This is a genomic window from Nostoc sp., from assembly GCF_036917455.1.
Classification (GTDB): domain Bacteria; phylum Cyanobacteriota; class Cyanobacteriia; order Cyanobacteriales; family Nostocaceae; genus Nostoc.
Genome location: NZ_JBALDK010000021.1, coordinates 57672 through 100445 on the forward strand (window position 1 = coordinate 57672; position 42774 = coordinate 100445).

Annotated in this window: 33 protein-coding genes and 1 pseudogene (1 of these 34 cut by a window edge); 18 read left to right on the forward strand and 16 right to left on the reverse strand. The window is 42.6% G+C overall.

Translation table 11 applies throughout. From position 1 onward, the window contains the following. Positions 1 to 158, reverse strand: the 5' portion of a protein-coding gene (locus V7K42_RS02175) for a glycosyltransferase family 4 protein (protein ID WP_334913119.1). The gene continues 1108 nt to the left of window position 1, outside the view; only the first 158 of its 1266 coding nucleotides appear in the window; it begins with the start codon at positions 156 to 158; its stop codon lies beyond the left edge, outside the window. 151 nt (positions 159 to 309) lie between these two features. Between V7K42_RS02175 and V7K42_RS02180 the strand changes: the two genes are divergently transcribed. Then, positions 310 to 1044: a DUF429 domain-containing protein gene (locus tag V7K42_RS02180; protein ID WP_334913120.1), complete on the forward strand. Its 735-nt coding sequence runs from the start codon at positions 310 to 312 to the stop codon at positions 1042 to 1044. A gap of 129 nt (positions 1045 to 1173) precedes the next feature. On the opposite strand, the gene V7K42_RS02185 is transcribed toward V7K42_RS02180, so the two are convergent. From V7K42_RS02185 to V7K42_RS02195, 3 genes are all read right to left on the reverse strand, one after another. Further along, positions 1174 to 4044: a beta strand repeat-containing protein gene (locus V7K42_RS02185; protein ID WP_334913122.1), complete on the reverse strand. Its 2871-nt coding sequence runs from the start codon at positions 4042 to 4044 to the stop codon at positions 1174 to 1176. An 893-nt stretch (positions 4045 to 4937) separates the two neighbouring features. After that, entirely contained in the window at positions 4938 to 7502 is a 2565-nt protein-coding gene (glgP, locus tag V7K42_RS02190; protein WP_334913124.1) for an alpha-glucan family phosphorylase, read from the reverse strand. Between the two features lie 585 nt (positions 7503 to 8087). Continuing rightward, on the reverse strand, positions 8088 to 8411 hold the full coding sequence (locus V7K42_RS02195; RefSeq protein ID WP_094328346.1) for a hypothetical protein: 324 nt from the start codon (positions 8409 to 8411) through the stop codon (positions 8088 to 8090). A gap of 220 nt (positions 8412 to 8631) precedes the next feature. Between V7K42_RS02195 and V7K42_RS02200 the strand changes: the two genes are divergently transcribed. From V7K42_RS02200 to V7K42_RS02225, 6 genes are all read left to right on the forward strand, one after another. Next, positions 8632 to 8757: a hypothetical protein gene (locus V7K42_RS02200; protein ID WP_334913126.1), complete on the forward strand. Its 126-nt coding sequence runs from the start codon at positions 8632 to 8634 to the stop codon at positions 8755 to 8757. A 191-nt stretch (positions 8758 to 8948) separates the two neighbouring features. After that, positions 8949 to 9164, forward strand: a complete 216-nt coding sequence (locus tag V7K42_RS02205; protein WP_334913176.1) for a hypothetical protein — start codon at positions 8949 to 8951, stop codon at positions 9162 to 9164. Between the two features lie 648 nt (positions 9165 to 9812). Further along, positions 9813 to 10514 (forward strand): acyltransferase, encoded by a 702-nt coding sequence (locus V7K42_RS02210; RefSeq protein ID WP_334913127.1) that lies wholly within the window; start codon positions 9813 to 9815, stop codon positions 10512 to 10514. 358 nt (positions 10515 to 10872) lie between these two features. Next, positions 10873 to 10989, forward strand: a complete 117-nt coding sequence (locus V7K42_RS02215; RefSeq protein WP_041566417.1) for a photosystem II reaction center protein I — start codon at positions 10873 to 10875, stop codon at positions 10987 to 10989. A gap of 136 nt (positions 10990 to 11125) precedes the next feature. After that, positions 11126 to 14074 carry a DUF3769 domain-containing protein gene (locus V7K42_RS02220; RefSeq protein WP_334913129.1) on the forward strand — a complete coding sequence of 983 codons (2949 nt, stop codon included), beginning with the start codon at positions 11126 to 11128 and terminating at the stop codon, positions 14072 to 14074. 270 nt (positions 14075 to 14344) lie between these two features. Beyond that, positions 14345 to 14962 (forward strand): FMN-dependent NADH-azoreductase, encoded by a 618-nt coding sequence (locus tag V7K42_RS02225; protein ID WP_334913131.1) that lies wholly within the window; start codon positions 14345 to 14347, stop codon positions 14960 to 14962. A gap of 87 nt (positions 14963 to 15049) precedes the next feature. Here V7K42_RS02225 and pdxH read toward each other — a convergent pair whose 3' ends face one another. After that, positions 15050 to 15694 carry a pyridoxamine 5'-phosphate oxidase gene (gene pdxH, locus V7K42_RS02230; RefSeq protein ID WP_334888107.1) on the reverse strand — a complete coding sequence of 215 codons (645 nt, stop codon included), beginning with the start codon at positions 15692 to 15694 and terminating at the stop codon, positions 15050 to 15052. A gap of 141 nt (positions 15695 to 15835) precedes the next feature. On the opposite strand from pdxH, the gene V7K42_RS02235 reads away from it, so the two are divergent. The 5 genes and pseudogenes from V7K42_RS02235 to V7K42_RS02255 all read left to right on the forward strand — a co-directional run bounded on the left by V7K42_RS02235 (position 15836) and on the right by V7K42_RS02255 (position 22449). After that, positions 15836 to 16921 carry an AI-2E family transporter gene (locus V7K42_RS02235; protein WP_334913133.1) on the forward strand — a complete coding sequence of 362 codons (1086 nt, stop codon included), beginning with the start codon at positions 15836 to 15838 and terminating at the stop codon, positions 16919 to 16921. A gap of 324 nt (positions 16922 to 17245) precedes the next feature. Continuing rightward, positions 17246 to 18076, forward strand: coding sequence for a ScpA family protein (locus V7K42_RS02240; RefSeq protein WP_334913135.1), 831 nt, complete (start codon positions 17246 to 17248; stop codon positions 18074 to 18076). 69 nt (positions 18077 to 18145) lie between these two features. Further along, positions 18146 to 18515, forward strand: a pseudogene (locus tag V7K42_RS02245) (DUF4351 domain-containing protein); the annotation flags it as partial. Positions 18516 to 18749: 234 nt separating this feature from the next. Continuing rightward, positions 18750 to 21410 (forward strand): bifunctional aconitate hydratase 2/2-methylisocitrate dehydratase, encoded by a 2661-nt coding sequence (acnB, locus tag V7K42_RS02250; RefSeq protein ID WP_334913172.1) that lies wholly within the window; start codon positions 18750 to 18752, stop codon positions 21408 to 21410. Between the two features lie 775 nt (positions 21411 to 22185). Continuing rightward, the gene (locus V7K42_RS02255) at positions 22186 to 22449 is read left to right on the forward strand and encodes a hypothetical protein (RefSeq protein WP_094329849.1); all 264 of its coding nucleotides are present in this window, start codon (positions 22186 to 22188) and stop codon (positions 22447 to 22449) included. A gap of 48 nt (positions 22450 to 22497) precedes the next feature. On the opposite strand, the gene ggt is transcribed toward V7K42_RS02255, so the two are convergent. The 3 genes from ggt to V7K42_RS02270 are packed head-to-tail and all read right to left on the reverse strand — an operon-like array spanning position 22498 to position 25007. After that, positions 22498 to 24297 carry a gamma-glutamyltransferase gene (ggt, locus tag V7K42_RS02260; protein WP_334913137.1) on the reverse strand — a complete coding sequence of 600 codons (1800 nt, stop codon included), beginning with the start codon at positions 24295 to 24297 and terminating at the stop codon, positions 22498 to 22500. A gap of 36 nt (positions 24298 to 24333) precedes the next feature. Next, the gene (locus tag V7K42_RS02265; protein WP_094329851.1) at positions 24334 to 24702 is read right to left on the reverse strand and encodes a pentapeptide repeat-containing protein; all 369 of its coding nucleotides are present in this window, start codon (positions 24700 to 24702) and stop codon (positions 24334 to 24336) included. Further along, complete coding sequence (locus V7K42_RS02270) at positions 24699 to 25007, reverse strand: hypothetical protein (RefSeq protein ID WP_334913139.1); 309 nt, start codon at positions 25005 to 25007, stop codon at positions 24699 to 24701. The genes V7K42_RS02265 and V7K42_RS02270 overlap by 4 nt, the downstream gene beginning before the upstream one ends. Positions 25008 to 25378: 371 nt before the next feature. Here V7K42_RS02270 and V7K42_RS02275 point away from each other — a divergent pair, with 371 nt between their 5' ends. Both V7K42_RS02275 and V7K42_RS02280 read left to right on the forward strand, forming a co-directional pair. Beyond that, entirely contained in the window at positions 25379 to 26704 is a 1326-nt protein-coding gene (locus V7K42_RS02275; RefSeq protein WP_334913141.1) for an ABC transporter ATP-binding protein, read from the forward strand. Positions 26705 to 26743: 39 nt separating this feature from the next. Further along, positions 26744 to 28483: an ABC transporter permease gene (locus tag V7K42_RS02280; protein WP_334913143.1), complete on the forward strand. Its 1740-nt coding sequence runs from the start codon at positions 26744 to 26746 to the stop codon at positions 28481 to 28483. A gap of 199 nt (positions 28484 to 28682) precedes the next feature. Here V7K42_RS02280 and V7K42_RS02285 read toward each other — a convergent pair whose 3' ends face one another. The 3 genes from V7K42_RS02285 to V7K42_RS02295 form a co-directional block, all read right to left on the reverse strand. Continuing rightward, a complete protein-coding gene (locus V7K42_RS02285) occupies positions 28683 to 29213 on the reverse strand; it encodes a hypothetical protein (protein ID WP_334913144.1) in 531 nt (176 codons plus the stop codon). Between the two features lie 283 nt (positions 29214 to 29496). Next, entirely contained in the window at positions 29497 to 30078 is a 582-nt protein-coding gene (locus V7K42_RS02290; RefSeq protein WP_334913145.1) for a hypothetical protein, read from the reverse strand. Positions 30079 to 30280: 202 nt separating this feature from the next. Then, positions 30281 to 31633, reverse strand: a complete 1353-nt coding sequence (locus V7K42_RS02295; RefSeq protein WP_334913146.1) for a helix-hairpin-helix domain-containing protein — start codon at positions 31631 to 31633, stop codon at positions 30281 to 30283. 350 nt (positions 31634 to 31983) lie between these two features. On the opposite strand from V7K42_RS02295, the gene V7K42_RS02300 reads away from it, so the two are divergent. After that, a complete protein-coding gene (locus V7K42_RS02300; RefSeq protein WP_334913148.1) occupies positions 31984 to 32955 on the forward strand; it encodes an SGNH/GDSL hydrolase family protein in 972 nt (323 codons plus the stop codon). A gap of 125 nt (positions 32956 to 33080) precedes the next feature. Here the strand turns inward: V7K42_RS02300 and hemJ are convergent, their stop codons facing one another. From hemJ to V7K42_RS02315, 3 genes are all read right to left on the reverse strand, one after another. Further along, positions 33081 to 33665 carry a protoporphyrinogen oxidase HemJ gene (hemJ, locus tag V7K42_RS02305; RefSeq protein WP_094329859.1) on the reverse strand — a complete coding sequence of 195 codons (585 nt, stop codon included), beginning with the start codon at positions 33663 to 33665 and terminating at the stop codon, positions 33081 to 33083. A gap of 183 nt (positions 33666 to 33848) precedes the next feature. Then, complete coding sequence (locus tag V7K42_RS02310; RefSeq protein ID WP_334913150.1) at positions 33849 to 34700, reverse strand: alpha/beta fold hydrolase; 852 nt, start codon at positions 34698 to 34700, stop codon at positions 33849 to 33851. A gap of 376 nt (positions 34701 to 35076) precedes the next feature. Further along, a complete protein-coding gene (locus V7K42_RS02315) occupies positions 35077 to 37896 on the reverse strand; it encodes a calcium-binding protein (protein WP_334913152.1) in 2820 nt (939 codons plus the stop codon). A 425-nt stretch (positions 37897 to 38321) separates the two neighbouring features. Here V7K42_RS02315 and V7K42_RS02320 point away from each other — a divergent pair, with 425 nt between their 5' ends. Together V7K42_RS02320 and V7K42_RS02325 are read left to right on the forward strand one after the other, a co-directional pair. Then, positions 38322 to 39599 carry an MFS transporter gene (locus V7K42_RS02320; RefSeq protein ID WP_334913154.1) on the forward strand — a complete coding sequence of 426 codons (1278 nt, stop codon included), beginning with the start codon at positions 38322 to 38324 and terminating at the stop codon, positions 39597 to 39599. A gap of 4 nt (positions 39600 to 39603) precedes the next feature. After that, on the forward strand, positions 39604 to 39765 hold the full coding sequence (locus tag V7K42_RS02325) for a hypothetical protein (RefSeq protein WP_442938506.1): 162 nt from the start codon (positions 39604 to 39606) through the stop codon (positions 39763 to 39765). A gap of 262 nt (positions 39766 to 40027) precedes the next feature. Here V7K42_RS02325 and V7K42_RS02330 read toward each other — a convergent pair whose 3' ends face one another. Continuing rightward, a complete protein-coding gene (locus V7K42_RS02330) occupies positions 40028 to 41401 on the reverse strand; it encodes an RNA polymerase factor sigma-54 (RefSeq protein WP_334913156.1) in 1374 nt (457 codons plus the stop codon). A gap of 172 nt (positions 41402 to 41573) precedes the next feature. On the opposite strand from V7K42_RS02330, the gene V7K42_RS02335 reads away from it, so the two are divergent. Further along, entirely contained in the window at positions 41574 to 41822 is a 249-nt protein-coding gene (locus tag V7K42_RS02335) for a hypothetical protein (RefSeq protein ID WP_334913158.1), read from the forward strand. A gap of 30 nt (positions 41823 to 41852) precedes the next feature. On the opposite strand, the gene V7K42_RS02340 is transcribed toward V7K42_RS02335, so the two are convergent. Then, positions 41853 to 42656, reverse strand: coding sequence for a toll/interleukin-1 receptor domain-containing protein (locus tag V7K42_RS02340; protein ID WP_334913160.1), 804 nt, complete (start codon positions 42654 to 42656; stop codon positions 41853 to 41855). Between the last annotated feature and the right edge of the window lie 118 nt (positions 42657 to 42774).

Genomic DNA, 42774 nt, shown 5'->3' on the forward strand with positions numbered 1-42774 from the left:
TCACGAGAAGGAGTATAAATAGCTTTATAAACCCCAGGTATTTCCCCTTCACGACGATTTGTCCCAAAGACGACTTGACAATTAGGATCTTTACCTAAAACTGTCGCTAGGTTACGAAATTGCGAGGGGAAATTGGGATGTAAAAATAAGATTTTCATGGGAATAATCTTGATTAATTTATTGCCAGATAAAATAAATTAAAACAATCTTTTTAAGATTATAAGATTATTTTTCACGATTTTTAGCAAGAAAATTTAGGGAAATGGTTGCCCGTAAATGTGAAAATAAGTGCAAATTCGTGTTATTACAATGAAATTTATTGGCATTGATTTAGGCTGGCGATCGCAACCAAGTGGACTATGCTGCTTAAAATGGATAGATGGCCAATTGCAACTACTCGATCTAGACCGTAAAGAAACCATTGCAGATATCCTCACCTGGATCGATCAAAGCGTCCAACCAGACGAACCAGCCATCATCGCCGTAGATGCACCTACCCTCATACCCAACGCTACCGGGAGTCGCCTCCCCGACAAACTCAGTCACAAATACTTTGGAAAATATCACGCGGGATGCTACCCAGCTAACCAAAACCTACCCTTCGCCGATCGCACCATCAACTTTGGCTTAGAATTAGAATCACGCGGTTTTGCCCACGCACCCACCATTGAAGCGCAAAAACTCAGCAGGTATCAAATAGAAGTCTTTCCCCACCCAGCAATCGTTAACCTATTCAACTTAGAACGCATCCTCAAATACAAAAAAGGACGACTCAGCGAACGCCGCCTAGAACTAATCAAACTCCAAAATTATCTTCTCAATATCCTCCCCTCTCTTTCCCCCTCTCTGCGGACTCTGCGCCTCTGCGGTTCGTTCCCTCTTGAAATCCCCACCACCGGCGCAGCCCTCAAAGCAGTCGAAGATAAACTAGATAGCCTAATTTGCGCTTACGTTGCTGCATACTGGTGGTATTGGGGAGAACACCGTAACTTAGTATTAGGCGATCGCACCACAGGCTACATTATCATCCCTCAAAGAATTTGAGCAAAGGCTTTCTCGACAAGAATTGCGATCGCTTACCAAAACGACTTGCATTGAGCAATGGAATGCGAGATGCTAAAAATAGCACCCCGCAAATCGGATTGCTTGGCGATCGCGAAGCGCTAATAAAGATTAAACAACCACAAAATTGTTGTTGGTTAGTGACAATCCAGTAGATAGTTGTGCAAATTTTACCTGAGTAAACCCAGCCGCACTGCCATCTTGGTCAAAGAACAATGCACCTGTAGCACTGTTATAAATAAATCGTTGATTGCTTGTCGTTGCAGATGTTCCCAGGGTAAACTGATTTGTCTGAAGCGAACCTATTGATAACCCACCACCAAAACCATCAGCCGATACCTGAATCAGTCCATAATTGGTGTTTAAGTTAAAAATAGTATCAACGCCTTCATTGTAACTATTGAAAGCAAAGGTATCAGTAGGGTTTGGGTTTCCAGCATAGATGGTATCTCCCCCATAGAGGGTATCATTACCATAGCCTCCTATGAGGATATCATTGCCAGCGCCACCCGTGATGATATCATCGCCATTACCACCAATGAGTGTATTATTACCCAAGGCATTAGAGGCTGTGAGAATATCATTACCATCGCCACCATCCAATATCTTATCGCCTGATGAAGCCAAAACACTTAAGTAATCGTCACCAGCGCCACCTTTGAAGGTATCATTGCCATATTGGTCTCCGGAGATCGTATCATTGCCATTGTTTCCCACAATATTGTCATTGTAGTCTGTGCCCATGATACTTAATTGTTCGATATTCTTGTAGGTAACGCTATTCGTGCCTGCCGTAATTAAACCAATGTTAGTACTGGTATCGAATGTCGTTGTGATTCCTGCGGCAGAATCGTAGTAATCGAGTCCTAAGTAATCGTTACCTCTCCCTCCATCGATCGTATCATTGCCACCACGGCTTATGTAAAACGTATCGTTACCATTGCTCCCCACAATATTGTCATCATAAGCTGTGTCTGAGATATTTAATTGTTCAATATTCTTATAGGTAAGGCTATTCGTGCCTGCTGTAATTAAGCCAATGTTAGTAGTGCTATCGAATGTCGTTCTGATTCCCCCGTTAGAACCGTAGTAATAGACTTCTAAGTAATCGTTACCTGCTCCTCCATCGATCGTATCATTGCCAGCATCGCCTGTGGAGAGTGTATCGTTACCATTGCTCCCCACAATATTGTCATCGTAGCTTGTGCCCATGATACTTAATTGTTCGATATTCTTATAGGTAACGCTATTCGTGCCCGCCGTAATTAAACCAATGTTAGTACTGATATCGAATGTCGTTGTGATTCCCTCAGTATCACTGTAGTAATTGACGGCCAATAAATCGTCACCCTCATCCCCATCGATCGTATCATTGCCACCACCGCCCGTGGAGAGCGTATCATTACCATTGCTCCCTACAATATTGTCATCGTAGGCTGTACCTACGATATTTAATCGTTCGATATTCTTGTAGGTAACGCTATTCGTGCCTGCTGTAATCGATCCAGTTTTAGTAGTAGCATTGAAAGTTGTTGTGATTCCTTCGGTAACATAGCTATAATCGGCAGACAACAAATCATCGCCTTTACCCCCATCCATCGTATTATTGCCACTAGTGAAGTGAGCGTTGGGATCATTGCCACTAGTGCCCCCAGAGAGGGTATCATTGCCATCACCTCCAAATAGCAGATTATTGCCTTCTGAATTGTTAACATTCAAGTAATCATCACCAGCACCACCGTTGAGGGTGTTATTACCTGTTGTATAACTAGCATCCAAGTAATCATCACCAGCACCACCCTTGAGAATGTTATTGCCTGTTGTATAATTAGCATCTAAGTTATCCTCACCAGCACCACCAATGAGCGTGTTATTGCCAGTGCCATAAATTCTCCCAAATTCTCCAAATTCGTAGTCGTGCAGGCCAGAAACGGAGAGATAATCATTACCAGCGCCACCTGAAAGCAGATTATCACCTGTTGAATAAATAGCATCCAAGTAATCATCACCAATACCACCATTGAGGATATTATTGCCTGTTGAATAACCAGCATTCAAGGTGTCGTCGCCAGCGCCACCATTGAGGGTGTTATTGCCAGAGATAGAATTGCCAAATAAAATTTCGCCTCCTCGGATCGGGCTGTAGTCACCAGAGGCAAAGAGAGAATCATTTCCATCGCCACCAATGAGCAGATCGTTGCCTTTTGAATTGTTAAGATTCAAATTATCATCGGCAGTACCATAAGCGATGGAGTTATTGCCTGTGTTACCAACGAGCGTGTCATTCCCAGCACCACCAATGAGCGTGTCATTCCCCGCACCACCTCTGAGTAAGTCATTGCCACTTTTGCCATCGATTTTGTCATCACCCCCCTGACCATTTATGACATCATCTGAGTTATCAAAGCCGTTAACATTATTGTTCAGGTCGTTAAGGAAGGTGACTGTATTCTTATTGAAAATAGTACTTTGGGTAGAGTTGGCATTAAAAACATCAAAGCTATCTGTGATGGTAGTTTGCCCATAAAACAGGATATTGCCCAAGTTTACACTCGCTCCAGTGGATTTGCTGAGGTTATCCAGATTTTCCAAGGCAAAGTTTTGTAGAATGACTTTGGGTGTAGCGTCGTCTTGATAGTAGCTTGCATTTACAAAGGTGATTTCCAGATTGTTGCCATTCTGGGTCAGGATCATATTTTGGGCAGTTAAGCGACTATCGTCCTGAAAATTTAGAGTGTCAACTTCGGCAATGACTGCTGCTGTTGGGTGTGTTCCTTTACCTACCCCACCAAAATCGGTGATGATATCGATATCATTGGTGATGTAGTCATAAATAAATTCATCATTGCCACCGCCACCAGTTAAGGTGTTGTTACCCCCGTTACCTGTGATGATATCGTTCCCTGCTTTACCGTTAATTGTGTCCGCGTCACAAGTACCCAGTAGGTTATCATTACCGTTGGTTCCAATGATATTTGCCATAACTTTTATCTACCTAAATCTAGCTTTTCAGTAACTTCCGTTATCAACATGGACTTTATTGCTATTTTTGGGCACAAAAATTAACCGGGATTTTAAGTTTCTGCCATACTTATACATCATCTTTAATTAACACTAATGTTTATCAAAGATTCATCCAGAGAATGGCTTTTACGTGACACTATCTAAATCTATCTGAAAACTATCTAAGCCTTAAGCGCTGTACAAACTAATGAGCGTCTGTATTTAGGATTATCAGTTATTTCAGACTAAATTAATTATCCTTGTTCTGTAATAATCATTGAACAAGGATGATTAAAGAATCTGACGATTGAATGCCTGGAATTTATACTTGGTATTTGGTTTCTTGCCAGCGTCTAAGTCTTACTAGAAGAGAAAATATTCAACTTTTGATCGGCAAAGAGATTTTCATACCCCCCTTGTGGACAATTCTGTTTAGATGTCTAGCTTGAAAATACAGAACATCTAAATAACCAAACACTTACCATATACTACTGTATTTACTTAGCTATTTTTGCTTTTACACGCATCTTTGCATATTCTTCACATTATTTGCTGATAAATTTACGTAAAAATATTTTTTGTGTACTATTAATATTTTGATCGTCAATCAAAGCTATTACAGATTGGTCTAACGTTTGTAAACCAAGAAATCCACGTTCGCAGACATTAGTACTTGTCGCTCCACGCGGATCGATCAAAGCTTAAGAAGCTGATTTTTGTGATTATTCCAGTCAAATTGCATTTTCCTTATAATTACGAGGAATTATAGCAATAATTATTTTTTGGGTGTGACTGCATCGCATAATAAAAGGCGTTGCTAATTTAAGTTTAGCAACGCCTAATCTTGAGTATTCAACAATTACTTAGCACTATTATTCTGCCCAAGCAATTAATCTCGGTTCATAAGCATTAGCCAGGTTTTGATTTTTCGGCAATACACGCAAAGACAAGCCTTGCAAACCAGAAGCGGTATAAGTGATATTACCCGTGTAAATGCTCAATTGCTGTGAATCCTCACCTTGGTAATCCATCACCACTGTTATAGCGTTGACAATATCACCATTGGCATCGATCGCACCTTGATATAACTCTACCTGCACATCTTCCTTGCTCAAAGTTGCTAAGTCAACCTTGGCTTTGACCGCAACGGTTTGGTTAACTTCAATGTCTGAAGCTGCTGATACATCAACATCTTTGATTCTGATGTTGAACCAGTGTCCGCTCAGTTTTTCTTTCCAAGCAGCTAGTTCTTTAGCTGGGGCATAGTTATCAACAGTCAGGGTATGATAGCGATCGCTAGCTGGGAAATAAGCTCTCTCAGCATATTCTCCTACCATCCGCGCTGTATTAAAGAAGGGACAATTCAACCGAATCGCATCCTTCATTTTCGCAACCCACGGACGGGGTAAGCCATCACTATCCCGGTGTTCGTAAAATAGCGGTACAACTTCCTTCTCAAGCAACTCGTAGAGAGCATTTGCTTCTACTTCATCTTGGTAGTTAGGATCGTCGTAATTCTCTCCATGTCCAATCGCCCAGCCTGTGCGGACGTAATCAGCTTCATCCCACCAGCCATCTAGTACACTTAAATTTGGCAAGCCATTCATTGCGGCTTTCATGCCACTAGTACCAGAGGCTTCTCGTGGACGACGCGGTGTATTTAACCAGATATCGCAACCCGCAACCATCAACCGCGAGATGTGAATATCGTAATTGGGAACAAACACTACCTGTTTTTCTAAATGCTGTTCGCGGATAAAGTGATTGATATCGCGGATCAGTTCTTTACCGGGAATATCCTTGGGATGTGCTTTACCAGCAATCACAAATTGCACTTTCCGGTCTTTGTTAGCCAGCAGAAGCCGCTTAATCCGATCCAAATCACGCATCCACAGGGTGGCGCGTTTGTAGGTGGCAAATCGGCGGGCAAAGCCGATGGTGAAAGCGTAGGGATCTAAAACTTCTTGGGCTTGGATAATTTCGGAAGCAGAAGCACCGCGATCGGTCAAATGCTTGACCAAATGCTCCCGCACATACAAAATCATATCTAAGCGGCAGCGTTCGTGATTGCGCCACAATTCCTCATCGGGTATGGCTTCCATGCGATCCCACAATGGGCTATCTGGTGGTGCTGATGACCAATTTGGGCCGAGATAGCGATCGTATAACTCTTGAGTTGATTTGGCAACACAACTCCGAGCATGGACACCGTTAGTAATTGCGGCGATCGGCACTTCCTCTACTGGCACTTTCTGCCACAAGCCTTGGAACATTTGCCGCGACACTACACCATGCAGTTGGGCGACACCGTTAGAAAATGTTGCCATTTTCAGCGCCAGCACCGCCATACTGAAAGGCCCTGATAAATCGCCTGTATTCTCGCGCCCCAATCCTAAAAATTGCTCTTTGGGCAATCCAAATATCTCTGCATAGTACCCCAGGTAGTGCAGCATTTTGTCGGGAGCAAACAAGTCAATTCCCGCCGGGACTGGTGTATGTGTAGTAAAAATGTTACTAGAAGCTACCACCTGTTTAGCTTGGGCATAACTTAGTCCTTCTTCTTGAATCAGCAAGCGGATGCGTTCTAAAGCAGAGAAGGCGGCGTGGCCTTCATTCATGTGGTAGGTGGTAACTTTCAGCCCCAAAGCTTTGAGCATTTGCACACCACCGATCCCCAGCATAATTTCCTGGTGGATACGCATATCGATGTCGCCACCGTATAGCTGGTCTGTGATGTCGTGGTCGTAAGTGTTGTTGGGTTCGATATTGGTGTCCAGCAGATACAAGGGCACTGTTCCCACCTGTACGCGCCAAACTCTCGCATACACCTTGCGTCCGGGATAATCTACCGCAATCCGCAGTTCTGAACCATCGGCATTGCGCTCTAGATGCAAGGGCATATTATAGAAATCGTTGAGCAGGTAGCGTTCTTGCTGCCAGCCATCAGCATTGAGGTATTGGGCAAAGTAGCCTTGCTGATACAGCAAACCTACACCCACAAGTGGTAGCCCCAAATCGCTAGCAGATTTGAGGTGATCCCCCGCCAGAACACCCAAGCCTCCAGAATAGACGGGTAAACAATCGACAAGTCCAAATTCCGCCGAAAAATAGGCGTAGCATTCTTTTGGTTTATCTTCCCGTTGTTTTTGATACCAAGTGCGCTCTTGCAAATAATCGTCTAACTGACGGTCAGCCCGATCCATTTGCGCTAAAAAGCCTTCATCTTCGACAACTTCCAAAAGCCGCGATTGGGAGATTGTACCGAGCATTAACACTGGATTGTGATGGGTAGACTCCCACAGGTCAGAGTCTAAGCGCCGGAATAAATCTTTAGTATCAACGTTCCAATCCCAGTGCAAGTTATGTGATAACCGCCGCAGTGGTTCGAGTCGCGGTGGTAGTGAAGGAGATACGTTAAATGTGCGAATTGGCTGCATAGGTTGGCAAAACTCCAAGTTTAGTTATGGTTATTGTTTACTGTCTTTACCAATGTTGCCAATTCTTTATACTGTAGTTTGTGAAAAAGCGATGACTTTGTTAAGCATTGAGAATCTTTTTTAACATCGTTGCTAAAGTTGACACCAAGGTGTTTCTAATTCTGTGCGTTACTTTCAGCCATGTACTTGGTATATTAAAATTTAATCATTGAGTGGCATATATCACTTAAAAAAATCTAGTTTTAAAGAAATAATTTATATTTATTTTAGTATTGCTTCCGGGGATCAGTTCTATGGTCTTGGCTGAGGGTGAAAATTTATCGTAGCTGTTGCCAGAAAAATGAAATTTTTAATTATTTTTTAATAAAATTGCGCTGATAAAGAAGCAGTTATGATTCTTATGTTAAAGTGAGTTCCAAAATAGGCGATACCAAATAGCCTGTCGTGGACATCACTTAAAATAAGATTAAAAAATTATACCAAGCAGTTAACTAGGAACGATGCCTAGGGCAGGCTACGCCTACACTAACGACTTGGTACAATTTTTGATACTAAATCAGGAAAATAACTTTTTAGCGTGTTATTTTACGCGCCTAGTGAAGGCTGATCTTTGGTATTTTTTGTCATTGATAAAGCTACAGCTGCTGCATAAGCAATCTCTGCTGCCATTTGATAAGCAAGTTTGATACTTGATGAAGCGTCTTTGGCTTTAGGAGAGAGAGAAGCTTTTTTTCGGCGCGACTCTTGTTTGACACCGCCTGCTGCAATAGCTCGCTGTAATACGATCCAGGCATCTAGGTCTTCTGAGTCATAATTACTTTGAAGTTGCGATCGCAGTTGATCTTCGGCTACAACACTCAGATAGCCGGTAGTTAGAGCTTCTTGGACAATTTCTTTAATTAAAGCCATAATTTGAACCAAGTGTGTGAGTTAAAACCGATACCTCAAAGTGGGTATTTGATGTTATTTGATGTTATTTTGTGAACTTCTCCTAGAAACTAAGCTACGTTTTAGCTTTCCCTTCAATAAAATTTATAATGAGTAGTACCAAGCACGCATCACCCGCTTGGCTCACCCGAATGGGTGATTTACAAATTTTCATATTGTGAGTAATAGGAAGAGAGAAATTTTGAGCCTTTTGGCTTTTACCGAAGATGTTGTCATAAGTATAGTAGATATCATTCTGACTTTAACGCCCAATCAGAAAATTACTTGGACAATCAACGGTAGAAATACAGACAAAAATGGCAAGTAACCGCTAAGAGCATTTTTAAAATTACCATCCTCAAGGAATTTTAACTAAGTGGAGAAAATTATTTAAGAGTAGCATAGGCTTTGCCCGCCGCAGGAATCGCTCCAATAAAAAAGTTAACCGATTGGCGCTATTTTGATCGACAATAAACTTGGAAATCAAATTATTTGAGAATGTTCCACTAAAAATAAAATGTGTTATCGTTAAAAACAATTGTTCTTAAAACGATTCATGTAATTACAAACGTGAATTGGCTAGTCTGTAAATCATCCGTGTGCAACATGATTGGAGCAGCATACTCTAGAAATTCGTTGCAAGAAAGCCGTCATAGCAGTCGGGGAAGCGCTTACTTGTTTGCACCGATGGTTAACTTCAATGTGATGGCTGATGTGGGAGATAATCCACCCTAATTGGGTTTATTTGGGCAAAGATACCCGATAAAACCCAACAATAATTACATTGTCATGCTAGGCAGAAATTTTATCTAAATCTTTAAAATAGTCTAGTTAAATGTATTTTTTGTTGCAAAATAGCTTGTGTAGATGAGTTGTTTCAAAAGACTAAAATTGCCTGAAATAAAGTAGCTTCAAGGCAAACAACTTCATCCTTCGTTGCGTAACAAGCTTTTCAAATTTGCCGAATTACCGAAATTGTACCTTATCTAAACCAGCAAATTTACCCATCAGAAAATTTAATAGTCTGAGATTTGACTCTATAATGCACTGACATTGTTTTGTTAGTTGAGCCTAGTGAAAAAGAAGCAAAATTTTTACGGGTCTTAACTGGTACAAAAGCTTCTAACGAATCAATGTAATTATGCATACCAGTTCAGTAACTATGCCGCACTTAAGTTCAAGAATTGCTCGCATAGTTCAAGCCAGACTCTAGTTTTCCAACATCTGGAAAACTATCTACAAATATGGGTAGTTTTTGGTAATGCTGCCACTTTATTTATGTATTAAGAAATACAAAATGCCTAGATATTGGCAGAAGATTAGGATACGGGCAAAACAACTTTCAATACTGTCAACAACAATTAATTAAAGAGATATGTAGCTATGCATAACGAGCAATATTTTTCAAAATTGCAGCGCGTGCAAGAACTTGTAGTAACTACTGTGTTAGGAGATATTCCTACACTTCTTCTGGGTCCGAAGTTGCGTAATTTAGGATATCGGAGTATTTTTGCCCAAATAGACAGCCCAGTTTATATTCAAAATGGTGTTGAATTTAACGGTACTTCTTGTATTGAAATTGGCAGTGGAGTATATATTTTCAAAGGTGTACGGATAGATGCTAGAGGACACAAAAATAATAGAATTCATCTAGGAAATAGAGTAGCTATTGAGCGGAACGTTGATATAGGGTGTTTGGAAGATACGTGTATAGATATTGATGAAGACACCTTCATTGCTCCCAACGTCTGTATTGAGGGGCCAGGAAACATTAAAATTGGTAAGCATTGTATGATTGCTGCCCACTCAGGGATATATGCTAATAATCATAATTTTGCCGATCCGATAGAGCCGATTAAATACCAAGGTGTTACTCGCAAGGGAATTGTGATTGAAGATGACTGTTGGCTAGGTCATGGAGTAACGGTATTAGATGGCGTTACCATCGGCAAAGGCAGTGTTATTGGTGCGGGAACAGTTGTCAATAAAGATATTCCTCCTTTATCCATTGCTGTAGGCATACCTGCACGAGTAATCAAAAACCGAACTGGTAAAGACCTAGCAAAACTTCAAGCTGAGAAATAGGGGAATGGGGACTGGGGACAAGGAGAATTATTTCTTCTAACCTGTAATCTTATGCCTCTACCTTTTTTTTAGAAACTTTTACCGTTAACGAACGTCACAAGAGTAAACTAATCTCTGAGTTATTTCTTAGGGTCATCTAAAAGTCAGACAGTTGACATCTTGCACCATTCTCAATAACTGTAAGATAGACACTGCCAGTCCCCATCGCCCCTAATCCCCAGAGGGGGCCCCGAGTTCCCCAATCCCTAGAGTCGTCTAAAAAAGGGACGAGATTTGGGTAATATAAAGTAGCTATCTTTTCTGCATGGCAGATCCTCAAAGAAAAGCTTTCTTTGTTTTACCCCTTGGAGATATTTCTATGCTGACTTTAAAAATCGCTGTTTATATTGTTGTTGCCTTCTTCGTTACTATCTTCATCTTCGGATTTTTGTCGAACGATCCAGCTCGTAACCCCGGCCGTCGGGACTTAGAGTAAAAGGGCGATAAATCATCCGCGACTTTGGAAGGCGGAAAATACTAAACGCCACTGAAACTTACTAAGGGAAATTTAGTAAGTTTCTTCCTCCAGGTAGCTTGCTGTAGGTAGCAGAAGGCGACAGTCGGAAGGCAAAATGTATAGTTTATCCTTCCGTCCGTCATTTGGCTGTTTGTTAGCCCGATTTTGCTCACTTATGCTTCATCCAGTTCTGCCACCCAATCCGCCTCCTATCCTCGAATCTTTACAATCTGTAAATCCCACCTCATCTGTTAGTCATACAAAGTTTCTTTCAGTTGTAGAAACTGGAATACAGCAAAAGACAGACAAATCCAAGCAGTCCAAGAATTTGGCTGAGTTGGCAATTGCGGATGAGAACAAGAGTCATTCGCAATTGCCAACTCCGACAAACTCAACTCAGAATGACTTGGTAGTTGTGGAAACTCCTTCTGTACCCCATCCACCAGAAACCTTTCCACCAGAAATTTCTCCCATTACTGGCTCTAGAAGTGCTGGACTATTGGGGCAATCACTGGTTGTTGGCTATCCCACGCAGGAGGTTAAAACCTCTAATAACCAAGATAAAGAAGACACAAAGACAAGTTCAAGCATCGGCGTTCGGCGCTCGGAACTTCTCCTAAGAGCGGCGTTACGCAAACGGGAGAAGCAAAGAGAAGCTACTGCATTGCCAATAAAAGTTGGAGCGGAGGCTTCTCTAGATGTAAGATGCGAACCTTCTCAAAAACTTGGTGAGCGATGTCTGACGACAAACCGCTTTGCGTCTACGCTAAATCCCAACTATGTTGCTGGAGAAAAACAAAACTTTTTGGACTCTCCACGATTTAGCTATGGAGTTTCCCCAAATCCCCTGGTCGCCCAATCTCCGGTTCCCCTTCAAATTGCCCCAAGTGTTACAAACAATAAGTTAGTCACATCCAAGGCGGAAATTTTAGCTGAGAAGTTAACCCAGCAAAAACAGCAAAGTGATATTATTACTGCGCCACAGTCTCCAAAAAAAGATAATATCTCTGTATCTGCTGCCGATCTTGCACCAAGTTCTCAATCAGTACAACATTTTATAAAATTTCAGTCTCGTAACCCGACAAAGCAACTCTCAACACCGCTCACTGTAGAATTCAGTTCCCAAGTCCAACAACAAGCTCAAGCAGTTACCCCTACACCAAAAGTAAATACCACCAATCAGCCACAAGCGCCTACTAGCACTTCGCCAGCCAAACCGAGAATTGTAGAAGTAACTTCAGATCGGCAAGAGTATGACGAGCAACGGCGAATTATTACAGCTGTAGGTAATGTATTAGTGCGATTTGATGGAGCGGTAGTAGATGCCGATCGCCTACAAGTCAATTTGGACAACTTGATTGCTGCGGGGGAAGGCAACGTAACTTTAACCCGGGGCGATCAGATACTGCGTGGACAACGCTTTACCTATAACTTTGTTCAAGATAGTGGGGAACTGCTAAATGGTAGAGGAGAAATTTATTTACCCTCAGCACAAACAGATTTAGCTTTATCACCCACAAATATCACTGCTGGTGGAGTGCCAAAACGTCCACCGAGCGATCGCATTAGAGCCAATCAGCCCCTTTCGGGTGTGAGCAGTCCTGGACAGATTGATGTGGCATTGGGTGGTCAGTCCGATGCTAGCAACATCCCACCCCCGAAAGCAGGGGGTGCAGTCAATCGACTCAGGTTTGAAGCTGAACATATTGACTTCTATCCGCAAGGTTGGCAAGCAAGGGATGTTCGCATCACCAACGATCCTTTTTCGCCCCCAGAACTAGAATTACGCGCAGATACAGTAACTCTGACGCGAGAATCACCCTTGGTAGACCGCATCAGGACACAGAAGCAGCGTTTGGTATTGGATCAAACAATCTCCTTACCAATTCCGTTGAATGAGCGGACTATTGACCGTCGAGAGCGGGACGTTACACCTGCGATAGTTTCCCCCGGCTATGATGGAGAAGATCGGGGTGGTTTGTATATTGAGCGTGGCTTTCCACTGATCGATACAGAGAAGACAAGCTGGACGATTACGCCTCAGTTGCTAATACAAAGAGCTGTGCAAGAAGGCACGAGTGATTTAGGCGCACTGTTTGCTGTAAAGACAAAGATAAATTCTGTTTTGAGTCCACGAGCCGTAATTGAGGGAACTGGTCAGTTAACCAGTTTTGACTTAAACAAGGTGGAAGACAATTTGCGAATAAATTTGGGATTGCGCCAGATATTAGGCGATCGCCTTCCCCATGTCTTGAATGTGCAATATAATTACCGCGATCGGCTCTACAACGGTACTCTCGGCTTTCAAACTGTGCAGAGCAGCTTTGGCGCCGTGATTACCTCTCCTGTAATTCCTTTAGGCAAGAGTGGCATCAACCTCACCTATCAAGCAGGTGCTCAGTATATTGATGCCAATACCGATCGCCAAGACTTGCTAGAACCCATACGGGAAAACGATCGCATCTCACTAGGTCGTTTTCAAGCTAGTGCTTCCCTCAGTAAAGGGTTATTGCTATGGCAAGGAAAACCATTACCACCCACTTCCAGTCAGGGATTACGATACACAGCTACCCCTGTAGTTCCTTACTTGCAAGCGATCGCTATTCTCACAGGCACTAACAGTTATTATACCAATGGTGATAACCAAAGCACCCTAACTGGTACAATTGGCTTACTTGGGCAAATCGGTCATTTTTCTCGACCTTTTTTAGACTATACCGCCTTTAATGTTAGTTACTCTCAAGGCTTAAACAACGGATTATCTCCCTTTTTGTTCGATCGCTCCGTTGATAACAAAGTGTTAAGCGCTGGGATATCACAGCAAATCTACGGACCTTTTCGCTTAGGCTTTCAAACATCTGTTAACTTGGATACAGGTAGAGAGACAAGCACTGACTACATTTTGGAATATAGCCGTCGCACCTATGGCATCACCTTGCGTTACAATCCGGTGTTGCAGTTAGGTGGCTTCAGCATCCGAATTAGTGATTTTAACTGGGGTGGTGGCACCGATCCATTTTCTGAAATTAAGCCAGTAGTAAACGGTGTGCAACAAGATAATTAATGAGAAGGATTAAACCAATTTATTCACCTGAAACAAGTACAGATATTGAATTCTAAATTCTAGATTCTAATTCCTGAATTATTTTGTGATAAAAGAATTTTTGATTTTACAGACAGACATTAATTATGTTAATCAAAAATTTTCCATAGTTACTTTATGGTAACTACTTTACTTTAGTAACTAGTTACTTTTAGGATCTGATGTAATGCTTTGAAATTTAGACCCAAAAAATGTAAGAGTAGTAAATCCTAGCTAATCAGGAGATATTTGGTGGTAAATATTCTACATATTGATTCAAGCCCCCGGGCTGAACGATCGCACTCACGAGAACTATCTAAAGAATTCGTCAGTGCTTGGAGGGCAGAACATCCTGAAGATGCGATCGCTTATCGAGATTTAGGGCATCACCCAGTTCCTCACGTTGATGAAGCTTGGATTGCGGCGGCATTTTCACCACCAGAAACCCATACCCCAGAATTAGCTGAGGCAATTAGAATTTCTGACGAACTGGTTGATGAGTTTTTGGCAGCCGATCGCTATGTCTTTGGAGTGCCAATGTACAACTTCAATATACCTTCCACTTTTAAGGCTTACATCGACCAAATCGTTCGCATTAACCGGACTGTTGCCTTAAATGCTCAAGGTTTTAAAGGGTTAGTCGAGGGAAAAAAGGCAGTTGTTATTACAGCCCGTGGCGGTGACTTTAGCCCGGCCTCCCCTGCCGTTGCTTATGATTTCCAAGAACCCTACCTGCGGACGATTTTCGGCTTTATTGGAGTTACAGATATTCAATTTATTAACGCCAACAGACTGAACGAGGGTGATGCCCGTACCGAATCTCTATCAGAAGCACGGGCAGCAATTCAAGACGCGATCGCTCAGTGGTAATCTATTGACATTTAATAGATGTTCTGATACGGCAAATTGGTAATTGGGCATGGTTAATCTCCTTGTCCCCTCTGCTCCCTTCTCCCTTCAAGGTGATAATCGCTCAATTTTCCAAGTGCCATTATCTAAACGGCTATAGAGTAAGCGATCGTGTAAGCGGCTAGAGCGTCCTTGCCAAAACTCAATTTCTGTGGGGATCACCCGTAAGCCTCCCCAATGAGGCGGTCGGGGGATCTCTTGATTTTCATATTTACTGTAGAACTCCTGCAAACGTCGCTCCAAGACTTCTCGGCTTTCTATCACCTCACTTTGATTAGATACCCACGCACCCAAGCGACTGTTGGCAGGGCGAGTATCAAAATACTGGTCGGACTCAGTTTTGGAAACTTTTTCTACATAGCCACAAATCCGAACTTGGCGTTCTAGTTCTGCCCACCAGAAGACTAAAGCCGCCAGAGGATTTTCTGCCAATTCTTGTCCTTTGCGGCTGTTGTAGTTGGTGAAAAAAGCAAAGCCACGTTCATCAAAATCCTTTAGCAGCACCATTCTGGCTGAGGGTTTACCATCTGGTGTAACGGTAGCAATGGTCATGGCATTGGGTTCGGAGAGTTGCCCAGCTAGAGCCTGATCGAACCATTTTTTAAATTGGATAAAAGGATTGAGGTCTACTTCGAGTTCGCTTAAACCTTCCAAGGTGTAGTCTTTGCGGAGGTCAGCTATGGTTTTGTCCATTTTTATTTACTTCCTTAGTATCAGATGCGCTTATGCTTTTATATATATCTCTTTGTTAAAAAAAATCTATGATGATAAATAATTAGTGCCATCAATAATTTTACAAATTCTCTCAGCAATATCTAAAATAGGTTGCATAAAATGCGCCGTTCGGCCTCCCTTAAACGCCTGTTAATTTATGGTCTGAGCGGTCCAATTATCGCTCTTAATGTCTGGCTACTGTCCGTGCTTTGTCGCTACTTCCAGCATCCCCTTACCGTCTTGAGTATTGCGGCGATTTTGGCTTTTCTACTCAATTACCCGGTTAAGTTCTTTGAACGTGCCCAAATCACGCGCACTCAGGCGGTGATCGTAGTCTTACTTGCAACGCTTACCCTAGTAGGGATTCTAGGTGTTACCCTAGTGCCGTTGATCGTTGACCAAACAATCCAACTGTTAAATAAGATCCCTGATTGGTTAGGCGCTAGTCAGGCAAACTTAGAGCAGTTTGAGATGCTGGCAAAACAACGACGTTTGCCAATTGATCTAAGGGTTGTAAGCAGTCAAATCAATGCCAATATTCAGAATCTGGTGCAACAACTAGCTTCTGGTGCAGTGGGATTTGCTGGAACATTGCTGTCAGGATTACTTGACTTAGTGTTAGTCATTGTGCTTGCATTTTATATGCTTTTATACGGCGAGCGCGTTTGGTATGGTCTAGTCAATCTTTTACCCTCTAATATTGGAGAGCCTCTTACCACAGCCTTGCGCCTAAATTTCCAGAACTTCTTTCTCAGTCAGTTGTTGTTAGGACTGTTTATGGTGCTAACCCTGACACCAATTTTCTTAGTGATGAAAGTTCCCTTTGCCCTGTTGTTTGCCATACTAATTGGGATATCGGAACTTATTCCCTTTATTGGGGCATCTCTCGGCATTGGTCTGGTGACGATTTTAGTACTACTGCAAAATTGGTGGTTAGCAGTTCAAGTTGCCATAGCGGCAATTCTTATGCAACAGCTTAAAGATAACCTGTTAGCTCCCAGGTTACTCGGCAACTTTATTGGGCTGAATCCTATTTGGATTTTTGTGGCTATTTTGATGGGATTTGAGATTGCTGGGTTGTTGGGGACGCTTGTTGCTGTTCCCATCGCTGGTACTATTAAAGGCACTTTCGATGCGATAAAAAGCGTTAAGCCGAGTGAGTTTGTATCAACCGTTACTATTGCTCATGACCCACCCCCAAATTGAGATGGCAGGTGAGCAGGGATTAGAGAGTAGGAAGTAGGAAGATGGAAAGACAAATAATCTGGGAACTTGCAACAAGTATTTCCCCTTGTCCCTAATTCTCTTGTCCTCTTCCCATTTCCAATCCTCAATCCCAAAAGTTGCACATTCCGATCTCACAATTCACAATGGTGATTGATTACAAATTTCAGAGGATACTGCCAGCAGGCAATTCCTGATTAAAAAAGTGCAAGCAAATATCTAAAGTACATGCTTTGCCAATAGTCAATGAGTTTACTGTTGAAGTTAAGGTCTTTTGATTCTCATTAATTAACTTAGAACCTATTGATGGAAGCTTCCGAGCTATTAGAAACAATCACACGCCTGATTTACCAAGCTGAACAAGGAGAAATAGACCCTTGGGATGTCCAAGTGATTGAGGTGATTGACCGTTACTTGGAACTGATGGCACCGGAGTCAATAGGAAGAGGCTATGAAGCGGATTTGTCTCAATCTGGACAGGCATTTTTGTCAGCATCAATGCTGGTATTGTTCAAAGCCAATACATTGATGCAATTATCAACAGTAGGAGATGCTCAAGATGGTGTATTAGATGATGCCCTAATGGAAGATGAAGACGGAATATCACATCAGGGCCATCGTCTACCACTAGAACGGCAATTGCGTCGTCGTGCATCGGCAATGCCGCCACCAAAGCGCCGGGTGACTCTGCAAGAATTAATCAAGCAATTGCAGATTATGGCGAACCAGCTAAAACTGGTAGAAAAAGTCAGCAAACCTATCCGTCCCAAACGTCTACCTAGCGTCCAAAGTATGCGGGAGGCGCTGGAGTTAGCTCACCAGGAAAATCTGACGGAAGTAGCTGGAGAACTTGAACAAGTGTTGAATTTATCAGCAAGGGGGCTAGATTCAGAACAAAATTGGTTGAATTTAGAACAACTTGTAGAGTTGTGGACTCAGACAAAGCTTATCAACCAAAATGGGTCTGGATATGAGTCTAAACACAGTCATTTAGTTAGCGTTTTCTGGGCGCTACTACTACTTTCGGCTCAATCGAAAGTAGAGCTACTTCAAGAGGAGTTTTACCATGAGATTAAAATTCGGCTAATTACAGATTCAGCTAAGACCATTAACCCTTTTGAACAATCGATGAACTAAGAAAGTGAAAAGTGACCCTACAGATAATTTACAGATTTTTGATTCAGTCCCAAAATCCGAGTAGATTGAATAAAAGCATCTGAAAAAGTAACAGGAGAGATTAAAGAAATAGATGTTTTATTCACTCCTGCCAAACAGCAAAACTCTAATTTACAAATACTCGGTTTGTTAGGAAGATTTGCTGAATATTCTGTAATAATAGAATCCTTCCGCAATTCAGCTTATAACGATGAAATCTGCGACTGTATTCTCAAATTATTAGAAATCAAGGCTTTTCTGCGACGGAAATCTAAAGCTAATAAAACCAAACGACAAGACTCAGAAATTCCCAAATTGTATTGTGGTGTGGGTTTTTACACCTAGCATATCTGAAACTAGATTATCTAGCTTTGGAACTATGCAAAAAGACGGTTGGTTATCAGGAGTACATTTTCTCCCAGGTTAAAAAGTTTTAATTTTCTCTTAGTCCACGGAGGTGGACTAAGTTTAGTGTAGTAGCGAATTCCATTCGCCCAATACTTTTCAAACACTAAAGTTTCAGTATAAAAAAATTGCAGTCAAGCGATTACTCATAAGGCTTTCAGCTATAAAAGTAAGCTAAACTTTTATAGCCGAGTATTGCCTAAAAATATTTCATAATTAAAGGGAGAAAATCCCAATGGAGAACATAAAAATGCTGGAATCATATCGTAAACACGTTGCTGAAAGGGCAGCACTCGGTATTCCTCCTTTACCATTAGACGCGAAGCAAACCTCAGAATTATGTGAATTACTGAAAAATCCGCCCAAGGGTCAAGAGGATATATTATTGCATTTATTGAGCGATCGCGTTTCTCCTGGTGTCGATCCAGCAGCTTATGTCAAAGCTGGATTTCTCACCGCCATTGCCAAAAAGGAAGTCACCTGTGCGTTGATTGCGCCCATAGAAGCGGTGCAATTGCTAGGGACAATGATTGGTGGTTACAATGTCCAATCTTTAATTGATTTGCTGCAATTGCCCACTGTATCCGTCTCCGACTCATCCGAAACACCTCTGGTAATGGGCGGACAAGGAAAGGAACCCATCGCCGCTTATGCCGCCAACGCTTTAAGCAAAATTCTTTTGGTGTATGACGCATACCACGATGTTTTAGAGTTATCTAAAACCAATCCTTTCGCCAAGCTAGTAATTGACTCTTGGGCGGAAGCTGAATGGTTTACCGTTCGCCCCACAGTACCAGAAGCGATTACTGTCACCGTTTTTAAAGTTCCTGGCGAAACCAATACCGATGATTTATCCCCCGCCCAAAGTGCCACAACTCGCCCAGATATTCCCTTACACGCCTTAGTGATGTTAGAGTCACGGCAACCGGGAAGTGTGGCAACCATTGCCGAACTGAAGAAAAAAGGGCATCCTGTAGCTTACGTAGGGGATGTGGTTGGTACTGGTTCCTCGCGCAAATCTGCCATTAACTCCGTATTGTGGCATACAGGAAATGATATACCTTTTGTGCCAAACAAACGCGCTGGGGGTTATGTTTTAGGTGGTGCGATCGCGCCAATCTTCTTTAACACTGCTGAAGATGCCGGTGCTTTGCCTATTCAGTGCGATGTCACCAAACTCGAAACCGGCATGGTAATTACCATCTATCCCTACAAAGGCGAAATCACAAACGAAGCAGGCGAAGTCATTTCCACCTTTGCCCTCAAACCCGACACCATCCTCGATGAAGTCCGTGCAGGTGGACGCATCCCCTTACTTATCGGCCGTACCCTCACCGACAAAACTCGTCTTGCACTTGGTTTAGAACCCAGCACCGTTTTCACCCGTCCCCAGCAAGCCTTTGATACAGGTAAAGGCTACACCCTGGCACAGAAAATGGTCGGTAAAGCTTGCGGATTACCTGGTGTGCGTCCCGGCACATCCTGCGAACCCATCATTACTACCGTTGGTTCCCAGGATACCACAGGCCCCATGACCCGCGACGAGTTGACAGAACTCGCCTGTCTTGGTTTCAGTGCAGACTTAGTTATCCAAAGTTTCTGCCACACTGCTGCTTATCCCAAACCAGTAGACATCAAAACCCATCACGAACTCCCCGACTTCTTTGCCTCTCGTGGCGGTGTTGCCCTCCGTCCCGGTGATGGTATCATCCATTCTTGGTTAAACAGGATGCTGCTACCCGATACAGTGGGAACTGGCGGCGACTCTCACACCCGCTTCCCCTTGGGTATTTCCTTCCCCGCCGGTTCGGGATTAGTAGCCTTTGCGGCGGCTTTGGGTGTCATGCCTTTAGATATGCCAGAGTCAGTTTTGGTAAGATTTAAAGGTGAATTGCAACCAGGTGTCACCCTGCGGGATGTTGTAAATGCTATTCCTTATGTGGCAATTCAAAAAGGTTTGCTGACAGCAGAGAAGCAGAATAAGAAAAATGTTTTCTCCGGGCGAATTCTAGAAATAGAAGGTTTGCCAGATTTAAAAGTTGAACAAGCCTTTGAACTCACCGATGCTAGTGCCGAGCGTTCTTGTGCCGGATGTACAATTAAGCTGAGTGTAGAGACAATTTCGGAATATCTGCGTTCTAACGTAGCGCTGCTGAAAAATATGATAGCACGGGGCTATGACGATCCGCGTACCATGCTGCGCCGTGTGGCAAAGATGGAAGAATGGTTAGCAAATCCCGTGTTATTAGAAGGCGATGCTGATGCAGAGTATGCCGAAATAATTGAAATTGATTTGAACGAAATCAAAGAACCAATTGTTGCTGCTCCCAATGACCCCGATAATGTTAAGTTATTATCGGAAGTTGCGAACGATCCGGTACAAGAAGTATTCGTCGGTTCTTGTATGACAAATATCGGTCATTATCGGGCAACAGCGAAAGTTTTAGAAGGCGCAGGTGAAGTGAAAACTCGCCTGTGGATAGCACCACCAACCCGCATGGATGAACACCAATTAAAAGAAGAAGGTGTATACAGCGTATTTGGGGCTGCGGGTGCTAGAACAGAAATGCCAGGATGTAGTTTGTGTATGGGTAATCAGGCGCGAGTTGCTGATGGCACAACAGTCTTTTCTACGTCTACCCGCAACTTCAATAATCGCATGGGTAAAGATGCGCGAGTGTATCTTGGTTCAGCAGAATTAGCCGCAGTTTGTGCGCTGCTGGGGCGGCTTCCGACAGTGCGGGAATATTTGGATATTGTGGCGAGTAGAATTCATCCTTTTGCAGATGATTTGTATCGGTATTTGAACTTCGATCAAATTGCCGGTTTTGAGGATGAAGGAAGGGTGATTGCGTTGGAAGATATGCCCAGGATTGAGGATATTTTGGGTATGCCAACGGCGGCGAGGTAGGTAAGCTAAACCACATCTAGTTTGCATATCTAAAATTTTTATAACTCTTGTGGGGTGGGCATCTTGCCTGCCCTAATTATGTAATTTAAATGTGGAACAGCTTAGTAATTGACATGAAATGCCGTAGGTTATAAACCTGTAGCTAGACGAGCGAAGCCCGCTAGTGGGGGCTTTTTAATATAAATCAATCATAATTATGTCCGCAAAATTATATTATGTGTGGTTAAACAATTGTCATTGCGTTCGCCCTTGACGTTCCCGTTCGCGCAGCGTCTCAGGTAGGAGAAGGAGAAGGGTACGAAGTGTTCACGGAGCGTCAGAGTTGCAATCTCAGAAGCCTTGCGATTGCTTCCTTCCACTTCGTTGCACTCGCAATGACATATCACAAGTAATTTGCCAGACATGATATCACTTACGATTAAGCTCCAATTTTAATCCACCACAGAACTTACGCAAAATCATGAAAAAACGAACCACAGAGGGCGCAGAGGACACGGAGAAATAAGAGTTTCAGAGAGTTTTTGCGTAAGTCCTACACCAATGTAACCCGGATGGAATTTCTAAATCCTGATTACAAAGCTTGGTCAAAACAGTAGTTATTGTTACACACGATCGCAAAAAACGCGGATAACATTAGAAAAATCTCACCCTATTAAATAAGGTGAGACAAAGCTGTTTATCTTTCTGCCCAAAAATAGCCCACAAGGCTGAGAAATTACTTGACAAAAGTCTGGTAATATGCGTTAGTTGTTAGCTAAAAGCAAAGGAGTTTGCAATGCATCGACAAATGTGCTGGTTATCTAAGTCTGGTGGTGATGGGGAGAAAATTTTGTATTTGCAGACAGAACCCAATCAGCCTTGGCGACCCTACACAGCTTTTGGGCATTTCACAGTCCCAGATTATCAAATACCAGGTGGTTCTAAAGGTTGGGCAACTTATCAAAAACTTCTCAAAGCAGGTTGGACACTAGTATCTAGCGCCCGGGCAAATGAGTTTGGCAGTAGCAGCTACGCAGAGTCAACAATTCAAAATCAATAGTTATTGGTTATTCTCTGCGTTCCTGCGTCTTCCGAGTCCCTGACTCGCTCACAAACCTCTGGGGGAACCTTCACCGCGAGGATCTGCCGCACCTTCTAGAGTTCCATCAGATGTAACAGCGATCGCGTTACCATTACCCCAAGGAGTAGTTTCCTTAATTTTATGCCCCCGACGGCGTAAGTCTTGCATAGTCAGAGCGTCCAAGCTCCAGGGTTCTACGCGCAACTCATCGGGAAGCCATTGATGATGTATGCGTGGAACAGAAACAGCTGCACCAACATCCATGTTGTATTCCAGCACATTCAGGATGACTTGCAAAACCTGGGTGATGATGGTACTACCACCAGGCGCACCTGCTGCCATCCGAAAATGACCATTTTCTGTAACAATTGTGGGAGTCATGCTGGATAAAGGAGTTTTGCGGGGTGCAATGCTGTTGGCATCGTTACCAACTAAACCAAAAGCATTAGGTACTCCTGGCGCAGCAGCAAAATCATCCATCTCATTGTTGAGGACAATTCCAGTTCCCGGTGTCACTACACCAGCACCAAAAATAAGGTTAACTGTGAAAGTCAGACTTACGGCGTTGCGTTCTTCATCCACAACAGTCAGATGAGTGGTTTCAGGAGATTCATACCGCGTCGTGTGCAGTTTAAGAGACTGATCGGATAACGGAATGGTATTTTCTTTTAAACTTTGATTATTAGCCTGACTAAAACGTTGTAGTGTCTTTCTATCTACTGGCTTTACCTCGGTCGAGGGTTTAGCCAGTTGCATATTAATTTCTTGACGGCGTTTTTTGGCGTAAGCTGGACTAATCAGTTCTTGTACAGGAACTTTGACAAAATCAGGATCGCCTAAATATTCTGAGCGATCGGCGTAAGCAATCTTCATTGCTTCTACCATTAAGTGGATAGCGTCGGGATGATGCCATCCCAAAGATTTTAAATCAGTGTCACCGATAATATTTAAAATCTGCAATAGGTGAACACCTCCCGATGATGGTGGTGGCATTGAGCAAATTTTAGCTTTCCGAAAATTCCCACAAACGGGAGTCCGCCAGATTGGTTTGTAGGCTTTCAAGTCTTCTAGAGTGATTAAACCACCATTTTTTACCATATCAGAAGCGATCGCTCGAGCAATACTTCCGGTGTAAAAACTTTGGGGATTTTCAGAAATTGCTGTTAAGGTGCGTGCCAAATCACGCTGCACCAGTTTCTCTCCTGGTTGGTAAAATTGACCGTTGCGAGTGAAAATTTCCCGCGCTGCTGGATTATTGAGAAGCTGTTCCTGGCGCTGGTTGAGGCGCTGAGTTAGCACATCGCCAAGAATAAAGCCATCTTTAGCAAGTGCGATCGCAGGTTTCATTACCTCTTGCCAAGAAAGTTTACCATAGCGACGATGCACTTCATAAAGTCCTGCCACCGTTCCTGGTGTTCCTACTGCTAAATAACCATTGATACTTGCATTGGGACGCACCTTTCCTTGTGCGTCTAAATACATATTTTTTGTAGCTTTTAGGGGGGCGCGTTCGCGGAAATCCAAGGCTTTGATATCGCCAGTTTTCTCAGAGTGCATCAGCAAAAATCCGCCGCCGCCAATTCCTGCCGAAAAAGGTTCAACTACAGAGATGGCAAAAGTTGTGGCTACAGCTGCATCTACTGCATTACCACCTTTGCGTAACATTAAAATTCCCGCTTCACTAGCTAGGGGATGGGCTGAAACCACCATTCCCTTTTTGCTGCGTAGGGGTAAAGTTATGGCGGCTGATGCAACTTGGCTGTAAACAAGAAGGGTGAAAGAAAAGATTGCCATCGCAATCTGCTTTGATTTAGCAACAGTAAGCATTTTTATGCCATTTTGTTTGGTATTTATTAGCCTACCTCACACCTTCTGCATATTTCTACTGACGGGATCAAAGCCTCTAGGAAACCGCGTGCTTTCATCGTAGTAAGCGCCAGTCAGATTTGCTCCATACAACTTGGCATAGTTAAGTTTGGCTCCCCGGAGATTTGCTTCATTCAGTTTGACACCGCTCAAATTAGCTCTGGTCAAATTCGCTTTAGCTAAGTTAGTTCTACTCAAATCTGCTCCCCAGAGTTTAGCTTTAGCTAGGTTCGCTCCACTCAAATCAGATCCCCATAAACTGATTCCGGGCAAATAGGCTCCAATCAGCTTGTTCTTAATCAAGTTGACGGCTGGAAAATATCTTTCTCCTGCGGCGAAACGCCGTTTTAATTCCTCAGCATTCATAACGTCACGTTGACCTTTGTTAGCAATACAGAAGTTATTTGTTCCCATTCCTGGCTTAGTTCTCCTAGAAATTCTGGCTGACCACTACGCTGATACCAGTAATGGGCATTGTTCAAATCGCCTTCTTTACGGTGCAGGTAAGCATGAACCCAAGCACTATCGGCATCGCTGGCATTTCCAAGTATTTCATGAGCTTTGCTCCAATCACCTTTTTTGTCATACCACATTGCTTGCAGCTCTTTTGGCAGTGTCTGAGGACATGAGCGCTGCTCTTCGATTAATCGTAAGAATTCCTCTGTATTCACGATCGCCACCTAATAAGAATCAAGTTTCTATCTCTATGATACTTCTTTGCGTCAGGTGCTTCTATATATAACCGCCATAGTAGAGGTTGTTTATTTAATATCTGTAATTACTCACAATTTACTCAAATGCACATATCTAATAAAACAATTTACTGTAATTTATTCCTTTTAATATTCGGCTAGGCAATCGCTTTTTTGCAGCAATTAAAAGATTTATCTTATTAACTCTTGTAGCTAATTAATGACGACGCAAGCGAGTCTTTCGGCTCCAGTCATGTTCAAATTGCAGAAGAAATTATTTTTAGTCAGCTTTAACTGTAAAATAACCTCTACATGAGATTATATTTAATTATTTCCTTACAGAAAGAGTCATGGCCTTTAAAACAGCAACCGAGCATCTGATCGCTCTAAAAAGTGTCAGCAAATCTTATCAGCAGCCTAACGGTCAGCAAATTGTCATCCTAGAAAATATCAATCTTGAGTTGCGTCCAGGAGAAATCGTTGCATTGCTAGGGCCTTCAGGTTCAGGTAAATCTACTTTGATGCGGATTATTGCTGGATTAATCCCGGCCAGTCAAGGCGAAGTTATATATCATAACCGTCCTTTAGTTGGTTTAAATCCTGGGGTAGCAATTGTTTTTCAAAGTTTTGCCCTTTATCCTTGGTTAACTGTACTAGAAAACGTGGAACTAGGTTTAAAAGCTAAAGGAGAAGCACCAGATTCTCGACGGCAAAAGGCGCTACGGATGATTGATATTATTGGTTTGGATGGATTTGAAAATGCCTATCCCAAAGAACTTTCTGGGGGAATGCGTCAGCGAGTTGGATTTGCTAGGGCTTTGGCCGTAGAACCAGAATTGTTATGTATGGATGAGCCGTTTTCGGCGTTAGATGTACTAACAGCAGAAAACTTGCGGTTTGAGTTATTAGATTTGTGGTTAGAACGTCGCATACCCACCCAAGCCATTCTGATTGTCACCCACGGGATTGAAGAAGCGGTAATTATGGCGGATCGGATTATTGTTCTCGGACGTAATCCGGGAAGAATTCGGGCTGACTTACCTGTGACTTTACCCCATTACCGCGATCGCAAACATCCAAGTTTTCAAGCCTTGGTAGATCGGGTTTATACAATCATCACCAACCCAGAACTAGAACAAATTCAGCCCCCAACTACTACCTCTGTAGAACCTGCAACACCACCAGCAAAATATCAGTCTTTACCAGCCGTGCGAATTGGTTCTATTGCTGGTCTTTTGGAACTTTTAGAAGATCGTAAAGAAAAAGACTTATATCGGCTAGCCCAAGAATTGCAGCTAGAAGTAGATGATATTTTACCAATTGTGGAAGCTGCAAAATTGATGGATTTTGTAGAACTTGCAGAAGGCGATATTAGCTTAAAACCAATCGGGCAAGAATTTATTAATGGTGGTATTGATGAACGCAAACAAATTGTGCGATCGCAACTTTTAACTTATATTCGTTTGGTACAGCAAATTTACCGTCTTTTGGAAGCGAAAAATAATCAACGCATTCCCGAAGAATTAGTCTTAGATATCCTAGAAACTCACTTTAGCCCACAAGAAGCCGAGCGACAATTAAAAACCGTTGTTGATTGGGGCCGTTATGCCGAAATATACGGCTACGATGAGCCATCGGGACAAATCTTTTTAGAGCAAGTTGTTAATGCTGATTAGTCATTTGTCATTTGTCATTCTCCCTCACTCCATACTTTTATGACCCGACCCCTCACTCCTGCTAATAAAACTTTAGGACGTAACAATTGGACTTGGCAAGATGGATTGCTGATTCTGCTAATTTTATCTTTCATTGTGGCAATTATTAGAACCGCTTCTAAATTTAGCGGTACTTTTGAACCTGAACTCACAATTTCTACAAACATCAATGCTTTGCCAGGATATACAGCCCAAACCTTGATTCGTATGGGGCTGGCTTACTTTTTCTCCCTAATTTTTACCCTATTGTACGCTTATACTGCTTATCGCTCCCGAATTGCAGAACGAATTTTAATTCCGATGTTGGATATTCTGCAATCGATTCCAGTATTGTCTTTTTTACCAGGTGTGGTACTAGCTTTGATTTCCCTATTTCCGGGCCAAAGAATTGGTGTAGAACTAGCAGCTATTTTGCTAATTTTCACTGGTATGACCTGGAATATGACTTTTAGTTTTTACCAATCTCTCCAAAGTATTCCGCAAGAATTATTAGAAGCAGCGCGGGTTTATCGGCTTAATCCCTGGCAACGTTTTTGGACATTAGAGTTACCATCTGGTGTAATTGGTTTGGTATGGAATAGTGTAATGTCGGTGGCTGGAGGTTGGTTTTTTTTAATTGCTATTGAGTCATTTACTTTGGGGAATAAAGATTTTCGCTTACCAGGATTAGGCTCTTTTTTAGGCACAGCAGCCAACAAAGGAGACTTTAAAGCGATATTTTGGGGCTTGGCGGTGCTGATTGCGATCATTGTAGCAACTGATTTTTTTGTGTGGCGACCCCTGATTGCTTGGGCCGAAAGATTTAAGTTGGAGATGCTTGAAACTGAAAATGCACCCCAATCGTGGGTGTTGGATATTTTTAGGCGATCGCCTACTTTACGTGCAATTAGCGATCGCGTTTTTCAGCCATTACAAACAGTCTTAGACGACAGTTTAATTCGGTCGTTTCCCGTGCGTTCTGTGCCTGTAAATGCCAAAGGCAATCTCAACTTACCGAGTTTTTTAAATTGGGTATTTGTTAGTGGCTTCAGCTTAATTATCTTGTGGGGTACTTGGGAAGCTGTACTACTATTACGGACTTTAGGCTGGGATGATTGGCAACAGGTAATAAAAGGCGCGATGTTAACGGCGTTGCGGGTGATAATTGCTTTGATATTATCACTGTTGTGGACTGTACCCGTGGGAGTAGCAATTGGTCGCAATCGACGGCTGGCTCAAGTCTTGCAACCATTGGTACAAATCGCCGCCTCTGTGCCAGCCACAGCCTTATTTCCAGTGCTACTGCTGGGGTTAACCCGCATCGCTGGCGGTTTGCAGATTGGTGCGATCGCTCTTATGATGTTAGGGACAATGTGGTATATCCTGTTTAATGTCATTGCTGGGGCACAATCGATTCCCTCAGACCTGATTGAAGCCGCTTGGGTGTATAAACTCTCAACTTTACAGCGCTGGCGAACCTTAATTTTACCCGCAATTTTTCCCTACCTAATTACAGGAATTATTACCGCAGTTGGCGGCGCTTGGAATGCCAGTATCGTTAGTGAGTATGTTACATTTCAAGGGCGAGTAATTAGTACTTCTGGATTGGGAGCAACAATTTCTCATGCCACAGCTACAGGCAATTTCTCCCTATTATTAGCTTCCACAGCAATCATGTCGCTATTAGTAGTATTGACCAATCGTTTGATTTGGCGACCTCTTTACAATCTAGCTCAAGAGAAATATCAATTATTGGTTTAATAACTTCTTGATGAGGCTGCGCCAAATTTTTTGATCTCTTCTTTCTTGTCTCTGTGTCGCGCCAGTTGCTACAAGTCGGGGAACCGCAAGGGCGCACTGGCTTCTCTGCGCCTCTGCGGTACGTAAAAAAGTTTTGCTTAAGTTAAGGCTCGATCCTCCTTAAAAAGGAGGGAATTAGATCGAGCCTCTAATATTACGTTTACTTGACTGCAATAACTTCAAAATCGAAAGTACCGATCAAACGGTCATCAATATAGACATCTATTCTATACTTACCAAGCGGATCGCCAGGAGCGATCGTCCAAAAATTCCTAATCACACCGTCTGGAGCCGATTGTGTCCGCCGTGTCACAGATGTAGTACCATCTGCTGATATAGAGAAATCTTCACCATTATCTGTACCCCAAGTTTCTGGAGGTTTTGGTAAATGTAAGACTTCGCGCCATTTCACTTCACCTTGATAGTCTTTAAGTTTAATCCGCCATCCGTAGGCGTTTCCCTGCTGAAGTGGCACTCTTGTTGTGCGGAAAATGGTAACGTTACCTTTGCTGTCAACTCTCTTAAGCCCAAACTCAGCGTTACTGACAATAATCTTTTTCAGACTTGTTGGCGTAGGAAATGGTGTGGCATTTTGTGCTATGCCAGAAGTAGCGGCGATCGGCTCAGAACATATAACCCCAAATATTAGCCAAGAAGAAGCTAGCACAGCAATAGTAGCCCAAGTTCTCATTAGTATGATTTTCCTGTCAGACGTTTGGTACTTATTCCAGTAATCTGACATATTTTCCGGGTCAAAGATACTTATAGTTGGAAAAAGACGAAATTATTTTTACAAATGGTTTTCCTGAATACTAGTGTTGGCGATCGCTAGTGAAGCTAACAACTAAATAATTGTTTTACCACATAGAGAAATTCAAAATATTCATCCTCGATATCATTGAAATTGCTAAAGATTGAAGTTTCAGCAAAACTTAAAAACAGAAACTGCAACAAACTCACTTGTATTCCAAAAACTAATTCGGTTTTTGTACTACTATTTTGCTTATTTCATAACTTTTTTCACTGGTGTGATAACTTCTTCGCCATTTTTCCAGATGGTCTATAGATATTGATTTAGATGTGACGTTCACACTGCTTCCTCGCCAAGCAACTTCTGCATCTGTCGTGAAAACCCCACATTCTAATTGATCTAACCTCATATTCCAGTATTCACTAAATCGACCTTTTAAGGTTATAACTTGCTCAAATACCTTATTTCTGTGTTTATTTCTTCTTTTTCTTTCTGTTGCTCCTGTTGCTTCTGTATCAATAAACTTAGTTTCAATTAAAAATAGACTACCTTTAAAAGTCCGGTAGACAAAATCACACTTCCCTAAATCTGTATAATCCGAAATTGGAGATTTTTCAAATAACAGCAATTCAGCGCACGAGGGAAACAAGTCTTTAATATTCAGAAATAAATAAGCTTGCAATAGAAGTTCTTTATCATAAGGAAATAAGATCACTCCTTCAAAAAACTTTTGAATGTCATCATGAGTTTGGGGTTGAATTTTTTTACAGTATGAAACAAATTTATGTAGCTCGTTTACGATCATCAAGTTTTAACTCCTTCCCCCAGTCGCAGCCTTAAGGGTCTTAGCATAAAAAGATACCATTCCCTCAAGGAAACCATCATCCGCATAAGTAACTAAAAAAACGGTTGAAATGCTGAATACTTAAGGCTTTTTACTGTTGACAGTTCAGTAGAAATAATTTTTAAGCTGCTTTTCAGTATTGATAGATTTTTGACTTCTGGCCCTAGCTACCAGTCAGTGATTTTATATGAGCAGGAAAACTGGCGTTTTGCAAAGCTTGAACAGTTATTCTAGAATCTTGTACGCAAAATTGCCAACCCAAGCGAACAAGTTTCCGAGAATTTTCAGTTTGGATAATTCCAATCACTGGCATTTTTGCTTTTTCTTTGTCTACTGAATGAGCTTGCAAAATTGTTTTCAAGAGATGTAGTTTTTCCATATCACCTGCTTGCTGGGGATTTAACTCCACCATTACCATTTGTACTGTTTCCACTGGTTCTACATCTTCAAGAATAAATTGAGTTTGCTCGTCGCGTCGATCTACTTTTCCCCAAATAATCAATCTAGTATCAACGACGAGTAGGGAACTAATACGTTCATAAGTTTTGGGAAAAACTACAGCTTCTGATTGTGTAGTTAGGTCTTCTATTTGCAAAATTGCCATCTGCTCGCCTTTTTTTGTAACCACTTTTTTGACGATATTCAACATGACAACTGCACAAAGCCTTGTTTCTTCCCTTTGATCTCCCAGTTGTGAAAGGCTAATCGGTGTCAAAAGTGGTGTTATTTGCCGTAAAGATTTCAACGGATGATCTGATACATAAAAGCCTAATAATTCTTTCTCCTTCTGCAACTTTTCCTGTGGGGTAAAATCCATCACAGGTTTAGATTTAGGAGCAGTTTCAAAGGCATTATTTGCTCTTTTATTCTGAGTCGAAGAAAATCCTTCACCTAAGAAGTCAAAGAGATTCCCTTGACCACTAGCTCTGTCTTTAGCGCGAGATTGTGCCCAGTCATACACTAATTCTGAGTCGTTAATTAACTGTTGGCGGTTGGGTTCAATTTTGTCAAAGGCTCCACAGTAAATCAGCGATTCTAGAGTCCGGCGGTTAACAGCACGTAAATCCACGCGATCGCAAAAATCAGCGAGGGATTTAAACTCTCCTGTCTCATTTCTCGCCTCTAAAATACAAGCGATCGCATTCTGTCCCACGTTACGCACTGCCGAAAATCCAAATAGAATCTTTCCTAATGTTGGTGTAAAATCAACGCCCGAACGATTAATATCTGGTGGATCTATGGAAATACTCATATTTGTACAGTTAGTAATATATCTCTGTACCTTATCGGTATCGCCACTGTTAGCCGTTAACAGTGCCGCCATATATTCCAATGGGTAATTAGCTTTTAAATATGCTGTCTGATAAGTTACATAACCATAGGCTGTTGAATGAGATTTATTAAAACAATTAGAAGCGATAAAGCCATTTTTTATCCCAAAATTATGGTCGCGCTCAACCCCAATATCATAGACATTTTCTTTGCCTAAATATTTACGTGTGGCTATTTTTATCATCCTACCTTACCCCCAAAAAAGTTTTGCGGAATTAATTGATAAAAACTGTAGCTATAGTAATACCTGTAATATAAAATTATATCACTAGAAAACACCTGCCATACTCTTACACAAAAGTAGATAAAGTATATCAAAACTTTAGCAAACTATTAGATAAACAGTTAATAGCCATGTAATTGCTGTTTTTAAAGTTTATTAAACCCATTCCAATAGATATTAATCCGCTTAGTCAGATGCCTGGGGAGTAGGGTGCAGGGTGCAGAGAGACAAAGGAGGATAAGCAATTCCCAATTTCCAATGCGTCAGTTACTATCGTTGAAAAGTAACTCAGTATTAAAGGGGGTGGGGAAGTGAAAGAGGCGCTGATTGTAATTTTGGCTGTGGTTGTGGGATTATTTGTGGTAGTCGAGATCGGATTGCGATCGCTCTTTGGCTTTGGTAATCCCCTAGTTTACATTGGCGATGAGCGGATTGGTTATTTATTGGCTCCTAACCAGCGTACCCGTCGTTTTGGTAATCGCATTGAAATTAATGAGTATTCTATGCGAGGTAGTCCGATCAATAAGATACCTGCACCTTCTGGGCTGCGAATTTTACTCTTAGGGGATTCTATTGCTAATGGTGGCTGGTGGACAGATCAGACTAATACAATATCCGCGATAATGATGCGTTCGCTGGCATCATCTACTCATAGTAATTATCAGGAAATTGAAGTATTAAATGCTTCAGCTAACTCTTGGGGGCCAAGGAATGAGTTAGCTTATTTAGAGAAGTTTAGCAACTTCAACGCGCAAATAGTAATGTTATTAATTAATACCGATGATTTGTTTGCCACTCCTCCCACGTCTTTACCAGTAGGACGCGATCGCAACTATCCCGATAGTAAACCTCCCCTAGCATTAGCGGAAGTGTGGCAACGTTATATCATCAAGCAGAAGCCAATTCCCGAAATGAAAGCGGTGCAAAATGAAGCAGGCGATCGCGTGGGGATTAATTTGGAGGCGATCGGCAAAATTCAAGCCCTGACTCGCCAAAGCAACAGCCAATTTCTACTTGTCATGACTCCCTTACTGCGAGAAATTGGTGAACCAGGCCCCCGCGATTACGAAATTAAAGCCCGCCAGCGCTTGATTGATTTTACCAAGATCCAGCAAATTAACTATATAGACTTTTTACCGATATTTAGCTCAACGACTAACCCGCAAGATTTGTATCACGATCACATTCACCTCAACTTGCAAGGTAATAAATTTGTCAGTGAAGTTATGGAGCGATCGCTTCTAGAAAGACTGGGGGAGATACCACTTACTAAAAGCTACTAAAGTTGTCAAGTTTACCTCAAAAAAGCTTATATCCCCGACTTATTTTAAAAATCGGGGTTCTGAACACCAGAAATTTTCGCTAATTTGACAACTAATGCATAGCTTGGGTTAGACAACAATTTTGTCTAACTTTGTTCTTGTGGAACTTGTCCTATCTGTGCCGTCAGCTTCTCTTTATCTTGCCTGCGCTTTTTGGCGTAAAGTTGAATAGTGACTGCCATCAAAATAATCATGGCAAAAATACCCCAAGCAGCGATATCTGTAGGTAAATTATTCTTAAACACAGCCAGTAATACAATCGCTACTAACATAACTGTCGGTGCTTCATTTAAAGCGCGTAATTGCTGGCCATTCCAGCCGCATTCATCTACTGCTAACTTCTTCATGAGTCGAGCGCAGTAATGGTGATAGCCAATTAAAATGGCAACAAACAGCAGTTTTATATGTAACCAACCCTCTTTTAAAATATCCGGCTCAGTACTTAATAAACCAATAGCCATTGCGATCGTCACAAACATTCCTGGGTTAGTGATGATGTGGTAAAGGCGCTTTTCCATAATTTGATACTGATTTTTCAGTATTGTTCGTGCTGGTTCAGGTTCAAGGTTAGCTTCAACGTGATAGATAAAAAGACGTACTAAGTAGAATAAACCAGCGAACCAAACTACAAATCCGACAATATGAAATGCTTTAAACCATGAATAAGCCATGAATACTAATCCCCTTTACTTGTGGTTACGATCCATTTTTAGTGGTACTAAAAGTTTGACAAATACAGGCTAGAATAACATGATAATTCTGGCAAAAATCCAGATTTATTTACCATAGATAAATCCTCGGTGTTTTTCTGTGGCTTCATTTTTATAATATCGATTTTTGCCAAAAGTATATTGTCAATGAGCATCTTTACGACGCACAAAGGGTAAAAGGTCTTCTAATATCGTCTCGTGGTAGTGTTCTTGAGGATAATGTCCAACGTTATTAAGTTTGATTAATTCGGCATTTGGTACAGAATCTTTAAAATTTTGGGCGATATCCACAGATAACCAAGGGTCAATCATCCCCCATTGAATCAGAATTGGCTGTTGCCATTCTTTAAAGCCAGTTTGTATTTCTGTCATGGCAGAATCAAGCTGTAAATTGCGAATACTTGACAAGAGACTACGCCCAGATGCCGAAGCTTTTAAAAATGGTTTTCGATAAATATCTAAATCCTTATCTCCGATGCGATAACGGCTACCACCTTCTAGCGTTCGGTCAACTAGTAGGGGGTCTTGGGTCATAACTTCACCTGCCAAAGGTAAACCCATTTGTTTAATTTTCCAAGGTAATTTGGCAGCAGTTGATATTGGTGTATTTAGGATAGCTAAATTGGCAATCTGTTCTGGATGACGCAAGGCATATTGTAGTCCTACAGAACCTAAAAAACCTTGGACAACTAAAGAAAAATGTTCAAGTTCTAATGCTTTGACAAAACCTTCTAAAGCTGTGATAAAAGCATCGGGTGTGTAAGCGAAATCTCGTTTTTCTGGTTTTGCAGAAAAGCCGTAACCAATCCAATCTGGAGCGATCGCTCTTGTCCCTTGATTCCCTAAAGCAGGTAGAATATTACGCCAACTGTAACTTTGTGAAACCAACCCGTGTAGCAACAACACAGGTGCTAAATCAGTTCTGCCGATTGGTGAAGATTCCCGATAAAACCATTCCAGTGAATCTACATTGATTTTATGTTCTGTTATTGACACGCTATATTCCTATGGAATTGGGCATGGGGCAGGTAGTGCGGTCTTCTCACAAAGGGAGAGGCTAGCGCCTTTGCGGAGCGTCTCGTAGAGAAGGGATTTCCCCAATTGGAGCAACTACCGTCATAGGGCATTAGGGTTCTTCCTTGTCTCTCCCTAGAACCCTACGGCGTACACACTTGTCCATACAGGATGCAAAACATCGCGCTATCCTCCTAAATCTCCCGCTAAATTGGGGACTTTGACTCCAGTTTCTCCCTTTTTAAAGCAGTAGGGGAATCTAAACGCTGTGGGGCAACTCTAAAAGACTTGTGTGTACACCGTAGCCCTAAAACCCCCATCAAAATAATAGAATACCTGAGAGTGTCAACGTTAGCGTTTAGATAATCACAATATTGATGTTGCTCAGGGTAGGATTGCCGGACAAGGTGGCAATCTGTAGTGGTGCAGAACCCCCTAAACTGCCATCGGCATCGAAGAACAAAGCTCCAACCGTCGTATTATAAATAAATCTCTGAGTTGTCGTGTTTGCTGTCGTAATGCCCGCACCGAAACGAAAAAGGTTTGAACTGAGGGTACCTGCGACCAATCCCCCACCAAAGCCTACGGCAGATACCTGAATTTTGTCGCGGCCAGAGCCACTGAAGCCATTAATCGTATCCAGGCGATCGCTCACAGCTGTAAACTGATAAGTATCTGCCCCATCACCTCCAGTTAGCACATCATTTCCGCCACCACCAACTAGTAGGTCATTACCAGTACCACCAACTAGTATGTCATTACCAGCACCCCCAGTAATTGTGTCATTTCCTCCAGCCCCATTCAGGTTATCATTGCCGTTACCGCCAGCGATCGCATTGTTTCCACCATCGCCAGTCAACACTAGTCCGAGATCGTTCAGCGTTAGACGGTAATCTCCGGTAGCCCCCGAACCCGCTAAATCACCAATACCCGTAACCGCGTTGTAATTGGAGTTCGGGTTGAGCGACACGCCTACGTAGTATGTGCCCGCCTGAGCAAATGTATAAGCCAAGTAGGAGAACTGGCTGGAAGTTTCACCTGGTGCGGCTCCATCGTTGTTGGCCGCGAGTTGTGCGCCGTCCGATCTCAAGACTCTCAAGTAGGTATTGAGGTTTGACCCATTGCGAGAATCCACATCAAACCCGACCTGCTGCCCAGCAGAGACTGTAAACTTGACCAAATCGGCATCAGTTTGCGAATTCAAGGAAAAGTCAACAAATTGACCTAGTGTTTTGATATTCGCTGAACGATTTTGAATTTCAGCGATCGTGTCATCAGGATCTTCACTTGGACTGACGAACTTTGAGGTCAGCGTGTAGTTTGTAGAACCGTTAACCCCTTGAACTCTGGCAAAATACCGACCAGACCCAAGTACCCGTGAGATAGTTTCTGTAGGCGAGTTCAAGGCGTTTGATGTGGCTAAGATATCACCTGCATCGATCGCATTGTTATTGTTGATATCTTTAATTAATGAAAGTGATAGGTCTTCACCAGCAACGCCCGTTGTGTTCAGCGTCACTTCATAAGTACTTGGCAGATCGAAGCGATAGAAGTCGTTGACATCGCTGGAGGCATCAAAGGATTGTTCAATATAATCCTGAAAAGTTTGGTTGGGCGGCGTTGTCCCAGCGATCGCAGCTAGTGGGCGGGCTGTGCTTAAGCTATTTCCGGCGTAGTCTGATACGAGGCGGAGGTTGTATGCGGCTTGTTCGCCAGTACCACTCGCAAACAGAAAGTACGTTCCTGCTGCTAAGTTGGCGGTCAGCGAGTTACCACTAAACGGTGTAATCGTTTCTCCAGCGTCGAGGCGCTGGTTATTGTTGGAGTCTCGGACAATTGATAGAGATGGATTCTGGGTAGTTCTAGAATAGTAGGGGTTATTAAACGCTGAAGCCGAGAGTTGACCCGCAGTGGTCATCGTGAACTTGAAGTAATCAGAGGAATCACCCGCACTGATGCCAAACCCATCACCCAAATTAAAGGGTGTCTCTCCAGTCAAAGCACCAAGCGATCGTGCCTTTGACAGATTCTTGTACGCCTGTGGATCGCCGGGAACAGCATCAAAGTCTGAATCGAGATCGAGCTGATAGCTGGTATAAGCTCCGTTTGGGACTACTTGAACGTAATAAGTGCCTGCCCCTAATGTGGTTGAGAGCTGATCGTCTCCTGGGTTCGAGGATGATAGAAAGACTTCTCCTGCTGAAATAAACCCGTCGTTGTTTGTGTCACGGGCGAGGCGTAAATTGGCATCGAAGGTTGGGGCTGGGAAGGTAGAGGTATCGATGTCTAAGCGCAAATCGATAGGTGAGGTTTTATCCAGGGTGAATTTGTAGAGGTCGTTGGCATCTTCATAGGTTGGCAGCCCAAATGGGCCTCCTACCATGTCGTATAAGCGACGACTAGTGCCACTGACGTTGCCTAAGTCTCGTGCTGTGCCAGTAACATCACCCGCATAATCAGTGACAATGCGAAGAGTGTAGGGGTCTGAGCCGGAAGTTTGGGTGTACCTAACATAGTAAGTTCCAGCAGGGGCAGAGTAGCGATCGACATTGAGACCGTTGCCCACCGTACCAGAAACTGTCTGCAATACGTTGCCATTGGAATCGAGCAATTGCATCGTGGCCTGCAACCCACCAGTATAGGTGAAGTCCTTCATCCGCAGACTAATGGTACCAGGGGCTTCCATTGTGAACTTCACGACATCGACATTATCACGATAGTCGAGATAATCTTGCCAATTAATCTTGTTATAAGCCAAATACTTACTGCTAGTTTGCCCCCAACTGGTGCCGATATCCCTTGCTGTCCCCAAGGTTGCCCCAGAATAGTCGTTATATAGATACAGCGAATAATTTGCGGTATTAGATGAAGTGTAGTTGTGTACCTTAACGTAGTAGTACTGATTGCCCTGTAACGTGACATTGATTGTCTCGCTCAAGTTGCCGCCTTTGGTACTACTGGCAACTAGATTCTGGTTTTGGTCGTAGATGTATAGATCGGCATCGGCTGATAGGGCATCCAGAGGGGCGTAGAGGGTTGATGGCCCATAGAGGGTAAAAAATGTGTAGTAATCATCTACATCGGTCGGACTAACCGAGTCACGAATATAAAAGTTCTCTTCCAGATAAATATCGGGAACAAACGTCGCTTGGTCAAAGGTATTGTTAGGTTCTGCCATAGTGAATAATTATTAGAGAAAAAATAAATGAGAAGATTCCAAGTTTTACTTTTAATAACCTTACAAGGTTCTTGTAAGCCTGAAAGTAATGCCATTCTCAGGCTTTTTTGATGTAGCAAAGATTAAATTTTAATAATATTTTTCTCAAAACTTTGAAACCCTTCAAAATCCGTCAACTCTTCCGTTTAAGAGTGCTATGAAACTGATATTTGATTGCGTAAAAAAACTCATTAAAACTCAAAAACCTTCTTTCTTCTTTCTTCTTTCCTATTGCCGCCTACATAAATAAGTATGGCTACGCCACGCTGCGCGAACAAAAATTAAAGCGGATTCCTAAATTCCACTATTGAGTCTTGGAATTGGCACGCTTTTTGCACTTAAAGTTGCATAGCCCAACTTCATGAAGTTTTGTAGCAAGCAGAGATATGGTTACTCGTTCGGTGACGCATCAAGGAAGTCTGAAAGCACTCGATTGGTTAAATGTATTTTTAGCAGATATTCAGGGCGGTGTAGGCCCGTTTCTAGTAGTTTATCTAACTTCAAGTCTGCATTGGAACCCCTCTCAGGTGGGATTGGTAATGACGATTTCCGGATTGACGGGGGTAATTGCTCAAACACCGATTGGAGGATTAGTCGATCGGTTACGCCAGAAGCGATCGCTAATTATTCTCGCGGCTGTGTTAATTGGCATCAGTTCAATTGCCACCGTTACGATGCCATCATTCCCCGTAATTACAATATCTCAATCCTTCTGCGCCATTGCTGGAGCATTTTTTGCCCCGACGATCGCAGCAATTTCTCTAGGATTAGTCGGACGAGAGGGTATTGAATATCGCATTGGCCGCAACCAGACTCTCAGTTCTTCTGGAAATGTCGCAGCAGCAATGCTGGCAGGATTAATCGGTCATTTTGTGGCTCAGGCAGCTATCTTCTACTTTATGGCGCTGATGTCAGTTGCAGTAATTGTCTGCGCTTTGAAGATTCGCAAACAGGATATTAATTATCGGTTAGCAAGAGGGGGTGACGAGCAAGAAAGCAAGGAGATAGAAGATGGGAAAGAAAAAGTTAATGTTTCTAAGTTTACAACCCTATTGAGCGATCGCCGTCTCCTGATTTTTGCCGTCTGTGCAGTGTTGTTCCACTTTGCCAACGCTGCCATGTTACCCTTAGTCGGTGAGGTACTAGCTCACCATAAAGGCGCTAGTCCAACCTTATTTATGTCTGCCTGTATTGTCACTGCTCAATTAGTGATGATTCCCTTGGGAATTTTGGTTGGGGGACGGGCGAGTAAAGATCAACGTAAACCTATTTTTCTGATAGCATTTCTGGTGTTACCGATTCGTGCCGTGCTGTATACCCTCAGCGATAATCCTTTCTTTTTGGTATCAGTGCAATTATTAGACGGGGTTGGCGGGGGAATTTTTGGGGTGATGCAGCTTTTGGTGATTGCCGATTTGACTAAGGGAACCGGACACTTTAATCTGGCACAGGGAGCAATTGGAACTGCTGTTGGTATTGGTGCATCCCTCAGTAATTCTTTGGCTGGTTTTGTTGCGAAATCTGCTGGCTACAATGCTAGCTTTTTGACAATGGCGGCGATCGCAACAGTTGCCTTAATTTTCTTCTGGTTTTTCATGCCCGAAACGAAGTCTACAGCCTATCCGGTAAGCTCTAAATCGGGGCTTGCTACGTTTAGGGAATAGAGAAATGGTAGTTTTGCGATATCTCGTGATTATTATCACCTACATCGGCTTAGGGCTAGGTTACTTGCCCGGATTGCGGATGAATCGGGCAACGATCGCCATTGTTGGTGCTGCCTTTTTAATGGCATTGGGAGTACTAGATTTCCCGCATTTCTCACAAGCTTGAGGGGAAGGATGGGCAGAAGGGCAGGGGAGGCAGGGGAGGCAGGGGAAGCAGGGGAAGCAAGGGAAGAAAAAACCAATACTCGCATTTCTCACAAGCTTGAGGCCAAGGATGGGCAGAGGGGAAAGAACTTGGTATTTGAACTCTCCTCTGCTCCTCTGCTCCCCCTGCTCCCCCTGCCTCCCCTGCTCCTCTGCTCAAGCGCAGGCTTAATCGAGATGTGGTGAGAAATCCGGGATTTGCCTGCGGCGTGGGGCGCGATCGATTACAAAACACTAATTTTTCTATTTGGGATGAGTTTACGTGCGTGGGAAGATTCGATTCCTGCCAGTTTTCGGTACTTGACTACAGTCCGTCGAGCGATCGCCATACCAAATCGCAGTTTTAATAGTTGGGCAAGTTGTTCGTCACTGTAGGGTTTAGTTGACGGTTCTTGTTGAATTAGTTGAATAATTAACTCTTGGATTTGTTTCGGTGTGCGTCCACCAACACCAACAGAAGTACAGAAAGACTGCAACGGCACAATTCGACTTTGCCCGCCGCTAATTAGTAAATAGCGATCGCGCACAATGCGACTGATGGTAGCATTTGAAAGCCCGACCGATTGAGCAATTAGCTGCTGAGGTGTTGGTACCAAATCTAAACTGTCTTTACTTGTGAGAAAGGCTTGCTGACGATTAACCAAAAATTGCCCGACTTTGAGTAAATTTTCTTGCCACTGATTTAGTGCTGACAATAAATTCCGTGCTTGTTGTAGCAGTGTTTCCTGCATCTTGTGGTTTGATTGAGCCAGCAAAGCGATCGCTTCTTCATCCAAGCAAAACTCTTGACTAACTTCAGAAGTTAAAGAAACCTGCCACCCGTTGGCGTTGAGTTCGGCTTGTAAATCTGGGGTAGCGATCGCCACTGGATAATAGCTAAAGTTCCTTCCTGGGCGAGGTTCTAAGGTCTGAATTTCTTGAATCGCTGCTTTTAAAGCTGGCAGATTAATTGGTGATTCCACTACAGAAATTCTTTTTGCATGTAATTGCAACTTCTTCAACAACAATTGTTGATGTTCCTTGGCTTCAGTTGAATTACCAATACAATCTGCTACCTCTGCTAAGTAATCTCGCACCAGTAAAGCAGCCAAACTATTGCGACGATCTTGAAGCTGTAATAGCAGACATTCTTGCGGCGATCGCGCCCCAATCCCCGGTGGATCGAGACTTTGTAAATGCAACACAACCGCTTCTAATTCCTTGACATTCCAATCACTTCCTGCTGTCCAGACTTGGGACGATTCTTCTAGATAGCCGGAGGGTGAAACCCATTGCATGAGGTATAACAGTGCTTCTCGCTGTTTGAGTGGCAAATCTAAAGCAGTAATCTGCCCACGTAGATGTTCTTGTAAGCTTGGTTCCATTGCAACTGGACTATACCAATTTGGTAAAATGTCTTCTAGCAATGCTTCCCGATGATTAGAGCGGCGATGAAGCAAAAATGGATTGTGTTTGGCTTCTGCTTGTAAATATTCTCGAACTCGCTGATGATTCCAAGGTAACAGTTGCACTAACTGTCGCAGCGTTGGATAAAGAACCGCTTGCGTCTCAAAACGGGTTTCTACAGAGAGAGTTGAAGTTAATACAGGTGTATCCATATCCATTAGTGAGAGGTTAAGGTAATTGCACTAATGTTTGCGAGGGTAAAAGAAAGGGGAAAAATCCTACTGAAGACTGGTAATAGCCTGGCTTTGACTATTCTTAAATCTTAATTCTTTTTTGCAGCGAAGTACTTAGTACAGTATTTCATTAATTCGTAGCGAATTAAATTTGACAATACCCAACATTGTTAATGCGTCGGCTTGCATTGTTAATGCGTTGGCTTGCATTATTAATGCGTCGGCTTGCATTGTTAATGCGTTGGCTTGCATTATTAATGTGCTGGCTTGCATTGTTAATGCGTTGGCTTGCATTGTTAATGCGCTGGCTTGCATTATTAATGCGTTGGCTTACATTATTAATACTACGTTTTTACGCAAAGCTGTACTTAGACTAATTCGTAATTCGTGGCGATCGTGAAGAAGAGATTCTCTCAGTTGAGCGATCGTGTTATTTAGATGTCGCCATTAAGTAAAGAAGCTTGTCATTAAAATGAAGATCCTGCAATTCAGGAGGTGGAGGAACAAGTGGCGGCCCTTCAATGATTACAGGAATAATTTCAGGGGAACGCAATCCATCAGATCCTTGTCGTTCAAGGGCATACAACACTTCTTTAAGCACCCACGGCGATTCTTTCGCAGCAGTAGACCAAAATAGTAAGAAGAGATCGCACTCATCAATATTGCGATAAAGTTCTTGCTCCCAGCGATCGCCAGGTTCTAAACTAAGAATATCTTGAAAAACTGTAATGCCACTCACAGCTAGTCCCTGCACCCTTTTAAGAACTTCTATCCGGTCTTTAGAAGAATAAGAGACAAATGCTTTTTTATAATGTCGAGCAACTTCTCCTGCTAACTGAGGCTCTTTTGATGTAGAAGATGCAGAAGCAATAATCGATAGCTTAAATTTTAGATGACCGAGGGGAATTGTGTTTTGACTGACAGTAACAGTTCCAATAATTGTTTTCTGAGTAATATCAGCAGGAACCGTTACTCCATATTGAATAGAATCTGCTCTACCATTCCAACTCAACTGTTGAATTGGCTCGTCCACTTCTAGTTTGGGAATTGACAAGTTAAAAGTAAGTTCACTTCCTCGTTGAATAGGTACTCCTAAACTTCTCACTCCCAACCGTTTAGCATCAGAATCAAATTCTTGAGCATCCTGTTTGACAAATTCAACTTGTTCAGGAAGATGAACAAAGACTTGGACAAGGAACATATCGTCTGGAGTTACAGAAGCAGGACTGAACACACTACAATCAACCAAATCTTTGGTTATACAGCACTTGCGTCTGTTATGAGGTACACTAAATTAAAATATAAATACCTTTAAATGAAGTCATACTCTGTCGAGCTTCGAGAAAAGATAG

Bases quoted from the DNA above. Each gene is read 5' to 3' on its own strand.
- V7K42_RS02210 (WP_334913127.1), top strand. From the start codon at position 9,813: ATGCATAACGAGCAATATTTTTCAAAATTGCAGCGCGTGCAAGAACTT.
- V7K42_RS02315 (WP_334913152.1), bottom strand. From the start codon at position 37,896: ATGGCAGAACCTAACAATACCTTTGACCAAGCGACGTTTGTTCCCGAT.
- V7K42_RS02235 (WP_334913133.1), top strand. From the start codon at position 15,836: ATGCGCCGTTCGGCCTCCCTTAAACGCCTGTTAATTTATGGTCTGAGC.
- V7K42_RS02325 (WP_442938506.1), top strand. From the start codon at position 39,604: ATGGTAGTTTTGCGATATCTCGTGATTATTATCACCTACATCGGCTTA.
- V7K42_RS02330 (WP_334913156.1), bottom strand. From the start codon at position 41,401: ATGGATACACCTGTATTAACTTCAACTCTCTCTGTAGAAACCCGTTTT.
- acnB (WP_334913172.1), top strand. From the start codon at position 18,750: ATGCTGGAATCATATCGTAAACACGTTGCTGAAAGGGCAGCACTCGGT.
- V7K42_RS02290 (WP_334913145.1), bottom strand. From the start codon at position 30,078: ATGATCGTAAACGAGCTACATAAATTTGTTTCATACTGTAAAAAAATT.
- V7K42_RS02220 (WP_334913129.1), top strand. From the start codon at position 11,126: ATGTATAGTTTATCCTTCCGTCCGTCATTTGGCTGTTTGTTAGCCCGA.
- V7K42_RS02255 (WP_094329849.1), top strand. From the start codon at position 22,186: ATGCATCGACAAATGTGCTGGTTATCTAAGTCTGGTGGTGATGGGGAG.
- ggt (WP_334913137.1), bottom strand. From the start codon at position 24,297: ATGCTTACTGTTGCTAAATCAAAGCAGATTGCGATGGCAATCTTTTCT.
- V7K42_RS02280 (WP_334913143.1), top strand. From the start codon at position 26,744: ATGACCCGACCCCTCACTCCTGCTAATAAAACTTTAGGACGTAACAAT.
- V7K42_RS02185 (WP_334913122.1), bottom strand. From the start codon at position 4,044: ATGGCAAATATCATTGGAACCAACGGTAATGATAACCTACTGGGTACT.
- V7K42_RS02285 (WP_334913144.1), bottom strand. From the start codon at position 29,213: ATGAGAACTTGGGCTACTATTGCTGTGCTAGCTTCTTCTTGGCTAATA.
- glgP (WP_334913124.1), bottom strand. From the start codon at position 7,502: ATGCAGCCAATTCGCACATTTAACGTATCTCCTTCACTACCACCGCGA.
- V7K42_RS02275 (WP_334913141.1), top strand. From the start codon at position 25,379: ATGGCCTTTAAAACAGCAACCGAGCATCTGATCGCTCTAAAAAGTGTC.
- V7K42_RS02320 (WP_334913154.1), top strand. From the start codon at position 38,322: ATGGTTACTCGTTCGGTGACGCATCAAGGAAGTCTGAAAGCACTCGAT.
- V7K42_RS02240 (WP_334913135.1), top strand. From the start codon at position 17,246: ATGGAAGCTTCCGAGCTATTAGAAACAATCACACGCCTGATTTACCAA.
- V7K42_RS02195 (WP_094328346.1), bottom strand. From the start codon at position 8,411: ATGGCTTTAATTAAAGAAATTGTCCAAGAAGCTCTAACTACCGGCTAT.
- V7K42_RS02265 (WP_094329851.1), bottom strand. From the start codon at position 24,702: ATGAATGCTGAGGAATTAAAACGGCGTTTCGCCGCAGGAGAAAGATAT.
- V7K42_RS02180 (WP_334913120.1), top strand. From the start codon at position 310: ATGAAATTTATTGGCATTGATTTAGGCTGGCGATCGCAACCAAGTGGA.
- V7K42_RS02215 (WP_041566417.1), top strand. From the start codon at position 10,873: ATGCTGACTTTAAAAATCGCTGTTTATATTGTTGTTGCCTTCTTCGTT.
- pdxH (WP_334888107.1), bottom strand. From the start codon at position 15,694: ATGGACAAAACCATAGCTGACCTCCGCAAAGACTACACCTTGGAAGGT.
- hemJ (WP_094329859.1), bottom strand. From the start codon at position 33,665: ATGGCTTATTCATGGTTTAAAGCATTTCATATTGTCGGATTTGTAGTT.
- V7K42_RS02295 (WP_334913146.1), bottom strand. From the start codon at position 31,633: ATGATAAAAATAGCCACACGTAAATATTTAGGCAAAGAAAATGTCTAT.